At 71.3% G+C, this 54,813-nt stretch carries 55 protein-coding genes and 1 pseudogene; 19 read left to right on the top strand and 37 right to left on the bottom strand.

Features of this window, described 5'->3' with window-relative positions; translation table 11 throughout:
• Positions 1–69: 69 nt before the first annotated feature.
• The 8 genes from ACFCV8_RS09225 to ACFCV8_RS09190 all read right to left on the bottom strand — a co-directional run bounded on the left by ACFCV8_RS09225 (position 70) and on the right by ACFCV8_RS09190 (position 10,658).
• Positions 70–1,254, bottom strand: a complete 1,185-nt coding sequence (locus ACFCV8_RS09225) for a macrolide family glycosyltransferase (RefSeq protein WP_376684657.1) — start codon at positions 1,252–1,254, stop codon at positions 70–72.
• 232 nt (positions 1,255–1,486) lie between these two features.
• Entirely contained in the window at positions 1,487–3,055 is a 1,569-nt protein-coding gene (locus tag ACFCV8_RS09220; RefSeq protein ID WP_376684656.1) for an APC family permease, read from the bottom strand.
• A 290-nt stretch (positions 3,056–3,345) separates the two neighbouring features.
• Positions 3,346–4,824 carry an aldehyde dehydrogenase family protein gene (locus ACFCV8_RS09215; protein WP_376684655.1) on the bottom strand — a complete coding sequence of 493 codons (1,479 nt, stop codon included), beginning with the start codon at positions 4,822–4,824 and terminating at the stop codon, positions 3,346–3,348.
• Entirely contained in the window at positions 4,821–6,560 is a 1,740-nt protein-coding gene (locus ACFCV8_RS09210; RefSeq protein ID WP_376684654.1) for an amidohydrolase family protein, read from the bottom strand. The genes ACFCV8_RS09215 and ACFCV8_RS09210 overlap by 4 nt, the downstream gene beginning before the upstream one ends.
• A gap of 170 nt (positions 6,561–6,730) precedes the next feature.
• Complete coding sequence (locus tag ACFCV8_RS09205; RefSeq protein WP_376684653.1) at positions 6,731–7,852, bottom strand: LLM class flavin-dependent oxidoreductase; 1,122 nt, start codon at positions 7,850–7,852, stop codon at positions 6,731–6,733.
• 109 nt (positions 7,853–7,961) lie between these two features.
• The gene (locus tag ACFCV8_RS09200; RefSeq protein ID WP_376684652.1) at positions 7,962–8,759 is read right to left on the bottom strand and encodes an SDR family NAD(P)-dependent oxidoreductase; all 798 of its coding nucleotides are present in this window, start codon (positions 8,757–8,759) and stop codon (positions 7,962–7,964) included.
• An 11-nt stretch (positions 8,760–8,770) separates the two neighbouring features.
• Positions 8,771–9,715, bottom strand: a complete 945-nt coding sequence (locus ACFCV8_RS09195; RefSeq protein WP_376684651.1) for an LLM class F420-dependent oxidoreductase — start codon at positions 9,713–9,715, stop codon at positions 8,771–8,773.
• Positions 9,716–9,965: 250 nt separating this feature from the next.
• Positions 9,966–10,658 (bottom strand): NAD(P)H-binding protein, encoded by a 693-nt coding sequence (locus tag ACFCV8_RS09190; protein ID WP_376684650.1) that lies wholly within the window; start codon positions 10,656–10,658, stop codon positions 9,966–9,968.
• Between the two features lie 299 nt (positions 10,659–10,957).
• Between ACFCV8_RS09190 and ACFCV8_RS09185 the strand changes: the two genes are divergently transcribed.
• On the top strand, positions 10,958–12,121 hold the full coding sequence (locus tag ACFCV8_RS09185) for a cytochrome P450 (RefSeq protein WP_376684649.1): 1,164 nt from the start codon (positions 10,958–10,960) through the stop codon (positions 12,119–12,121).
• On the opposite strand, the gene ACFCV8_RS09180 is transcribed toward ACFCV8_RS09185, so the two are convergent.
• Positions 12,084–12,656 carry a hypothetical protein gene (locus ACFCV8_RS09180; protein ID WP_376684648.1) on the bottom strand — a complete coding sequence of 191 codons (573 nt, stop codon included), beginning with the start codon at positions 12,654–12,656 and terminating at the stop codon, positions 12,084–12,086. The genes ACFCV8_RS09185 and ACFCV8_RS09180 overlap by 38 nt on opposite strands.
• A 300-nt stretch (positions 12,657–12,956) precedes the next feature.
• Here ACFCV8_RS09180 and ACFCV8_RS09175 point away from each other — a divergent pair, with 300 nt between their 5' ends.
• The 4 genes from ACFCV8_RS09175 to ACFCV8_RS09160 all read left to right on the top strand — a co-directional run bounded on the left by ACFCV8_RS09175 (position 12,957) and on the right by ACFCV8_RS09160 (position 16,078).
• A complete protein-coding gene (locus ACFCV8_RS09175) occupies positions 12,957–13,619 on the top strand; it encodes a DedA family protein (RefSeq protein WP_376684647.1) in 663 nt (220 codons plus the stop codon).
• 92 nt (positions 13,620–13,711) lie between these two features.
• The gene (locus tag ACFCV8_RS09170) at positions 13,712–14,938 is read left to right on the top strand and encodes a sensor histidine kinase (protein ID WP_376684646.1); all 1,227 of its coding nucleotides are present in this window, start codon (positions 13,712–13,714) and stop codon (positions 14,936–14,938) included.
• Positions 14,929–15,573 carry a response regulator gene (locus tag ACFCV8_RS09165; protein WP_376684645.1) on the top strand — a complete coding sequence of 215 codons (645 nt, stop codon included), beginning with the start codon at positions 14,929–14,931 and terminating at the stop codon, positions 15,571–15,573. Before ACFCV8_RS09170 ends, ACFCV8_RS09165 begins: the two co-directional genes overlap by 10 nt.
• A 67-nt stretch (positions 15,574–15,640) precedes the next feature.
• Entirely contained in the window at positions 15,641–16,078 is a 438-nt protein-coding gene (locus ACFCV8_RS09160; RefSeq protein ID WP_376684644.1) for a glutaredoxin domain-containing protein, read from the top strand.
• Between the two features lie 82 nt (positions 16,079–16,160).
• Here the strand turns inward: ACFCV8_RS09160 and ACFCV8_RS09155 are convergent, their stop codons facing one another.
• Positions 16,161–16,532, bottom strand: a complete 372-nt coding sequence (locus ACFCV8_RS09155; protein WP_376684643.1) for a VOC family protein — start codon at positions 16,530–16,532, stop codon at positions 16,161–16,163.
• Between the two features lie 212 nt (positions 16,533–16,744).
• On the opposite strand from ACFCV8_RS09155, the gene ACFCV8_RS09150 reads away from it, so the two are divergent.
• On the top strand, positions 16,745–17,551 hold the full coding sequence (locus ACFCV8_RS09150; protein WP_376684642.1) for a hypothetical protein: 807 nt from the start codon (positions 16,745–16,747) through the stop codon (positions 17,549–17,551).
• Positions 17,552–17,813: 262 nt separating this feature from the next.
• Here ACFCV8_RS09150 and ACFCV8_RS09145 read toward each other — a convergent pair whose 3' ends face one another.
• The 5 genes from ACFCV8_RS09145 to ACFCV8_RS09125 form a co-directional block, all read right to left on the bottom strand.
• Positions 17,814–18,479, bottom strand: coding sequence for a nitroreductase (locus ACFCV8_RS09145; RefSeq protein ID WP_376684641.1), 666 nt, complete (start codon positions 18,477–18,479; stop codon positions 17,814–17,816).
• A gap of 35 nt (positions 18,480–18,514) precedes the next feature.
• On the bottom strand, positions 18,515–18,733 hold the full coding sequence (locus tag ACFCV8_RS09140) for a DUF397 domain-containing protein (RefSeq protein ID WP_376684640.1): 219 nt from the start codon (positions 18,731–18,733) through the stop codon (positions 18,515–18,517).
• A 68-nt stretch (positions 18,734–18,801) separates the two neighbouring features.
• Positions 18,802–19,020 (bottom strand): DUF397 domain-containing protein, encoded by a 219-nt coding sequence (locus tag ACFCV8_RS09135; protein ID WP_376684640.1) that lies wholly within the window; start codon positions 19,018–19,020, stop codon positions 18,802–18,804.
• Between the two features lie 68 nt (positions 19,021–19,088).
• Entirely contained in the window at positions 19,089–19,292 is a 204-nt protein-coding gene (locus tag ACFCV8_RS09130; protein WP_376684639.1) for a DUF397 domain-containing protein, read from the bottom strand.
• A 15-nt stretch (positions 19,293–19,307) separates the two neighbouring features.
• On the bottom strand, positions 19,308–20,228 hold the full coding sequence (locus tag ACFCV8_RS09125) for a helix-turn-helix domain-containing protein (RefSeq protein ID WP_376684638.1): 921 nt from the start codon (positions 20,226–20,228) through the stop codon (positions 19,308–19,310).
• A gap of 168 nt (positions 20,229–20,396) precedes the next feature.
• Here ACFCV8_RS09125 and ACFCV8_RS09120 point away from each other — a divergent pair, with 168 nt between their 5' ends.
• From ACFCV8_RS09120 to ACFCV8_RS09110, 3 genes and pseudogenes are all read left to right on the top strand, one after another.
• Positions 20,397–20,813, top strand: coding sequence for an ATP-binding protein (locus ACFCV8_RS09120; RefSeq protein ID WP_376684637.1), 417 nt, complete (start codon positions 20,397–20,399; stop codon positions 20,811–20,813).
• Complete coding sequence (locus ACFCV8_RS09115) at positions 20,810–21,358, top strand: hypothetical protein (protein WP_376684636.1); 549 nt, start codon at positions 20,810–20,812, stop codon at positions 21,356–21,358. The genes ACFCV8_RS09120 and ACFCV8_RS09115 overlap by 4 nt, the downstream gene beginning before the upstream one ends.
• 158 nt (positions 21,359–21,516) lie before the next feature.
• Positions 21,517–21,717, top strand: a pseudogene (locus tag ACFCV8_RS09110) (hypothetical protein); the annotation flags it as partial.
• 78 nt (positions 21,718–21,795) lie between these two features.
• Here ACFCV8_RS09110 and ACFCV8_RS09105 read toward each other — a convergent pair.
• Positions 21,796–22,251, bottom strand: coding sequence for a peptidoglycan-binding protein (locus ACFCV8_RS09105; RefSeq protein ID WP_376684635.1), 456 nt, complete (start codon positions 22,249–22,251; stop codon positions 21,796–21,798).
• Positions 22,252–22,470: 219 nt separating this feature from the next.
• Between ACFCV8_RS09105 and ACFCV8_RS09100 the strand changes: the two genes are divergently transcribed.
• The gene (locus ACFCV8_RS09100) at positions 22,471–22,875 is read left to right on the top strand and encodes a hypothetical protein (protein ID WP_376684634.1); all 405 of its coding nucleotides are present in this window, start codon (positions 22,471–22,473) and stop codon (positions 22,873–22,875) included.
• Between the two features lie 39 nt (positions 22,876–22,914).
• Here the strand turns inward: ACFCV8_RS09100 and ACFCV8_RS09095 are convergent, their stop codons facing one another.
• Together ACFCV8_RS09095 and ACFCV8_RS09090 are read right to left on the bottom strand one after the other, a co-directional pair.
• Positions 22,915–23,361 (bottom strand): hypothetical protein, encoded by a 447-nt coding sequence (locus tag ACFCV8_RS09095; RefSeq protein WP_376684633.1) that lies wholly within the window; start codon positions 23,359–23,361, stop codon positions 22,915–22,917.
• 105 nt (positions 23,362–23,466) lie between these two features.
• Positions 23,467–24,324, bottom strand: coding sequence for an oxaloacetate decarboxylase (locus tag ACFCV8_RS09090; RefSeq protein WP_376684632.1), 858 nt, complete (start codon positions 24,322–24,324; stop codon positions 23,467–23,469).
• A 611-nt stretch (positions 24,325–24,935) separates the two neighbouring features.
• Between ACFCV8_RS09090 and ACFCV8_RS09085 the strand changes: the two genes are divergently transcribed.
• Complete coding sequence (locus tag ACFCV8_RS09085; RefSeq protein ID WP_376684631.1) at positions 24,936–25,460, top strand: hypothetical protein; 525 nt, start codon at positions 24,936–24,938, stop codon at positions 25,458–25,460.
• A gap of 36 nt (positions 25,461–25,496) precedes the next feature.
• On the opposite strand, the gene ACFCV8_RS09080 is transcribed toward ACFCV8_RS09085, so the two are convergent.
• Together ACFCV8_RS09080 and ACFCV8_RS09075 are read right to left on the bottom strand one after the other, a co-directional pair.
• Complete coding sequence (locus tag ACFCV8_RS09080) at positions 25,497–27,440, bottom strand: AMP-dependent synthetase/ligase (RefSeq protein ID WP_376684630.1); 1,944 nt, start codon at positions 27,438–27,440, stop codon at positions 25,497–25,499.
• A 164-nt stretch (positions 27,441–27,604) separates the two neighbouring features.
• Positions 27,605–28,873, bottom strand: coding sequence for an acetyl-CoA C-acetyltransferase (locus tag ACFCV8_RS09075; RefSeq protein ID WP_376684629.1), 1,269 nt, complete (start codon positions 28,871–28,873; stop codon positions 27,605–27,607).
• Positions 28,874–28,944: 71 nt separating this feature from the next.
• Here ACFCV8_RS09075 and ACFCV8_RS09070 point away from each other — a divergent pair, with 71 nt between their 5' ends.
• Together ACFCV8_RS09070 and ACFCV8_RS09065 are read left to right on the top strand one after the other, a co-directional pair.
• Positions 28,945–30,264: a 3-oxoacyl-ACP reductase gene (locus tag ACFCV8_RS09070; protein ID WP_376684628.1), complete on the top strand. Its 1,320-nt coding sequence runs from the start codon at positions 28,945–28,947 to the stop codon at positions 30,262–30,264.
• A gap of 4 nt (positions 30,265–30,268) precedes the next feature.
• A complete protein-coding gene (locus tag ACFCV8_RS09065; protein ID WP_376684627.1) occupies positions 30,269–31,150 on the top strand; it encodes a MaoC family dehydratase in 882 nt (293 codons plus the stop codon).
• Here ACFCV8_RS09065 and ACFCV8_RS09060 read toward each other — a convergent pair.
• The 6 genes from ACFCV8_RS09060 to ACFCV8_RS09035 all read right to left on the bottom strand — a co-directional run bounded on the left by ACFCV8_RS09060 (position 31,068) and on the right by ACFCV8_RS09035 (position 36,530).
• Complete coding sequence (locus ACFCV8_RS09060) at positions 31,068–31,733, bottom strand: TetR/AcrR family transcriptional regulator (RefSeq protein WP_376684660.1); 666 nt, start codon at positions 31,731–31,733, stop codon at positions 31,068–31,070. The two genes, ACFCV8_RS09065 and ACFCV8_RS09060, sit on opposite strands and share 83 nt — an antisense overlap.
• A gap of 135 nt (positions 31,734–31,868) precedes the next feature.
• Positions 31,869–33,242 (bottom strand): dicarboxylate/amino acid:cation symporter, encoded by a 1,374-nt coding sequence (locus tag ACFCV8_RS09055; RefSeq protein WP_376684626.1) that lies wholly within the window; start codon positions 33,240–33,242, stop codon positions 31,869–31,871.
• Positions 33,243–33,754: 512 nt separating this feature from the next.
• The gene (locus ACFCV8_RS09050) at positions 33,755–34,012 is read right to left on the bottom strand and encodes a DUF4229 domain-containing protein (protein ID WP_376684625.1); all 258 of its coding nucleotides are present in this window, start codon (positions 34,010–34,012) and stop codon (positions 33,755–33,757) included.
• Between the two features lie 150 nt (positions 34,013–34,162).
• Entirely contained in the window at positions 34,163–34,693 is a 531-nt protein-coding gene (locus tag ACFCV8_RS09045) for a GNAT family N-acetyltransferase (RefSeq protein ID WP_376684624.1), read from the bottom strand.
• Positions 34,694–34,799: 106 nt separating this feature from the next.
• Positions 34,800–35,963, bottom strand: a complete 1,164-nt coding sequence (gene mqnE, locus ACFCV8_RS09040; RefSeq protein ID WP_376684623.1) for an aminofutalosine synthase MqnE — start codon at positions 35,961–35,963, stop codon at positions 34,800–34,802.
• A 111-nt stretch (positions 35,964–36,074) separates the two neighbouring features.
• A complete protein-coding gene (locus ACFCV8_RS09035; protein ID WP_376684622.1) occupies positions 36,075–36,530 on the bottom strand; it encodes an Lrp/AsnC family transcriptional regulator in 456 nt (151 codons plus the stop codon).
• Positions 36,531–36,588: 58 nt separating this feature from the next.
• On the opposite strand from ACFCV8_RS09035, the gene ACFCV8_RS09030 reads away from it, so the two are divergent.
• The gene (locus ACFCV8_RS09030; RefSeq protein ID WP_376684661.1) at positions 36,589–36,798 is read left to right on the top strand and encodes a hypothetical protein; all 210 of its coding nucleotides are present in this window, start codon (positions 36,589–36,591) and stop codon (positions 36,796–36,798) included.
• Between the two features lie 17 nt (positions 36,799–36,815).
• Here ACFCV8_RS09030 and ACFCV8_RS09025 read toward each other — a convergent pair whose 3' ends face one another.
• A complete protein-coding gene (locus ACFCV8_RS09025; protein WP_376684659.1) occupies positions 36,816–37,490 on the bottom strand; it encodes a UbiX family flavin prenyltransferase in 675 nt (224 codons plus the stop codon).
• 122 nt (positions 37,491–37,612) lie between these two features.
• Here ACFCV8_RS09025 and ACFCV8_RS09020 point away from each other — a divergent pair, with 122 nt between their 5' ends.
• Positions 37,613–38,215, top strand: coding sequence for a rhomboid family intramembrane serine protease (locus ACFCV8_RS09020; RefSeq protein WP_376684621.1), 603 nt, complete (start codon positions 37,613–37,615; stop codon positions 38,213–38,215).
• A 28-nt stretch (positions 38,216–38,243) separates the two neighbouring features.
• On the opposite strand, the gene mqnP is transcribed toward ACFCV8_RS09020, so the two are convergent.
• Together mqnP and ACFCV8_RS09010 are read right to left on the bottom strand one after the other, a co-directional pair.
• Entirely contained in the window at positions 38,244–39,161 is a 918-nt protein-coding gene (mqnP, locus tag ACFCV8_RS09015; RefSeq protein ID WP_376684620.1) for a menaquinone biosynthesis prenyltransferase MqnP, read from the bottom strand.
• Positions 39,158–40,615 (bottom strand): menaquinone biosynthesis decarboxylase, encoded by a 1,458-nt coding sequence (locus tag ACFCV8_RS09010; RefSeq protein WP_376684619.1) that lies wholly within the window; start codon positions 40,613–40,615, stop codon positions 39,158–39,160. Before ACFCV8_RS09010 ends, mqnP begins: the two co-directional genes overlap by 4 nt.
• 305 nt (positions 40,616–40,920) lie before the next feature.
• On the opposite strand from ACFCV8_RS09010, the gene ACFCV8_RS09005 reads away from it, so the two are divergent.
• From ACFCV8_RS09005 to ACFCV8_RS08995, 3 genes are all read left to right on the top strand, one after another.
• Positions 40,921–41,316 carry a PLD nuclease N-terminal domain-containing protein gene (locus ACFCV8_RS09005; protein WP_376684618.1) on the top strand — a complete coding sequence of 132 codons (396 nt, stop codon included), beginning with the start codon at positions 40,921–40,923 and terminating at the stop codon, positions 41,314–41,316.
• Positions 41,317–41,574: 258 nt separating this feature from the next.
• Entirely contained in the window at positions 41,575–43,641 is a 2,067-nt protein-coding gene (locus ACFCV8_RS09000) for a hypothetical protein (protein WP_376684617.1), read from the top strand.
• The gene (locus ACFCV8_RS08995) at positions 43,634–45,211 is read left to right on the top strand and encodes an ABC transporter substrate-binding protein (protein ID WP_376684616.1); all 1,578 of its coding nucleotides are present in this window, start codon (positions 43,634–43,636) and stop codon (positions 45,209–45,211) included. Before ACFCV8_RS09000 ends, ACFCV8_RS08995 begins: the two co-directional genes overlap by 8 nt.
• Positions 45,212–45,219: 8 nt before the next feature.
• Here ACFCV8_RS08995 and ACFCV8_RS08990 read toward each other — a convergent pair whose 3' ends face one another.
• The 8 genes from ACFCV8_RS08990 to hemL all read right to left on the bottom strand — a co-directional run bounded on the left by ACFCV8_RS08990 (position 45,220) and on the right by hemL (position 53,992).
• Positions 45,220–45,753 carry a hypothetical protein gene (locus ACFCV8_RS08990; protein WP_376684615.1) on the bottom strand — a complete coding sequence of 178 codons (534 nt, stop codon included), beginning with the start codon at positions 45,751–45,753 and terminating at the stop codon, positions 45,220–45,222.
• 61 nt (positions 45,754–45,814) lie between these two features.
• Positions 45,815–46,909: a c-type cytochrome biogenesis protein CcsB gene (ccsB, locus tag ACFCV8_RS08985; RefSeq protein WP_376684614.1), complete on the bottom strand. Its 1,095-nt coding sequence runs from the start codon at positions 46,907–46,909 to the stop codon at positions 45,815–45,817.
• Complete coding sequence (locus ACFCV8_RS08980; protein WP_376684613.1) at positions 46,906–48,699, bottom strand: cytochrome c biogenesis protein ResB; 1,794 nt, start codon at positions 48,697–48,699, stop codon at positions 46,906–46,908. Before ACFCV8_RS08980 ends, ccsB begins: the two co-directional genes overlap by 4 nt.
• Before the next feature lie 5 nt (positions 48,700–48,704).
• Positions 48,705–49,493, bottom strand: coding sequence for a cytochrome c biogenesis CcdA family protein (locus ACFCV8_RS08975; protein ID WP_376684612.1), 789 nt, complete (start codon positions 49,491–49,493; stop codon positions 48,705–48,707).
• Between the two features lie 4 nt (positions 49,494–49,497).
• The gene (locus ACFCV8_RS08970) at positions 49,498–50,109 is read right to left on the bottom strand and encodes a TlpA family protein disulfide reductase (protein ID WP_376684611.1); all 612 of its coding nucleotides are present in this window, start codon (positions 50,107–50,109) and stop codon (positions 49,498–49,500) included.
• A gap of 67 nt (positions 50,110–50,176) precedes the next feature.
• The gene (locus tag ACFCV8_RS08965) at positions 50,177–51,427 is read right to left on the bottom strand and encodes a hypothetical protein (RefSeq protein ID WP_376684610.1); all 1,251 of its coding nucleotides are present in this window, start codon (positions 51,425–51,427) and stop codon (positions 50,177–50,179) included.
• A gap of 490 nt (positions 51,428–51,917) precedes the next feature.
• Positions 51,918–52,661 carry a histidine phosphatase family protein gene (locus ACFCV8_RS08960; RefSeq protein ID WP_376684658.1) on the bottom strand — a complete coding sequence of 248 codons (744 nt, stop codon included), beginning with the start codon at positions 52,659–52,661 and terminating at the stop codon, positions 51,918–51,920.
• Positions 52,662–52,675: 14 nt separating this feature from the next.
• Positions 52,676–53,992, bottom strand: a complete 1,317-nt coding sequence (gene hemL / locus ACFCV8_RS08955) for a glutamate-1-semialdehyde 2,1-aminomutase (RefSeq protein WP_376684609.1) — start codon at positions 53,990–53,992, stop codon at positions 52,676–52,678.
• Between the two features lie 146 nt (positions 53,993–54,138).
• Between hemL and ACFCV8_RS08950 the strand changes: the two genes are divergently transcribed.
• On the top strand, positions 54,139–54,729 hold the full coding sequence (locus tag ACFCV8_RS08950) for a hypothetical protein (RefSeq protein WP_376684608.1): 591 nt from the start codon (positions 54,139–54,141) through the stop codon (positions 54,727–54,729).
• Positions 54,730–54,813 lie beyond the last annotated feature (84 nt).

The raw sequence follows: 54,813 nt of genomic DNA, 5'->3' as shown, positions 1-54,813 counted from the left end.
GCCGGACCGGGCCGGACCGGGCCGGACCGGGCCGGACCGGGCCGGACCGGGCCGGACCGGGCCGTCGAATCAGCCCAGCATCTCCTCGATCAGGTCGGCGGCCCGCTGCGTGCCGCCCTCCGCCCGGACCTCGGCCCGCAGCCGTGCCGAACGGCGGGCCACTTCCGGATCGCCGGTGAGCTCCAGCAGGGCCGTGCGCAGGGCCTCGGCGGTGGCGTCGGCGGTGTCGATGCGGCGGGCCACGCCCAGCTCGACCAGCCGGTCGGCATTGGTGGGCTGGTCGGCCGACTGGGGCACCGCGATCATCGGCACGCCGGTGTAGAGCCCCTCGCTGCTGCCGCCCATGCCCGCGTGGGTGACGAAGGCGTCGGCCTGCTCCAGGATCGCGAGCTGCGGCACCCAGGAGTGCACCTCGACATTGGCCGGGATCTCACCGAGCTCCGCCGGGTCGGTGTGCTTCCCGATCTGGAGCACCACGTGCCAGCCCGGCAGGTCGCCGAACGCGGCCAGGCACTGACGGTAGAACTCGGGCAGCCGGGTGAGCGCCGAGCCCATCGAGACCAGCAGCACCCTCTCCGCACCGGCCGGACGCGTCCAGTCGCCGTCCTGCACCCGCGTGCCGAAGCAGGGGCCGACGAAGGTGACGGTGCTGGTGTCGACCCGGTCGGCGTGCGGCTGCATGGCCCTCGGGATGGTCGCCACGGTGTTCTCGGGCCGGCCGCAGAACACCTCCATCTTCGTGGTCGCCGTCCCGCACTCGGCCAGCCAGCGGTCGAACCTCGCGCGGTACTCGTCGGCGCCCGGCAGCGCCCAGACGGGTGCCACGACCTCCTCCTCGAAGCCGTCCCAGGACACGTACGTCGGGGACAGCTGCAGGAAGGGGCGGTTCTGGAGCTCGGCGACGGCGCGCGCGGCGAAGGCGCCGATGTCGTACAGGTACAGGTCGGCGGGGTCGGGGTCGTAGGCGGACCGCAGCTGCGGAAGGGCCTGGACCGAGTCGTCGAGGAAGACGCCCATCGCACTGATGGGGTCCTCGGGCCAGTCGTTGTCGGCGACCGGGAGGACGGAGTCGCAGCGGACGAACTCCGCACCGGTGGTCTCGATCAGCTCAGCGACCGCCGGGGAGTTGGCGTACGTCACCCGGTGGCCCCGGGCGATCAGCTCGCGGATGACTTCCAGGCTCGGCAGGACGTGACTGACGGCCGGGATGCCGATCATCGCGATATGGGCACGGCGACGGGACATGCGTGACATGAGGGATCACTCGTTTCAGATCTGTGGTGGAGACGACACGACAGCCCGATGCACCGACCGCGCGGGAACGAAACACCGCGGGGGCGCATTCGGGCCGGGCGGGGGACGTGCCCCGCCCCGTGTCAGCCGTAGATCTGGAACATGAAGAACATGCCGGGACCGTAACCCGGCTCCGGAGCCGCGCGCACCGGATTATTTCCGGCCACGCGCGGCTGGGAGGCGCAGGAGGCGCTCAGTCCTCGACGACCAGCGAGGGCGTCTCGCGGGTCAGCACCTCGCCGCGGAAGAAGGCCGGGCTGCGACGCTGCATCACCAGCATCAGCACCACCCCGAGCAGCAGCAGCCCGACGCCGATGACGAAGACCGAGCCGACCCCGAAGACCGAGGAGCCGGAGCCGTACGCCGGGTTCCACATGTCGTAGAGGGTCTTGCCGAACACCGCGGTGAGCAGGACGCCGCCGACGCCCGGGAACACGCCCTTGAAGACCAGGTCGCGGAAGGAACGGGTCAGGTCGGCGCGGAAGAACCAGACGCAGCCGAAGGCGGTCAGCGCGTAGTAGAAGCAGATCATCAGGCCGAGCGCGTAGATCGTGTCGACCAGGACGTGCTCGCTGACCAGGGTCATGACCGTGTAGAAGACGCCGGTCGCGACGCCCGCCGTGATGGTGGCCCTCCCCGGGGTGCGGAACCGCGGGTGGACCCGGGCGTAGGAGGCGGGCAGGGCCTCGTACGTGGACATCGCAAGCACCGTGCGGGCCACCGGGATGAAGGTGGTCTGGAGGCTCGCGGCGGCCGAGGCGAGCACCGCGACGAACAGCAGGACGCCCAGGCCGGGGCCCATGATCGGGCCCGCGAGTGCGGCGAAGACGTTGTCCGAGGTGTCGGAGTTGGCCAGGCCCAGGCCGGAGGTGCCGGAGCCGACGGCCATCTGCGCGGCGACCGCGGTCGCCAGGTAGGAGCCGACGAGCACGACCATCGCGATCAGCGCGGCCCGCCCGGGGGTCTTCTCGCTGCCGGTGGTCTCCTCGTTGGCGGTCAGACAGGCGTCCCAGCCCCAGAACATGAAGATCGACAGGGACAGACCGGCGGTGAAGGTGGCGAAGGACTTCACGGCGAACGGATTCAGCCAGGACCAGGAGAAGTCCATCGAGGTGGCGAACGCACCGCTGTTGGCCTTCTGCACCGCCATCACCACGAACAGCGCGAGCACCACGAGCTGGAGCCCCACCAGGGCGTACTGGAGGCCCTTGGTGGCCGTCATCCCCCGGTAGCTGATCGCCGTGGCGACCGCGATCAGGGCGAGGCAGGTGACGATGTGGACGGCCTTGTTGTCGTCCAGCGCGGCGATCGAGTCACTGCCGGTGACCTCACCCGCGAGCAGCCAGAAGAACGAGGTGGCGACACCCGCCAGGTTCGACAGGACGATGATCGTCGCGATCACCAGGCCCCAGCCGCACATCCAGCCGACCTTCGGCCCGAACGCCTTGACCGTCCAGGTGAAGGAGGTGCCGCAGTCCGGCATGGCCTTGTTCAGCTCGCGGTACGCGAAGGCGACGAGCAGCATCGGCAGGAAGCCCGCGAGGAAGATCGCGGGCATCTGGAGTCCGACCTGGCCCGCGGTGGAGCCGAGGGTGGAGGTGAGGCAGTAGACCGGGGCGACGGTGGAGATGCCGATCACCGCGCTGCCCATCAGCCCGACGGAGTTCCCGCCGAGCCCCTTTCCCCGTACGCCCCCATCGGCCGGAGCGGTGGTGCCCCGTGCCGTGTCTCCGGCCCGTGGCCGCACGTCCAGCTCAGTCATGAAATGGACGATAAACCCTGCGATTTCCACATTTTAGGGATGAGACTCCGACGTCTCATCCTTGAATTTTGGGTGACGATTCGGGAGTCCAGGATTTAATTGAAGGGTACACGCGATCTCGACCTTCTGATGCAAGGTCAAGTCGAGATCGCGCTGCCGTACGGTTCCCGCAGCAGTGCCCGTTTTATACGGTTTCAAAGTTTCCCGTGACGTACGGCACTCTCCCCCCTCCCCCGGCCGGGCCGGTGGAAGGGGAAAAGGGGAGGAGAGGAGAGCAGGAGCGCCCCGCCTCAGCCCGGCCAGACGATCGACTGGAGTTCGCTGTACGCGTGCAGGGCGTACGAGCCGACGTCGCGGCCCACGCCGCTCCGCTTGAACCCGCCGAACGGGGCCTCCATGTTCCGCCCGACGGTGTTCACGCCGACCCCTCCGGCGCGCAGCCGCCGGGCCACCCGGAAGGCGCGGGCCACGTCCGAGGACCAGACGTAGTCGATCAGCCCGTAGTCGCTGTCGTTGGCCAGCGCGACGGCCTCCTCCTCGTCGTCGAAGGGGACGACCACGACAACCGGGCCGAAGATCTCCTCGCGGACCACCCGCATGTCGTTGGTGCAGTCGGCGAGGAGGGTCGGGGCGACGTAGAAACCGCGCCCGTCGGGTCCGGCCGGGCGCTCGCCGCCGGTGACGACCCGCGCCCCTTCCTTCCTGCCCAGCTCGACGTAGGACTCGATTCGGTCGCGGTGGGCGGCGGAGACGACCGGGCCGACGACCGTGCCCCGGGCCGCCGGGTCGCCCACCTTCAGGTGTCCGGCATAGGCGGCCAGCTTCGCCAGCAGGGCGTCGTGGACGCCGCGCTGCACGAGCACCCGGGTCGGGGCCGTGCAGATCTGGCCGCTGTAGAAGGAGAACGTGGTGCCGATGCCGGCCGCCGCCGCGTCCAGGTCCGCGTCCTCCAGCACGACGGCGGCGCCCTTGCCGCCCAGCTCCATGAGCTGCCGCTTCATGGACCGCCCGCACACCTCGGCGATCTTCTGCCCGACCGCCGTGGAGCCGGTGAAGCTGACCATGTCGACATCCGGGGAATCGACCGCGGCCTCGCCCGCCTCGGGGCCGGAGGCGGTGACGACGTTGACGACCCCGGGCGGGGCGCCCGCCTCCTGGAGCGCCTCGGCCATCCGGTAGACGGAGAGCGGGTCCTGCGGGGCGGGCTTCACCACGACGGTGTTGCCCATGGCCAGCGCGGGGGCCACCTTGCCCGCCGGGTTGGCCCAGGGGTTGTTGTACGAGGTGATGCAGGAGACGACGCCGACCGGCTGGCGCACCGCGATCGCCCCGAAGACGCCCGCCCGCCCCATCGGCCCGGCCTCGTTGACCTGCGGGGCCACCGCCTCCTCGACCGGCTCCAGCGCCCCCTTCGCGTACCGGCGGAACCGGGCGGCGCCCACCGCGACCTGCATGCCCCGGGCGGTCCCGGTGGTGGCGCCGCTCTCCGCGCGGGCCAGCGCGGCGTTGCCGTCGAGGTCGCGCAGGATCAGCCCGGCCGCCCGGTGCAGGATCTCGGCCCGCTCCTCGGGGCGGGTGCGCGACCAGGTGGTGAACGCCTCCCGGGCGGCGGCGGCCGCCTCGTAGACCTGGGCGCGGCTCGCCTCGGGGGCGAGGCCGACGACCTGCTCGGTGGCCGGGTCGATCACCTCGTAGTGGCCGTGCTCGGGCTCGGCCCACCGGCCGCCGATGAGGAGCCGCCGTTTCCCGTCGTCCGTGCCGTCGCTCATGCGGTACTCACCGTCCGGGTGTCGCGGCCGGAGCGGAGCACCGTACCGGGCACCGCGCCGGTCACCTTGTCGTCGCGCAGCGTCTCCACCCCGTTGACCCGCACCGAGACGACGCCGATCGCCCTGGAGTCCAGGCGCGGGGAGTCGCCGGGCAGGTCGCGGACGAGGGTGGCGGGCCCGGCGTCGATGCGTTCCGGGTCGAAGAGGACGAGGTCGGCGTGGAAGCCCTCCTCGATCCGGCCCCGGTCGCGGAGCCCGAAGAGCCGGGCGGGGTCGTCGGTGAGCATCCGCACGGCCTGCTCCAGCGGGACCAGCTTCCGCCCGCGCAGGCAGTCGCCGAGGAACCGGGTGGTGTACGGGGCGCCGCACATCCGGTCCAGGTGGGCGCCCGCGTCGGAGCCGCCGAGCATGACGTCCTCGTGCTGCCAGGTCTCGCGGCGCAGCGCCCAGGAGGCCGGGTCGTTGTCGGTGGGCATCGGCCACAGCACCGTGCGCAGCTCGTCGGCCGCGCAGATCTCGACGAGGCAGTGGAAGGGGTCCTGGCCGCGTTCGGCGGCGATGTCGCGGACGACGCGGCCGGTCAGGCCCTCGTTGGCGGCGCTGTAGGTGTCGCCGATGACGTACCGGGCGAAGTCGGCGAGGCGGCGGAAGACCCCGGCCTCCTTGCTCCGGGCGCGGCGCAGCATCTCGGCCCGGGTCTCCGCCTCGCGCAGCCGCTCGATGCGCTCGGGGACGGGCAGGGCCAGGATCTCGCCCCAGCCGGGTATCAGGTTCAGGGCGCAGAAGGTGCCGAGCGACATGTTCATCGGGGTGAGGATCGGCATGGTGAGCGCGACGATCCGGCCACCGGCCCGGCGGGCCCGTTCGCTGGGCACCAGCTGGCGCGGCACGCGTTCGGGGACGGCGGCGTCGATGGTCAGGACGTTCCAGTTCAGCGGGCGTCCGGCGGTGGCGGTCATGTCGACCAGCAGCTCGATCTCCTCGTCGGAGAACTGGTCGAGGCAGCCCGCCACGATCGCTTCGAGCTGGGTGCCCTCGTGTTCGCCGACCGCCCGGGAGAGGGCCAGGAGCTCCTCGGGGCCGGCGTGCCGGGAGGCGACCGGCTGCCCGTCGCCGTCGGCGTGGGTGGAGGACTGGGTGGTGGACAGGCCCCAGGCGCCCGCGTCCATCGCGTCGTGGAAGAGCGCGAGCATCGCGTGGAGCTGGGCGGGGGTGGGCTGCCCGCCGATCGCGTCGGCGCCCATGACGTGGCGGCGCAGGGCGCAGTGCCCGACCATGAACCCGGCGTTGACCGCGATCCGCCCCTCCAGCGCGTCGAGGTACTCGCGGAAGCTGGACCAGCTCCACTCGACGCCCTCCTCCAGCGCCTTGAGGGCCATCCCCTCCACCCGGGCCATCATCCGGCGGGTGTAGTCGGCGTCCTCGGGGCGGTCCGGGTGGAGCGGGGCGAGGGTGAAGCCGCAGTTGCCGCCGGCGACGGTGGTGACGCCGTGGTTCATCGACGGGGTGGCGTACGGGTCCCAGAAGAGCTGGGCGTCGTAGTGGGTGTGCGGGTCGACGAAGCCGGGCGCGAGGACGAGGCCGGTGGCGTCCTCGCCGGTCACGGCCTCCTCGGTGAGCGTGCCCGGCTCGGCGATCACGGCGATGCGGCCGTCCCGGATGCCGACGTCGGCACGGTACGAGGGCCCGCCGGTGCCGTCCACGACGGTCGCTCCGCGGATGAGGTGGTCGAGCATGGACGGGCTTCCCTTCTGCCGCTGCGGGGTTTCTGCCTGTGCGCGTACGGGGGGTGCGGCCGGGGGTGTTGCGGCCGGGGTGCGTACGGCCGCGGTACGCACCCCGGCCCCACGGAGCGGCGGTCCGGGAAGACGCCGCTGGTCGGGGACGTGCCGGCGTACCCGGGTACTTACGCCGCGTTACGGAACCGGGTCGTGCGGTGCACCGGGTCCGTGTCGATCTCTGGGATCACGTGCTCACCGATCAGCCGGATCGAGTTGAGGGTGTCCTCCCGGCCGATCCCGATCGGCATCCCGAAGCTCAGCTGGTCCGCGCCCGCCTGCTCCCACCGCTTGCACTGGCGCAGCACCTCGTCCGGGTCGCCGCAGATCATCAGCTCCTCGGCGATCAGCAGCTCGATGATCTCCTCGGTGTACTCCGGGAGCAGCTCGGGCCACTCGGGGATGCCCTCGGGGCGGGGGAAGGTGTCGTGGTAGCGGAAGAGCAGCGACTGGAGGTAGTTCAGCCCGCCGCCCACCGCGATCTCGACGGCCTTGGCGTGCGTCTCGGCGCAGATCGCCGTGGAGGTGACCATGACGTTGTCGTTGACGAAGTCCCCGACGGGTTCGGCCTCCTTCACCGCGTTCTTGTAGGAGTCGACGACCCACTCCATGTCGGAGACCTTCTGCACGCTGAAGCCCAGCACGCCAAGCCCCTTCCGCCCCGCCATCGCGTACGAGGACGGCGAGCCGGCCGCGTACCACATCGCCGGGTGCGACTTCCCGTACGGCTTGGGCAGGATCTTGCGCGGGGGCAGCGACCAGTGCTTGCCCTGGAAGCCCACGTACTCGTCCTGGAGCCACATCTTCGGGAACTCGGCGATGGTCTCCTCCCAGAGTTCCTTGGTGTGGTTCATGTCGGTGATGCCCGGCATGAACCCGAGGATCTCGTGGCTGCCCGCCCCGCGCCCGGAGCCGAACTCGAAGCGGCCCTCGGAGAGGTGGTCGAGCATGGCGACCTTCTCGGCCACCTTCACCGGGTGGTTGACCGGGGCGAGCGGGTTGAAGATGCCCGAGCCGAGGTGGATGCGGTCGGTGGCGTGGGCGAGGTAGCCGAGGTACACGTCGTTGGCCGAGATGTGCGAGTACTCCTCCAGGAAGTGGTGCTCGGAGGCCCAGGCGTACTTGAAGCCGGACTTGTCCGCCTGGATGACGTACTCGGTCTCCTCGATCAGCGCCTTGTGCTCCGCCTCCGGGTCGACCCTGGCCCGCGCGGCAGGCACGTACCCCTGTACAAAGAGCCCGAATTCCAAGGGAGTTCACCGTCCTCAATCGTTTCTGACACTCCGTCAGATCGTGATGCGTCCGACTGTTCCACCGGTGCCCGCACCCGTCAATACCTGACACACCGTCAGGTATGGCTCAGAACAGACTGACACCCGCCAGCCAGCCGCCGTCGATGACGAACGGCTGCCCGGTGATGTACGAGGAGTCCTCCGAGGTCAGGAAGAGCGCCAGGGTCGCCACCTCCTCCGGCCGCCCGATCCGGCCCAGCGGCACGAGCTTGCGGTACAGCTCGGCCACCGCCTCCTTCGACTCCTCCGGGTCGGCGGACGGGTCCAGCGCCGCCGGGTTGGTCATCGCGGTGTCCACGGCCCCGGGGCAGACGGCGTTGACCCGTATCCCCTTGGGCGCCAGCTCCATCGCCGCCACCCGGGTCAGCCCGAGCACGGCGTGCTTGGTGGCGGCGTACGCGCCCACGTAGGCCATGCCGGTCAGCCCGGTGTACGAGGCGGTGTTGACGATGGTCCCGCCGCCCGCGGCCGCGATCTCGGGCGCCGTGTTCCTGATCCCGAGGAACGCCCCCACCTGGTTGACCTGCACCACCTGCTGGAACTCCGCCAGCGGCGTGTCCACCAGCTCGTTGAACCGCAGGATGCCCGCGTTGTTGACCAGCCCGTCGATCTTCCCGTACGCGTCCTTCGCGACGGCCACCGCGGCCTGCCAGTCCTCCTCCCGGCTCACGTCCAGGTGGACGAAGCGAGCGGCCTCCTTGCCCAGCTCGCCCCGCAGCTCCTCGGCCAGCGCCTCGCCCTGCTCGTCGAGCACATCGGCGATCACCACCCTGGCCCCCTCGGCGGCGAACAGCCGCGCCTCCTGCTCGCCCTGCCCGCGCGCCGCGCCGCTGATGACCACGACCCGCCCGTCCAGCTTGCCCATGACCAACCCTCCTACCTGTCGAGATGGGGTGCGACCTCGGCGGCGAACGCCGCCATCTGGTCGGTGAGTTCGCTGCGGCTCCGGCTGCGGAACCGCACCTGGATCTGGTGGACGCCCATCGCGGCGTACGCGCGCAGCGACTCGGCGAGGGCCTCCGGCTTTCCGGTGAGGGTGCGCCGCCCGACGGACCAGTCCGGCTCGCCGACGTAGAGCGGCTCGGTGATCGCGCCGACGACGATCGGCTCCTCGACCCCGGCGGCCTCCCGCAGCGCCTTCAGCCGGGCGATCTGGGCGGGCAGTTTCTCCCGCGGGTCGCCCTGCGGCAGCCAGCCGTCGCCCCGTACGGCCGCCCGGCGCACGGCGGCGGGCGAGGAGCCGCCCACCCAGACCGGGACCCGCCCCTGGGCCGGGCGCGGCAGCTGCCCGAGCCCGGAGAACGCGAACCGCTCCCCCGCGTACTCCGGGTACTCCTCGGGCCCGAGCGCCGCCTTCAGCGCGTCCACGGTCTCGTCGAGCACCCGGCCCCGGCCCTCGAAGTCCGCCCCGAGCGCCTCGAACTCCTCCTTCACGTGCCCGGCCCCGACCCCGAGGACCAGCCGGCCGCCGCTGAGGTGGTCGAGGGTGGCGTACTGCTTGGCGGTGGCCAGCGGATGGCGCAGCCCGACCACCGCGACATGGCTCATCAGCAGCACCCGCTCGGTGATCCCGGCGAGGAAGGCGAGCGTGGCGACCGGGTCGTACCAGACGGTGCCCATGACCCCGGCGAGCCGGCGCGGGATCGCGACGTGGTCGCAGCTCGCCAGATAGGCGAAGCCGGTGCGGTCGGCGGTACGGGCGATCTCGGCGAGATCGGCGGCCCCGGCCGCCGCCTCCCACCCCTCGGCGTAGATGGTGCTCTGCGACTGGATCGGCAGCTGCATCCCGTACGACAGCGGCCCGGCGGTCGATATCGGCACCGTACGGCCTCCTCCCGAGCGAATCTGACGCACCGTCACACGACGGGGCGCGGAGCCATCGTCGTACCTGACGCTGCATCAGACAAGGGGTGGGGCGGGGAAGCCCGGACACACCGGGGCGGGGGCGTGCGGCCTTCGCCCACGGGGCACCGAAGCGGCCCGTGGGCGGCGGAGCCCGGGGGCGGGACGGGCGACGGGCAGCGCCGGGAGGCCGGGCGCGGCGGCGGCCGGGGCCGCGGCGAGGGCCCGGTCAGGCGCGGGGGACGGCCACGCGGGACCCGCCGGGGCGGGCGACGGCGGCGACCGCCTCGGCCACGGACGTACGGCCGGAGATGAGCTCCAGCGTCAGCCCGGCGGTGGCGGGGGCGGCGAGCAGGGCCACGAGGACGGCCGCCGCGTCGGCCCGGCCCACCTCGCCGGCCCCGGTGGATTCACCGAGGCTGACCAGACCGGTCGCCGGGCTGTCGCGGAACCACGCGGGCCGCAGCACCGTGCAGCGCAGGAAGGGCCGGGAGAGCAGTTCGTCGTCCGCCTCGCCCTTGGCCCTGAGATAGGTCTCGACGAGCGCGTTCTGCGGATACCGGGCGTCGCGGTCGGCCCCCATGGACGAGAGCATGACGTAGCGCCGGACGCCGACGAGCTGTGCGGCGTCCGCGAGGGTCAGGGCGGCGTCACGGTCGACGGGGTTCGCCCGGCCGGGCGCGTCACCCAGGCCGGCCCCGGCCGCGTAGAGCACCGCGTCCGCCCCCGCGATCCGGTCCGCGAACCGCTCCGCCGAGGCCGTGGCCAGATCCAGGAGCACCGGGGTCGCTCCGGCGGCGCGCACGTCGTCGGCCTGCTCCGGACGGCGGACGAGCCCGGTGACCTGCCATCCCCGAGCCGCGAGCAGACGGGTTGCGGCACGAGCGACCCGACCATGACCACCAGCGATAACCACGCGCATGGCACGTACAGTAACCATCTCGGCACTCTGTGTCCAAGCCGGTGCGGTCGTGCTGGTGCGCGGGGCGGTACCGGGCCGCACGGCCCCGGGACCGGCTTTTCCCTTCTTCGCCGCCTCCCGTCCGTCCCCGGCTCCCGCCACACCCCGCCGCGCCCGTCCGCACCCGCCCGTACCCGTCCGTACCTGCCCGTGTCCGTCCCCCGGCCGCACTGCCACGCAGCCGGCCACACCCGTCCGCAGCCGGGGAACCGGAACGCCGCCGCCCCGGCTCAACGGGCCACCGCTCGTTCAGGAGGATCATGACCGACGACGAGAAGCCCCTTCCCCTGCACCGGCTGCTGTTCGACACCCCCGGCCCGCCCCGGCGCACGACCTTGCCCGACTCCAGCCCCGCCTGGCACTTCACCCGGTACGACGACGTCCGCGAGGTGCTGGCCGACGACCGGTTCGTCCGCCACGTCCTGCCCGCCGCGGCCGCCTCGCCCCTCTCCGACACCACCGACGCCATGGCCAAACAGGACGGCTCCCCGCACACCCGGCTGCGCCACACCGCCAAAGGGGTCTTCACCCCTCGCGCGGTCGACCACCTCGTACCGGCGATCACCCGGATCGCCGACCGGCTGGTCGAGGACCTCGTCCGCCACGGCCCGCCCGTGGACCTCGTCGACTACTACACCCGGCCCCTCCCCATCGCCGTCATGAACAAGCTGCTGGGAATCCACGACCTCGACGACACCCGGCTGCTGCACTGGACCGAACGCGCCTTCCCCGACGCCTCGGTGACGCGGGACGAAACGGCGCAGGCCGCCCGGGAGTTCACCGAGTTCACCACCCGTCTCATCGCCGACCGCCGGCACGCACCCGGGCCGGACCTGATCAGCACGCTCGTGCAGGCCGCCGACCGCGAGGGCGGTATCCCCGAGACCCATCTCGCCAACCTCGTGACCACCCTCGTCGTGGCCGGCTACGAGACCACCATGACCATGCTGGGCAACAGCCTCCTCCTGCTGGGCGAACGGCCGCAGGACTGGGCCCGTCTGGGCTCCGACGAGGCGGGTGCGGGCCCGCTGGCCGAGCGGCTGGCGCACCTGATCCCGCTCAACGAACCCGGCAAACACACCAACCCGCTGCGCGCCACCGAGGACCTGGAGATCGGCGGAGCGGCCGTACGGGCTGGGGACCTCGTCACCCTCGACCGCGGCGCGGCCAACCGCGACCCCGCGGCCTTCCCCGGCGACCCCTTCGCCGACCTGTTCGCCCCGCTGGAGCACCCCACCCTCGCCTTCGGCGGCGGACACCACTACTGTCTGGGCGCCTCCCTGGCCCGCGCGGAACTCCGCCTCGCCCTGCACCGGCTGGCCGCCCGGCTGCCCACCCTGCGCCTGACCGTGCCGGTCGACGCCGTCGAATGGCGCGGCACCGCCCTCACCCGGAGCCCTCTGCACCTTCCCGCGGCCTGGTAGGGGCCGGGTCCCGGGAGTCGCGGTAGAGGAAGACGCCCTCGACCCCGATCCGGGTCGGGGGCTTGCTCCCGTCGTAGAAGTTCACGTCGTCGCACTCCCCCGTCCAGCGCAGCCGGAGGCGGTCGCCGTCGCGGGAGACCACGGTGATCCGGTTGTCGCGCAGTGGCTCGTGCTCGAAGTAGTAGAGGAGGGACGACGCGGAATCCTCGCCCTCGGGCACACCGGGCATGAAGAACGTACGCCCGACCAGCCGGTCGATGTCCGCCTCCCCCTCCGTCATCCCGACGCCCACCTCGGCGGACGGAACCATGCCCGCCTCCGCCGTGTCCGCACAGCGCCGGGCGCCCTCCGGATCCGCCCGCGCCTCGAACCACACCGTCACCTCGTGGCCGTCGCCCTCACTCCCGCTTCCGTACGAACGGAGCACGCGCACCGTGGCCTCCCCGAGCCGGTACGCCTCGTCCCCGTTGAACCGGTGCAGCACGAAGCGCCCACCGCGCCCCGCCCCGTCGTCGCCCTCCCGGGATTCCGTCATCCCGCCCACTCCTCGCTCTCGGTCCCTCCGGGCCGCCCGACCGGCCGTGGCCGGCAGCGCCGTGACCGCACGGTCGATCCCACGATCGCACCCGGCACCGACATCGACGGCACGGGCCGGTCCGAAGCCGAGGACAAAATCCCGCGCCCGGGACCCTGCGGTTTCCCGCAGGGTGGGAAGTGCGGAGAACACCACCGGGAGGGACGGCAACCCTCATACCGGCGCCGAGCGGCGATTTCTAAGTTCGAGGAGGAAGAACGGGGCACCCGCCCCACCGTCCCCGCCGGTTTGGAGTCCCTCATGAACCTCGTGATCTCGGCGCTCGCCCAGCAGCCCACGGACGGCGTCGCCGGCTGGGCCGCCGGCCTCGTCGACACACTGGGCGGCCCCGGAGCCGGTCTGGCCATCGCCCTGGAGAACCTCTTCCCGCCGCTGCCCAGCGAGGTCATCCTGCCGCTGACCGGATTCGCCGCGGGGCAGGGCGTACTGAGCCTGGCCTCGGCCCTGTTCTGGACGACCCTCGGCTCGGTGGCCGGCGCGGTGGCGCTCTACTGGATCGGAGCGCTCTTCGGCCGCGAGCGGATGCACTCGATCTGGGGGAAGCTGCCCCTGGTGAAGGCATCGGACCTGGTCCGCACCGAGGAGTGGTTCGCCGAGCACGGCACCAAAGCAATCTTCCTCGGCAGGATGGTGCCGATCTTCCGGAGCCTGATCTCGGTGCCCGCGGGTGTCGAGCGGATGCCGATGCCCGTGTTCATCATGCTCACCACGCTCGGCAGCCTCGTCTGGAACAGCGTCCTCGTGATGGCCGGCTACTGGCTGGGCGACCAGTGGGATGTCGTGGAGACGTACGTCGGCATCCTGTCGAAGGCCGTCGCGGCCCTCGTCCTCGTCGCCGTCGCCGCCTACCTGGCGGTCCGGCTGCGCAGCCGCCGCCAGGCCCGGCACCGGCGCGCCTCGTGACCCCCGGCTCCCGCCCCACCGGTCCGGCACCGCTTTCCGCGCAGCCCGGACGATCTTGTCCGGTCCGTACGGGCGCACTAGTCTCGGGCCCCGTGCGAGGGGATCTGGCAGGCACCGCGTCCGACCGGCCGCCGGCCGAGCCCGGCCGGGGCGGCGCCGGTGAGGACGGGACCGTCACCCGCACGCCCGCCCCGTCCTGGCCCCGACGCGGCCTGGGAACCCTGCTCGGCAGCGCGACCGCTCTCGTCGGCGCCCTGTACTTCCTCGTCGTCGGCGCGGCCCTCGGCCCGTTCCTGCTCTGGCCGCGCACCCGGCCGAGCGCCCTGGAGATCCTGATGGCCGGCGCCAGGCGCCTGGTCGCCCTCGAGCGGGTCCGGCGCTCCGTCTTCTTCGGCGACCTCTTCCCCGAGCGCTACAGGGCTTCCGACCAGAAGATCGTGCGCTACCTCGCGATCCGCATCTACACGGGCCTGCTCTGCGGAGTGGTCGTCGGATTCCTCGTCTTCGGCGCCGTCCTGGCCGGCCTCCTGGCCGGCGGAGCGGTCCGGGGCACCCTCGGCTGGGACGAACTGCTCACCCAGGCCCTCCTCGGCGGCGTACTGCTCTTCCTCGATGTCCAGGGCCTGCACTCGCTGGCCGCGCTCGACGCCCGGACCACCCGGGAATGCTTCGGGCCCTCCGAACGGGAGCTGCTCCGGCGCCGCATCGACGAACTCGCCACCAGCCGGGCCGCGGTCGTCGCGGCCGTGGACGCCGAGCGGCGGCGCATCGAGCGCGACCTGCACGACGGGGTCCAGCAGCGTCTGGTGGCGCTCGGCATGCTGATCGGCCGGGCGCGCCGGGGCCGCGACCCCGAACAGGCCGACGCGTTGCTGCTCCAGGCGCACGAGGAGTCCCAAAACGTGCTGACCGAACTGCGCGAGGTGGCCTGGCGGGTGTACCCGTCGGCGCTCGACAGCCTCGGGCTCCAGGAGGCGATCGGCGGGGTCGCCGAGCGGTGCGGCATTCCACTGCGGACCCGCTTCGACGTCGGCGCCCCGCTGCCCCGGCCGGTCGAGACCGCCGCCTACTTCGTGGTGTCGGAGTCCGTGACGAACGCGGCGAAGCACTCCTCCGCCTCGGCGATCCTTGTGGTGGTGACGCTCGACGGTGCGCGGCTCACCGTCCGGGTCGAGGACGACGGCACGGGCGGCGCGAACGGGACCGGCGGCGGACTGAACGGGCTGCGCAGCCGGGTGGCCGCACTCGACGGCGTCCTGCACATCCACAGCCCCCTCGGGGGACCGACCGTCATCACCGCGGAGCTTCCATGCGCGTAATCCTGGCCGAGGACTCGACCCTGCTGCGCGAGGGCCTGGTCAGGCTGCTCGCCGAGGAGGGCCACGAGGTCCTGGCGGCACTGGGTGACGCGGTGACACTCCTCAAGGAGGTCGAGGAGCAGCGGCCGGACATCGTCGTCGTCGACATCCGGATGCCACCGACCCACACGGACGAGGGGCTGCGGGCCGCCGTGGAGATCCGGGAGCGCTTCCCCGGGGTCGGCGTGCTCGTCCTCTCGCAGCACATCGAGCGCAACTACGCGGCCCAGCTGCTCGCGTCCAACGCCGAGCGGGTCGGCTACCTCCTCAAGGACCGGGTGGCGCAGGTCGAGGAGTTCCTCGACGCCCTTGAGCGGATCCACGACGGCGGGGCGGCGATCGACCCGGAGGTCGTACGGCAGCTGGTCGTCCGGACCACGCACGGCGACCCGCTGACGCGGCTGACGCCCCGGGAGCGCACGGTCCTGGAAACGCTCGCACAGGGCCACACGAACACCGCCATCGCGCAGAAGCTGCACATCTCGCTGAGCTCGGTGGAGAAGAACCTCAACTCCGTCTTCGACAAGCTGGATCTGCCCGGCACGTCCGGCTACAGCCGACGGATCCTGGCGGTGCTCCGCTACCTGGAGTCGTAGCCCCCGCCCGGCTGCGGAAGCGGCCCAGCTGCGGGAGCGGCCCGGCCTGTCGGTAGCCTGCGTCACCATGACGCGCGCATGGACCCTGCCGGTACTCCTCGCCCTCTGCGGCACGCTCGCCGCCGCCGGGCCCGCCGCCAAGGGGAGCCCCGGCACGGCCGTGGCGGTCCTGCTGGTCTTCCTGGCGCTCGCGGCCCTGAACTCGCCGCTGATCTTCCCGCGGTCGACCGGCGCGCAGGAGGCACGACGCCGCAGCGAGGCCGACGGCCGGCCGATCGTCTTCTGGCGGCCGGGCTGCACGTACTGCATGCGGCTGCGCCTCCGGCTGGGCCGCGACGCCCGCCGGATGCACTGGGTCAACATCTGGCGCGACCCGGCCGGAGCCGCGGCGGTACGGGCGGCCAACGACGGCAACGAGACCGTGCCGACGGTCGTCGTGGCGGGCCGTCCGCACACCAACCCCGCCCCGTCATGGGTACGCGAACAGCTCCCCCCTTCCGCGTGACCGGACCCCGCTCGACCGGACCTTCGCGCGACCGGACCCCGCTCGACCGGACCTTCGCGCGACCGGGGCCGTGCCCCGCGGCTCAGTTCCGCCCGGTGTCGATGACGCAGAAGCGGTTGCCCTCGGTATCGGCGAGTACGACGAAGTCGGGGTCGTCCGGGTAGAGATCCCAGTCGACGTGCCGGGCCCCCAGGGACACCAGCCGCTCGACCTCGGCGGCCTGGTCGGCCGCGTCCGCGGCGTACAGGTCCAGGTGGACGCGCGGATGTTCCTGGACCGGTGACTCGCTGAGCCCGAGAGCCACCTGCACCCCGGGCCCGTCCGCCGGGACCAGCACCACCCAGTCGTCCGCCGTCTCCTCCTCGCGCGGGACGTAGCCGAGGGCCTCCGTCCAGAACGCCGTCGCACGGCGCACATCCGAAACACCCAGCACAACCGAACCGACTCTCAGCATGTGCCGATTCTGACGGATCACCGGCCCGCGCTGCCAGATCGGCAGGCGAAATGGGCTGTCTGTACAGGTCGTTAGGATCCAAGGGCCCGCATCCGCGGCCCGTGGGGCGAACACCTTCACGACCGGTGGTGCGGGGCTCTGGATTCGCTTGCGAGAGCCCATAAGACGGTCCGCGGTCGCGGGCCGTCCGTGACCAGTGGAGTTCGAACAACATGAGACCTGTACGTCCGCGCAGCTACGCCTGCATAGGAACCCTCCTCGCCGTCGGCCTCCTGGCCGGCTGCTCCTCGTCGGACGGGTCGGCCGAGCCGACGCGTCCGGAATCGTCGTCCGACCGGTCCGCACCCGGGAACGAGAGCCCGAAGGCGTCGTCCCCGGCCTTCGCCACCCCGTCCGAGTGCGACGGCCTCCAGCTCAAGGGCGGTACGACCCTGACCGGTTCGGCCCTGTCGAAGTGCCTGGTGGCCGCCCTGAAGGCGTACGGATCGGGAACGGAGGCCGTGCAGTCGGGGGACGAGTCGGGGACATCGCGGTTCCTCTTCGGGGACGAGTCCGCGCTGGCCGGGTCGATGACGGGGCCGGAGGGGGAGAAGGCGTACGTCTTCAAGGGCGAGGACGAGTGGATCAAGACGCCGGGGCTCGGGAAGTGGGTCAAGGGGGACAAGAACAGCAGTGACCCGCAGGAGCAGATCGTGGCCGCCACCGGGAAGCTCTACCGCGCGCTCGCCGATCCGGAGATGACGGCCCAGATGATCGCGTCGGCGCCGGAGTGGACCGTCGAGCAGGAGCGGCCCGTGCTCTCCCTGGAGAACGGGGAGGACGTCACGGCGTGGCGGATCGTGAACAAGAAGCCGTACACGTTCATGGGCGCGGCCGTGCGCGAGCACATCCTCTGGTTCGGGGACGACTTCACGCCCTACGGCGGGCAGGCCGAGTCCAGCACGGCCGGGGTGATGAGCACGACCACGCAGCACTTCTACGACCTGGGCAAGCCGGTGACGATCGAGGCGCCCGAGTAGACCTCTCGCGCACCGCGTTCCGGGGCCGGCGGACGGCCGGCTCCGGGGCGCGGGGCGCGCACGACCGGGTGCCCTCGGAGCGGGACGACGACGAGGACGGTGCCGTCCCCGCTTCCGGTCGACGGCAGCAGGTCTCCGGTTCCGCCACGACCGTCCCGCCCGGACGCGGGGAGACCCCGCCTGCACCTTGTCGGATCTACGCGGCACCCGCCTCCGGATGCCGTCGTTCCGTGCGCATGGACATCGCAGGGCCGCCGCCCGCTCACGCCCCGATGAAACGCACCGTCTCCGCTAGCTCCGCCCGGCCGGTACGCAGTGGGGGCACGCCCTCGTCCTCGTACCCCACCGAGACACCGCAGAACAGCATGTGCCCGTCATCCGCACCGACCACCTCGCCGACGGTCGTGCGGTACATCGACCACATCACCTGGGGGCAGCTGTGCAGCCCCTCCGCGCGCAGCAGCAGCATGACCGTCTGGAGGTACATCCCCAGGTCCGACCACTGCGCGGATCCCATCGCCCGGTCGAGGTAGCAGAACAGCACGACGGGCGCCCCGAACGCCGTCGCGTTCAGGGCGGCGATCTTCCGGGGGCGGTCGGGGTCGTCGCGCTCGATGCCGAGCGCCCCGTACCGCTGGGCGGCCGCGGCGGCGAACCGGTCCGTGTACGGGGAAGCCAGGTCCGCCGGGTACATCGGGTACTCCCGCTCGTCCCCCGGGTCCCCCGCCCGCGCCCTGGCCGTCGCGAGCCGCTTCAGCTCGTCCAGGGGTTCGCCGGTCACGACGTACAGGTGCCACGGCTGGAGGTTCCCGCTCGACGGGGCCCGCGTCGCGGCGGCCAGCACGCGCCGGAGCACGTCCACGGGCACCGGCTTGTCGCTGAACGCCCGCACGGCCCTCCGGCTGTCCACTGCCTCGTACACGTCCATGAATCCGCTCCCCTGCCTACTGGCCTACGCCTGCCTCAGATCGCACCTTCGCGCACGGCGCCGACGAACGCCCGCCACGAGGCCGCCCCGAACACCTGGGCACCGAGACCCCGGTCCTTGGTGTCGCGCACGGCCTGACGACCGGAGGCCAGAGCGGCGTGCTCCACACAGTTGTTGTCCACACCGCTGTAGCTGCTCGTGTGCCAGCCCGCGGTTGTCAGCTCGCCAGCCGGAATCTTCTGCCCCTGAGCCATGGTCTGCCTTCCTCGCTAGCGTCATGCGGCCCGACGTGCAGCTCCCCGCCGAGCCCGAAACCCTTGCCTCAGATCGCACCTTCGCGCACGGCGCCGACGAACGCCCGCCACGAGGCCGCCCCGAACACCTGGGCACCGAGACCCCGGTCCTTGGTGTCGCGCACGGCCTGACGACCGGAGGCCAGAGCGGCGTGCTCCACACAGTTGTTGTCCACACCGCTGTAGCTGCTCGTGTGCCAGCCCGCGGTTGTCAGCTCGCCAGCCGGAATCTTCTGCCCCTGAGCCATGGTCTGCCTTCCTCGCTAGCGTCATGCGGCCCGACGTGCAGCTCCCCGCCGAGCCCGAAACCCTTGCCTCAGATCGCACCTTCGCGCACGGCGCCGACGAACGCCCGCCACGAGGCCGCCCCGAACACCTGGGCACCGAGGCCCCGGTCCTTGCTGTCCCCCACCGCGACCAGGGCGTCCGGTGTCATCTGGGTCTCGACGCACGATCCCCCGTTGTCGCCGCTGTAGGAGGACTTCGTCCACGCGTCCTGGGAGAGTCCGTGTCGCACCATCTGCTGTGCCCACCTTCAGGTTCTCTTCGCGAACTCCCGCGCGATCTCCGCGATCAGCTGCATGGACTGACGCGACGCGAGAGCCGATGCCCGCAATTCCTCAAAGGCTAGCCGGTACCGGTCGACAGGCACATTCTCCTCCAGGTACAGCGCCCCGTCGAGGTACTCCAGATTCACCACATCGAGATCCATCGGGTCGGGATAGCTGTAGATGTTGAACGCCCCGTCGAGCCCCGCGTGCCAGCCCTGGCCGAACGGGACTACCTGGATGGTCAGCCTGGGCGGGTTGTTGACCTCGATCAACTTCTCCAGCTGCTCAGCCATCACCGCCGCCCCGGCGATCTCGCGGCGGAGGACGGCCTCGTCGAGCAGGCAGACGTACTGCGGCGCGTTGTTCCGGACCAGGATCTCCTGCCGGTTCCTGCGCACCTCAACATACGACTGGATCTCGTCCTCCGTGGCATCCCTGTTCACGGAGCGGATCAGTTCGGTCGCATAGTCGACGGTCTGAAGCAGGCCCGGAATGAGCAACGGCTGGAACGTGTGGATGCGTGCGGCGTCGGACTCGATCGACAGCCGTTCCTGGAATCCGGCGGTGAGTATGTCGTTGTACTGCGCCCACCAACCCTTGCGGCGTCCTTCCCGGGCGAGACTGGTCAGCGCGATCCTGAGGCGGTCGTCGTTCACTCCGTAGAGTGCGAGCAGAGCCTCGATCTCCAGCTTGGTCACGCCCTGACGGCCGTTCTCCTGCCGGGAGATCTTGGGCTTGTCGCCGCCAATGCGCTCGGCGGCCTCCTCCATCTTGACTCCCGCCGCCTCACGCAGGCGTTTGAGCTCGGCACCGAGCCTGCGACGTCGCACCGTTGGCCGTGGATGACTTGGCAACGCTGCCCCTTCCCATAGGCGTTGAGCGCGAACACCGCGCACGGAGAACATCTCCTGTCACACATCATGCATGCGCACGTTCACCCAATTCAGCGTTTCTGCAACTTTGCAGCCGAACGAGTTGCGGGGAATGAGGCGAGGGGTCCACGCTGTTCCCGTCACACACGGAAACCGGGCCGTTACCCGAGGTCCACCGGTGCGCGTCTCCCAGGAGGAGCCATGACCGTTACGACGGAGATCGAACCGCCGCACTACCGACACGAGTTGTTCGTTCACCCGCAGTCACTCGCGCACATGCGGCGCATCGTCAGCTGTCTGGTGGACCTGTGGGACTTCCAGGAGTTGACGCACACCGCCGCGCTCTGCGCGCACGAACTCCTGACCAACGTCGACCGCCACACCCCCTCCCCCCGCTGCACGCTGACGCTGCAACGCCGTTCGGACGGGGTACGGATCACGGTCGGCGACTCCAGCCCGACGCCGCCCACCCCGCGCACCCCGGACTGGGTGGCCGAGAGCGGGCGGGGGCTCGCGCTCATCGGCGGGCTGGCCTTCGACTGGGGCTCCGAGCCCGCGCCGCAAGGCAAGAACGTCTGGGCCGACCTGCGCAGTTCGCGGCAGGGGAGCGCCGCGTGAGTCAGCCCGACGCGCTCGCGCCCCGGCACGCGGCGGCCGAGCTGGCCTCGGCGTTCCGGGAGGCGGGCATCCGTGTCCCGGTCCAGAGGGGCGCACCCGAACCAGGTCCCGGAGTCGTCGGGTTGGGGGCGCTGTCCCCCGCCGAGGCGCGTCGGCTGGCCCAGCTGGTCCGTACGGGCACGAGGCGCACGCTCAAGGCCGCGCGGGCCTTGCGCGACACCCTCGACGCCTACCGCATAGACCTGCCGGACATCCTGGTCCGGGACGGGCGCATCGCGCTCGGCGCCACCTCACCGGCCGCCGCCGAACGCCTGGCCCGACTGCTCGGCGCCGCCCCGTCCGGCCCGTCCGCCCCGTCCGGCCCGGACTCCCCGCTCGACGCGGACCGGGTCGCCGAGCGTCTACGGAACGCCTTCGCCGCCACCACGGGCGGGGACGCGGTCGACATACGCGTACGGAAGACACCTGACGGGGCAACGGTGTTGGCGCTCGGCTCCATCGACGCGGCGGCGGCGCACCGGCTGGTCACCGCCCTGCGGTTCTGAGCCCACCCGTTTTCCCCGCGTACCCGCGCCTGCCCATCGACCGTGACTGCCTCGTCTTCACCAGCATCGCCCTCGCCGCTTCGGAGAAGGCCGGGCCCAAGGGGGCGGCTGCGACGAACGAACCGGGCAGGAACCCGAAAGCGACCCCTCTCGGCAAGAAACCACGGACCCGCGGGCCCGAGGGCCGCCCCCGCGCCCGGCCCGGCGCGGTCGCCGGGGACAAGGCGCACTTGTCCCGCAGCAACCGCGCCCGCCTACGCGAACATCGCCTCAAGGCGGTCGTTCCGGAGAAGAAGGACCGGGCCGCCCACCGGAAGAAGGCGGGCGGCAAGGGAGGCGGGCCCGTCAGCCACGGCGCCGGCCCCCGCCTCCGCGCCTCTACGATCCGGCTCGGTGACCCCGGGCGAGCCGCCCTTGATCACAACCGAATCCGCTCCCTAGCAGAACTGGTTGAAGGTCGATGTGCCGAACCTGGCGAACGCCGCCTGCGTTTCCGGGCCGGCGACGCCGTCCAGGGCGCCGGTGTATCCCCAGTTACCGTTCTTGAGGAAGTGCTGGAGCCCCTTGATCGTCTGCGGGCCGACCTCCCCGTCGACGGCGAGGCTCTGGCCCCACTCGTTGTTGAGCCAGCGCTGGATCCCCTTCCAGCTCTCCGTGCCGAGATACCCGTCGATCACGAAGTTGCCGTAGATCGAGCCGTCCAGGAAGCACTGGACACCCTTGGCCTGGTTCTGGGTGAGTCCGAGGTTGTTGACCGCGGTCACGGCTACGACCGCGGGCCGTGGAGCGGATGAGGTGGCGGCCATGCCGGGGGTGGCGAGTGCGAAACTTCCGGCCGTTATGCCGATCACCGCGGTCGTGCTGGCGACGACCCGCGTCAAGCTGCGCTTCATGCTTGGAATCAACCCTTCTGTCGAGTGAAGACACACCCCCCACATGCGCCAGAAGTAACTCGATGACATGGCTTGATTTCGATCTTTCTTGAGAGCTGTCGACAGAGCCGGTGAACCGGGACCGGTGGGCCCGCCGCCCCCACCCCGCCGGTGGAACGGCCGAGCCCCCGGGTCGACCAGCGGACTCGCGTACGCCGGAGGACCGCATACCATCCCCCGATGGACAACGCGCGCTTTCTGGACCTCCTCGACCGTCTCTGCCGTCGTCCCGCCATGTTCACCAACGCGCACACGGTGGAGTCCGTCTCCGTCTTCCTGACCGGGTACTTCATCGGTGTGGCGGACGGCGCCCCCGAAGGGCTGGAGGCGGCGGGGTACGGGGGGTGGATGCGGTGGGTCGAGGTGCGGTACGGCGTCTTCCACCCCGCCTGGTCCTGGGCCCGGATCCTGCTGCACCACCACGACGACGACCGGGCGGTCCTGGACGTCCTGCCGTCCCTGTTCCGGGAGTTCCTGGCCGACCGGGACGCGTACGGGGACGCGGGGATCGAAGCGCGGCACCAGGAGCGGTTCCGGGGGCGGGCGTCGGCGCCCGGGCGCACGCACACCGTGGACCCGGGCTGAGAAACCGCGCCGCCCGGGTCCGGTTCCGGGGCCCGGGGCTCAGGGAGCCGGGCGGGTGGCGGTGTCGTGGTCGGCGTCGCCCTCGGGGTCGTCGCCGCCCGTCGCGGCGGACTCCGGGGGCGCGGCGGGCGGGAGCGGGGCGTCCTCGTCCTCGTCGTCCTCGTCGGCCTGTTCGTCGGGGGCGGCCTGGACGCCCACGGCCTGGGAGGACGAGACGTTCTGGTCGATCGCGCCGCCACCTCCGTCGTGGTCGCTGCCCGCGGTGCCCTTGCTGAACGGGCCCAGCACGTTCAGGGTGCGGTCGACCTCCAGCCAGGAGTCGGCGTTGGAGTTGTCGATGGTGATCAGGGACGGTCCGTGATGGGTCTCCATCCCGCCGTCCGGGGCGTCCGCCCACGCCGTGCCGGTGGCGGCCTGGCAGAGGGCGGCGAGGGTGATCAGGAGGGCGGCGCGTGATGCGGAGAAGGGAAGGGGTGTTCGCGGCACGGGTGGCTCGGCTCTCTCTCGGTGTGCGGTTCTCCCGCGGCCGTACGGTCCCCGCCGATGCGCGGAGCGGGGACCGTACGGAGTCGGCGATGCGGGGTGTACGGGTCAGACGTTCGCGGGGGCCGGGTGGTGGCGGCTGATGTTGCGTTCCAGCAGCTCGGTCGAGCGCTGCACCCCGACCCCCTCCGAGGCCACGAACTCCGGAAGCCGCCCGTCGGTCTTCTTCAGCTCCTTCAGCGCGGAGTCGATCGCGGCATGCGCGGCGAACAGGCACGGGGTGCTGTAGATCGCCACCTGGCAGTCCAGGTCGGTCAGTTCGGAGAGCGAGAGCCGGGGCGACTTGCCGCCCGCGATCTGGTTGAACAGCAGCGGCTTGTCGCCGACCACCTCACGGATGCGCCGGATCCACTCGACGCTGCGCACCCCGTCGACCAGCACCACATCGGCGTCCGTCGCCGCCAGCGCCTCGGCCCGCCGCAGGATGTCGGACTCCTCCGTGGCGTCCGTACGGGCCACGACCACCAGGTCGCGCCGGCTCTTCAGCACCAGGTCGAGCTTCTCCAGGTACTCCTCCAGCGGCAGCACCTGCTTGCCGTCCGCGTGCCCGCAGCGGCGCGGGCGCTTCTGGTCCTCCAGGATGATCCCGGAGGCACCGATCCGCTCCAGCCGCTGCACCACGTGGCAGGCGACCTCCGGATCGACGTAGCCGTCGTCGATGTCGACCAGCAGATGGTGCGACGGGAAGGCCAGCCGCAGCCGTTCCACGAAGGCCACCATGTCCGGCCAGGCGATGAACCCGATGTCCGGCAGCCCGTAGTGCGAGGCCGCGAAGCCGAATCCGGACACGAAGAACCCGTCGTAATGACGGGCCACGACCGAGGCCGAATACATGTCGTAGATACCGATGAGAGGGGTCGTTCCCGGGGCCCGGACTTCTTCCCTCAGCGCAGTTCCGTAACGCACGGCGTCTCCTTGCCGATGAGTCGTCGGCCCACCGGGCCGCCGGCCCGGTGGATCCATGAGAAGTGAAGGGGGTTTGAGAGGTATTCCGCCGCCCCGGATGCCATTGACCTGGGCTCCTGCGGCGCGCTGAAGCGTGGGGGGAACGGCGGTGCACCCGTTCCGTACGGGCACGGCCGTCCTCCTGCGAAGACGGGTATATCTATACCACTCACGTGACCGTCTCTTTACCTCCGGACACGCCATGTTTGACCTTGCGTACGAAACCGCCGGGCGCACGCCGGGGCGCATAGGCATTTCGCGCGGAACCTTTGCGGGGCAAGGGAGTTGTGGAAGGGATTTCTTCCGATCATTCGGAACAACGGGCCTTCCGAGCGTGCCGGAACGGGCCGGGAGGGGGGCTTTCAGTCGAACTGTTCGACAATTTCTCCGTGTGGGTGCCGGTCCGCCGTCGAGCGTCCGGCGTCCACTTCGGCACCTCCTTTTCACACGATGGGCGACCCTCGGAGCGGTCCCGTTCCGGGCAGGATCGCCGCAGCCGAAAGCATCGGAGCCTCGAAGTATCGGAGCCTCGAAGCATCGGCCGACCGTCCCAAGGACAAGGAGTGCCCCACATGACACGACGCATCGGTCCGCTCCCCACCCGCGCGCTCGTCGCCGCCGTCGCCGCCACGTCGGCGCTGCTGCTGGCCGGCACCGCGCAGGCCGTCGTCCCGGCAGCCGCCCCGGCGAAGTACGCGAAGCACGAGGACGCCGCCGCCGTACTCAAGAAGGCGGGGGTGACCTGGGCGTCCAGCGGCCACTGCTCCGACTGGAACAACGGGTCGTGCACCTCCTTCACCCGGATCAACAAGGCGTCCGTCGACGGCGTCATCGCCTTCAAGAAGGCCAGCGGCTGCGAGGTGGTCATCACGGGCGGCACCGAGGCGGGCCACGAGCCCGGCCCGTACAGCCACCGCAACGGCTACAAGACCGACATCTCCACCAGGGTCCCCTGCGTCAACTCCTACATCAGGGGCAAGTTCGCCAAGGCGGGCAAGCGCGGCGACGGCGCCGCCCTCTACAAGTCCCCCGCGGGCAACGTCTACGCCGACGAGGGCAGCCACTGGGACATCACGCACCACAACGGCAAGGTGTAGGAAACGGTCGGTGCCCCGGCCGGTCCGGGGCACCGCTCACTTCCGGTACAGCGCCTCGACCTCCGCCTCGAAGTCGCGGGCGATCGCGGCGCGCCTCAGTTTCAGGGAGGGCGTCAGATGGCCGCCCTCCTCGGTGAAGTCCACCGGCAGAACGGCGAACTTGCGGATCGACTCCGCGCGCGAGACCAGTTGGTTGGCCTCGTCGACGGCGCGTTGCAGGGTGGTACGGAGTTCGTCGTCGTCGACCAGTTCCCGGATCGGGACGTGCTGCTTCTTCGTCATCCGGCGCCAGTGCGCGAGCCCGTCCGGGTCCAGGGTGATCAGGGCGGCGACGAAGGAGCGGTTGTCGCCGACCACCATGCACTGGCTGATCAGGGGGTGGGCGCGCAGCCGGTCCTCCAGCGGGGCCGGGGTGACGTTCTTGCCGCCGGAGGTGATGATGATGTCCTTCTTGCGGCCGGTGATCGTGAGGTAGCCCTCGTCGTCGAGCGCGCCCAGGTCCCCGGTGGCGAACCAGCCGCCCCGCCCCGCGGGCACCGCCTCCGCCCGCTCCCCGTCCCAGTACCCCTGGAACACCTGGCCGCCGCCGAGCAGCACCTCGCCGTCGTCCGCGATGCGTACGGCGGTGCCGGGCAGCGGCCAGCCGACGGTGCCCAGGCGCGGTTTGAGCGGCGGGGTGACGGTGGCGGCGGCGGTGGTCTCGGTGAGGCCGTAGCCCTCGTAGATCTCAATGCCCGCGCCCGCGTAGAACGCGGCGAGGCGGTGGCCCAGCGGGGAGCCGCCGCAGATCGCGTACCGGACGTGACCGCCGAGCGCGGCCCGGATGCGGCGGTAGACCAGCGGGTCGTACAGGGCGCGGGCGGCCCGCAGGCCGATCCCCGGGCCGGGTCCGGTGCCGTGCTCGGCGGCCTCGACGGCCTCCCCGTAACGCCGGGCGATCCGGGCGGCCCGGTCGAAGGAGGCGGCGCGGCCCATCTTCTCGGCGGTGGCCCGGCCGGTGTTGTAGACCTTCTCCAGCACGTACGGGATGGCCAGCAGGAACGACGGGCGGAAGCCGGCCAGGTCCGCGAGCAGGTCCTCCGTCCTGATGGACGGGGCGTGGCCGAGGCGGACCCGGGCGCGCAGGCAGCCGATCGCGACCATGCGCCCGAAGACGTGCGAGAGCGGCAGGAAGAGCAGCGTGGAGGCGGGGTACTTGCTGACCGACTTGAAGACCGGGTGGAGGAGTTCGATCGCGTTGTCCACCTCGGCGAAGAAGTTGCCGTGGGTGAGGACGCAGCCCTTGGGGCGGCCGGTGGTGCCCGAGGTGTAGACGAGGGTCGCCGGGGTCTCGGGGGCGAGGGCGGCGCGGCGGGCGGCGACTTCGTCGTCGGGAACGTTCCGGCCCGCCCTGCGCAGTCGGCCGAGGGCGCCCGTGTCGAACTGCCAGAGGTGGACGAGGCCGCCCAGCTCCTTGCGTTCCTGGCTGATCAGCCGGGACTGCTCCGTGGTCTCGACGGCGCAGGCCGCGGCGCCGGAGTCCTGGAGGATCCAGCGGGCCTGGAGGGCGGAGGAGGTCGGGTAGATCGGGACGGTGACGAGCCCGGCCGCCCAGGCCGCGAAGTCCAGCAGGGTCCACTCGTACGTCGTGCGGGCCATGATCGCGATCCGGTCGCCGGGGCCCAGCCCCTCCGCGATCAGGCCCTTGGCCACGGCCAGGACCTCCTCGGCGAACTCCGCCGCCGTCACGTCCCGCCACTCGCCACCGCCGCCGCCGTCACCGTCACCGCCGCTGGCGCCCGGCTGCTTGCGGCTGAGCACGGCCTCGGCGGGGGCCTCGCGGGCGTTGTCGAACGGGATATCGGCGAGTGAGCCGCGGCGCACCTGCGGGGCGGCGGGCGGTACGGCCGCCTGCCGGACGGTGCCGTCCGCGCCCCGGGTGAGGGTCGGTTCGACGAGCACGGGGGCGGACACGGCGGGCGGCGTGGGTGGCGTGGACACGTGCGGCTCCTCGGCGTGGTGGCGGGCGGCGCCGGGTCCGTCCGGCGGCCGGTGCGGTGCGGTACGTGCGGTGCGGTGCATGCGGTGCATGCGGTGCGTGCGGTGCGGTACGGGTACTGCCGTACGGGTGCTGCCGTACGGGCCGAAGGGGCTGCCCGGGGTACTCAGGGACGTTCGAGAACGGCCGTGACGCCCTGGCCGCCCGCCGCGCAGATCGAGATCAGGCCCCGGGACGGCGCGCCCCGCTCCGCCAGCAGCTTCGCCAGCGTGGCGACGATCCGGGCGCCGGTCGCGGCGAACGGGTGGCCGGTGGCGAGCGAGGAGCCGGCGACGTTGAGCCGGTCCCGGTCGACAGGGGCGAGCCCCTGCTTCTCCCAGGCCGCCAGGGTCGCCAGCACCTGGGAGGCGAACGCCTCGTGGATCTCGAACAGGTCGAAGTCCTCGATGGTGAGCCCGGCGCGCTCCAGCATGCGCGGTACGGCGTACGCCGGGGCCATCAGCAGCCCGTCCTCGCTGTGCACATGGTCGACGGCGGCCGTCTCGTACAGGGAGAGGTAGGCGAGCGGTTCCAGGCCGTGCGCGCGGGCCCACTCCTCGCTCGCCAGCAGCACGGTCGCGGCGCCGTCGGTGAGCGGGGTCGAATTGCCCGCGGTCATCGTGGCGTCGGGGTGTCCGGTGCCGAACACCGGCTTCAGCGCGGCGAGTTTCTCGGCCGTGGAGCCGGGGCGCAGGTTCTGATCGCGCTCCAGACCGCGGAACGGCACCACCAGATCGTCCAGGAAGCCGCGCTCGTACGCCGCCGCGAGCCGCTGGTGGCTGGTGGCGGCGAGCAGGTCCTGCTCCGTGCGGCCGATCCCCCAGCGGCGGGCGGTGACCGCCGCGTGCTCGCCCATCGAGAGGCCGGTACGGGGCTCCGCGTTGCGCGGGATCTCCGGGACGAGGTGGCGGGGGCGCACCCCGGCGAGCGCCCTGAGCCGCCCGCCCGCCGACTTCGCGCGGCGGGCGGCCAGCAGCATGCGGCGCAGCTCGTCGTTGACGCCGAGCGGCGCGTCGCTGGCCGTGTCGGCACCGCCCGCGATCGCCGAGTCGACGGCCCCGAGCATGATCTTGTTCGCGGCGGCGACGACCGCCTGGAGCCCGGTCCCGCAGGCCTGCTGGACGTCGTACGCGGGAGTGCGCGGGTCGAGCGCCGAGCCGAGCACGGTCTCCCGGGCCAGGTTGAAGTCGCGGCTGTGCTTGAGCACCGCGCCCGCGACGAACTCGCCGACCCGCTGCCCCCGGAGCCCGAACCGCTCGACCAGCCCGTCCAGCGCGGCCGTCAGCAACTGCTGGTTGGAGAGCCGTGCGTACGGGCCGTCGGAGCGCGCGAACGGGACGCGGCTGCCGCCGATGACCGCGACCCTGCGGGGCTGCGGGAGTGCGAGGGGGATCATCTCGACCAACTCCTGACTCTTGAGTAACCTTACTCCGAAGTAAATCTACGACCGAGCAGGGAGTCCGGACAATGGCCGACCGCTATCTGCACTTCACCGGCACGGCACCCGGCCGTTTTCTGACCCGCCGGCTCGGACTGCCGCGGCCCGTCGCGCTGCGCCGCTGGTCGCCCGGGGCACCGGCGCTGGACGGCCCGCTGCTCCATCTCACCGCCGGGGACTCCGGGGTGACCGAGCGGCTCGGCTCGCTCCTCGCGGCGACCGGCCTCTCCGTCCGCGCCCACGCCGAGCGCCCCGCCGGGATCGTGCTGGACGCGACGGCGGTCGACACCCCGGGCGGGCTCGCCCACGTCCACTCTGCGCTGCATCCGGTGGTCCGCTCCCTCGCCCCGGGCGGGCGGGTCGTGGTGCTGGGGGTGCGCCCGTCGGCCGACGACCACCACCAGGCCGCCGCCCAGCAGGCGCTGGAGGGCTTCGTACGCTCCCTGGGCAAGGAGATCGGCAGGGGCGCCACCGTGCAGCTGCTCCGGATCGCCCCGGAAGGCGTCGACGCGGCCGAATCCACCCTGCGCTTCCTGCTCTCGCCCCGGTCCGCGTACGTCAGTGGCCAGGTGATCGAGCTGACCGCCGCCGCCCCCGGGCCCGTCGCCGACTGGGCGGCCCCGCTCGCCGGGCGCACCGCCCTGGTCACCGGCGCGGGGCGCGGCATCGGGGCCTCGGTCGCCTCGGTGCTGGCCCGGGACGGTGCCCGGGTGCTCTGCCTCGACGTCCCGGCCGCGCACGACGAACTGGCCGCCACCGCCGAGCGGATCGGCGCCACCGCGCTGCCGCTGGACATCACCGCCGACGACGCCGCGGAGCGGATCGCCGACGCGGCCCCGGACGGACTCGACGTACTCGTCCACAACGCGGGCATCACCCGCGACCGCCGCCTCGCCAACATGCCCGCCGAACGCTGGGCGCCGGTCATCGAAGTGAACCTCGACTCCGTACTGCGCACCACGGACGCGCTGCTGAAGTCGGGCACCCTCAACCGCGGCGGCCGGATCGTCGCCACCGCGTCCATCGCCGGGATCGCGGGCAACAACGGCCAGACGAACTACGCGGCGAGCAAGGCGGGCATCGTCGGACTGGTCCGCTCGCTGGCCCCGCGCGCCGCCGCCGACCACGGCATCACGGTCAACGCGGTGGCGCCCGGCTTCATCGAGACGAGGATGACCGCGGCCGTGCCGCTCCTCGTCCGGGAGGCGGGCCGCCGGATGAACTCCCTCGCGCAGGGCGGGCTCCCGGTCGACGTCGCCGAGACGACCGCCTGGTTCGCCCAGCCCGGCTCGGCGGCCGTCAACGGCCAGGTCGTGCGGGTCTGCGGCCAGAGCCTGCTGGGGGCGTGACCCCATGCCCCATCTGAACGCGACACTCGCACGTGCGGCCGTCACATCGTTCTTCAAGAGGGCCGCCGCCCCCGGCGCCGTACTCCCCGCCGGGCGTGCCGTCCGCCCGGCCGCACCGCCCCCGCCCGGCCCGCTCGCCGCGTACCGCGAGGTCTGCGGCTTCACCGGGGCCGGCCCGCTGCCGCTCACCTACCCCCATGTGCTGGGTTTCCCGCTCACCATGGGGCTGATGGCGGCCCGGTCGTTCCCGCTGCCGGTGCTCGGGCTCGTGCACACCTGGATCGAGATCACCCGCCACCACCCCGCACACCCCACCGACGCACTCGAACTCACCGTGTACGCCGAGGAGTTGACCCCGCACCGGCGCGGCACCGAGGTCACGATGGTCACCGAGGCGCGGCGGGCGGGCACGCTGGTCTGGGAGTCCCGCAGCGGCTACCTCTCCCGGCACGCCCAAAGCGCCCCGGACGGCACCGCGCCCAAGGCCCCCGCACCGGAAGAGGAGTTGCCCGCCGTCGCCGAATGGCGGCTCCCCGGCGATCTGGGACGGCGGTACGGCGCCGCCTCCGGTGACCGCAACCCCATCCACCTGTATCCGCTGACCGCCCGGCTCTTCGGCTTTCCCCGGGCCATCGCCCACGGCATGTGGACCGTCGCCCGCTGCCTGGCCGAGCTCCCGGACCCGGACGGGGTCCACCACGTACGGGCCGATTTCAGGGCCCCGGTCCTGCTGCCCGCCACCGTCACCTACGCGGCCGACGGCACCCGGTTCCAGCTGCGCGGCCCCGCCGGCCGCGTCCACCTCACCGGACGGACCCGGCGCGCTCCCGGTCCGGAGCCGGAGACCGGTCCGGGGCCGGGGGCTGCCACGGGCGGCCGTTCATGAGGTTCTCCAGGCCCGCCCAGGAGAAGTTCATCAGGGTGGCCGCGGCCTCCTTCGCCGAGACGCCCGGGGTCTCGTTGGCCCAGCCGGCGAGCGACTCCGCGGCCCCCACCAGCGCCTGCGCGAGCCCCGCCACATCGCGGTCGGGCAGCTCCGGGTCGCGGTGCACCTCGCGGGCCGCGGCCCCGATCAGTTCCGTGACGAACGCGACGATCTCGTCGCGCATCGCCGCCACCTCGTCGGCGAACGGCTCCCCGTGCGTACGCGCCTGGCGGTGCAGCACCGCCCAGCCGTCCGGGTGCTCGGCCGTGTGCGTGAAGAAGGCCCGCAGCCCGGACCAGAGCTGCCGGTCCGCCGGAAGCCCCGGCTCCGCCCCCGCCCGTACCGCGTCGACCAGCGCTTTCGCCTCGCGTCGGATGCAGGCGGTGAAGAGCTCCTCCTTGGAGTGGAGGTAGAGGTAGACGAGCGGCTTGGAGACCCCCGCCAGCTCGGCGATCTCGTCCATCGACGCGGCCCGGTACCCGCGCTGCCCGAAGGTCCGCACCGCGGCGTCCATCATCTGCTGCTCGCGCACGGCCCGCGGCATCCGTTTGTTCTTCACCGCACCCACGTCGACTTCCTTCCGCCCCCGATGTACCGCTTCTCCCCCGGTAAGGGTACGAGGGCGCCCCCGGTCCGTGCTCGCGGACCGGGGGCGCCCCGTGCGTCGTACCTGAACCGGCTACGCGGTGACCGGCACCCGCTCCTGGTCCGCGTCACGGACCTCGGTGTCACGCACCTCGGCGTCACGGGCCTCGCCGTCGACCGGGGAGGAGGAGGCCGAGTTGTACGCGTCGTGGTCGAGGATCTTCTCGCGGGCCGAGACGATCACCGGGACCAGCGCCTGGCCCGCCACGTTGGTGGCCGTACGCATCATGTCGAGGATCGGGTCGATCGCCATGAGCAGACCGACACCCTCCAGCGGGAGGCCCAGCGTCGACAGCGTGAGGGTCAGCATGACCGTCGCGCCGGTGAGACCGGCGGTGGCCGCCGAACCGATCACCGAGACGAAGGCGATCAGGATGTAGTCGCCGACACCGAGCTGCACGTCGAAGATCTGCGCGATGAAGATCGCCGCCAGCGCCGGGTAGATCGCGGCGCAGCCGTCCATCTTGGTGGTGGCGCCGAACGGGACCGAGAAGGAGGCGTACTCCTTCGGGACGCCGAGGCGCTCGGTGACCTTCTGGGTGACCGGCATGGTGCCGACCGAGGAGCGGGAGACGAAGGCCAGCTGGATGGCCGGCCAGGCGCCCTTGAAGAACTGCACCGGGCTGAGCTTGGCGACGGTCGCGAGGAGCAGCGGGTACACACCGAACAGCACCAGGGCGCAGCCGATGTAGATGTCGGCGGTGAACGTGGCGTACTTGCCGATCAGGTCCCAGCCGTAGTCGGCGATCGCGTAGCCGATGAGGCCGATGGTGCCGATCGGGGCGAGGCGGATGACCCACCACAGGGCCTTCTGGAGCAGCTCCAGGACGGACTCGCTGAGGGTGAGGATCGGCTGGGCCTTCTCACCGAGCTGGAGGGCGGCGATGCCGGCGACGGCGGCCATGAAGACGATCTGGAGCACGTTCAGCTCGGTGAACGGCGTGATCACGTTGTCCGGGATGATGCCGGTCAGGAAGTCGAGCCAGGAGCCCGCGTGCTCCGGCAGCTTGCCGTCCTTCGGCGTGAGGCCGGTGCCCGAGCCCGGGTTGGTGATCAGGCCGATCGCGAGGCCGATGGCGACCGCGATCAGCGAGGTGATCATGAACCAGAGCAGGGTGCGGGTGGCCAGCCGGGCGGCGTTGTTGACCTTGCGCAGGTTGGTGATCGACACCAGGATTGCGAAGAAGACGAGCGGTGCGACGGCCAGCTTCAGCAGCTGGACGAAGATGTGGCCGACCTTGTCGAGCGTGGTGTACAGCCAGCCGATGTCGTAGCTGCGGGCCAGCCAGCCCAGGACGACGCCGAGGACGAGACCGGCGACTATCTGGGCCCAGAACGGGACCTTGGGAAGGCGGAAACCGGAGCCGGACGGACTGTCGGCAGCGGTGGACGCGGGATTCGCGGACACGGACACACTCCAGATGTGACGCATCGGGGCGCACGAGGGCAGGGATGTGGGGACGGGGTGGGTGCGGCGCCCGCGTCTCAGGGGCGGCGCCGCTGCATGGTGCCGTTCAGACTGCGCGGCAACAGACCGCGGACATACAGCGGCATAGATCGACGTGCAGGCGCACCACGAGCGGGATGCTCGCGGCATGTCGAGGGCGCACTGCTGTCTCCATGTCGAACACGTTAACACTTGAACTTTGGGAACCTCAAAGGTCTTCTTTGACTCTTCCCTCTTCGCACCCGCGCCATGCCGGGCCCGAAACGGCCGGAACCCCAGTACCGGAGCAGGTGCTCCGGTACTGGGGTTCCGTGGAAGAAGCGTGCGGGTGCCGCAGGGGTGTGAGGAAACTTACCCGCCCCTCGCGCCGTCCCGAGGCCCGTCGAACGCCGACAGCCGACCGTTCAACGCCAGGCGTCAGGCGTCAGGCGTCAGGCGTCAGGCGTCAGGCGTCAGGCGTCAGGCGTCAGGCGTCAGGCGGAGGTGACCTGGTCCTCGCGGGTGCGGTTGGCCTCCAGGCGCCGCTTGGCGCGGTCGACCTTGGTGACGATCTGCTCGGACATCTCGTCGCGCTGCTTGCGCAGCAGTACGTAGCTGAGCGGCGCGGAAAGGACCAGGGCGAGCAGAACCACCCAGACGATGTTCGAGCCGTTCGTCCCGGAGGGCAGCAGACCGAAGTGGACGGCCATGGCCGCGATCACGAAGCAGCCGACGAAGATGCTGAGGCGCATCGCGGTGTACCGAATCGTCGCGCTCGGCTTGGCAGCGGACACAGTTGGCCTCTCTCTCAGCGTAAGACGTCCTTCGATCCTGCCCGACCAGTGAAGCATGCCCCGGAATCGATCAGTTCGGAGGGCTCCGCCAAAGGGGGCCCGGCCCGGTCAGGCGGTTCCCAGGGACAGCAGCATGATGATGTCGTCGCGGTCGTCCCCCTCGGCCACCCGGATCGCGTCGGGCACCCGCCCGACCTCCTTGTAGCCGCAGGAGCCGTAGAAGCAGTCGACGCCGGTGCCGCCCCGGCAGGTGAGCCGGATCGCCTCGATGCCCTCGACCCCGCGGGCCGCTCCGGCCGCGGCGTCCATCAGCTCGCGCCCGTACCCCTTGCCCTGGTGGCGGGGGTGGACCATCACCGTGTACAGCCAGAGCCAGTGGGCCATCAGCCGGTGGGTGTTGAGGGCCAGGAAGGCGGTGGCGGCGACGGCCCCGTCCGCATCGCGGCCGACCAGCAGGCGGGTGCGGCCCTCGCCCATCGCGGCCAGGTGCTTGGCCAGCTCGGGCCGGACGTCGTCGGCCGTGACGGGCGGTACGAAGCCCACCGCGCCGCCCGCGTTGGAGACATCGGCCCACAGCGCGACGATGCCCTCGCACAGTGCGGGGTCGACCTTCGGATCCAGCTCGAACGTAAGCGTCATGGAGGAAGATTAACCATTACACACGCTCGCCCCAAACCCTGTCCGGAACGCGAGAAAGCCCTGGCCACGGGGCCAGGGCTCGCTCGCGCACGGAACGCTCCGGAGGTCAGACGCGCATCGGCTGCGGCGACTCGCGCCGGTCGGCGTCCGGACCCGGGTACTCGCGGATGATCTCGTAGCGCGTGTTGCGCTCGACCGGCCGGAAGCCCGCGTCGCGGATCAGGTCCAGCAGGTCGTCGCGGCCGAGCTTGTTCGGCGTACCGAAGTTGTCCGCGTCGTGGGTGATCTTGTACTCGACGACCGAACCGTCCATGTCGTCCGCGCCGTGCTGGAGCGCGAGCTGGGCGGTCTGCACGCCGTGCATCACCCAGAAGACCTTGACGTGCGGCACGTTGTCGAAGAGCAGCCGCGAGACCGCGAAGGTCTTCAGCGCCTCGGCGCCGGTCGCCATCGTCGTCCGCGCCTGGAGCTTGTTGCGGACCTTGCCGTCCTGCATGTCCACGAAGTCGTGCTGGTAGCGCAGCGGGATGAAGACCTGGAAGCCGCCGGTCTCGTCCTGGAGCTCACGCAGCCGCAGCACGTGGTCGACACGGTGCCGGGGCTCCTCGATGTGCCCGTACAGCATCGTCGCCGGGGTCTTGAGCCCCTTCTCGTGCGCCAGGCGGTGGATGCGCGACCAGTCCTCCCAGTGGGTGTCGTGGTCCACGATGTGCTGGCGGACCTCCCAGTCGAAGATCTCCGCGCCGCCGCCGGTCAGCGACTCCAGACCGGCCTCGATCAGCTCGTCGAGGATCTCGGAGGCGGAGAGCCCGGAGATCGTCTCGAAGTGATGGATCTCGGTGGCGGTGAACGCCTTGAGGGAGACCTGCGGCAGGGCCTCCTTCAGGGCGCTGAGCGAGCGCGGGTAGTAACGCCACGGCAGGGTGGGGTGCAGCCCGTTGACGATGTGCAGCTCGGTGAGGCTCTCGCCCTCCATCGCCTTCGCGAGCCGGACGGCCTCCTCGATGCGCATGGTGTACGCGTCCTTCTCGCCCGGCTTGCGCTGGAACGAGCAGTAGGCGCACGACGCGGTGCACACATTGGTCATGTTGAGGTGCCGGTTGACGTTGAAGTGCACGACGTCACCGTTCAGCCGGGTGCGCACCTGGTGCGCGAGGCCGCCGAGCCACGCCAGGTCGTCCGACTCGTAGAGCGCGATGCCGTCCTCACGGGTCAGGCGCTCACCGGCGCGGACCTTCTCCTCCAGCTCGCGCTTGAGCCCGACGTCCATGCGGCTGCCTCCCAGTTGTCGACTGTCGACGTGCTGTACGGGTCCCGGTGATGAGTGATGGCTGATACCGGGCGAAACCCCCGGTCACCCGGGGGCTCCACCACGGTACGCCTACGGCTGCTCGGGAAGTTCGCCGACCCGGTTCTCCCACTTGGTGGAGAGCACGATCGTGGTACGGGTGCGCGAGACGCCCCTCGTACCACTGAGCCGGCGGATGGTGCGCTCCAGGCCGTCCACGTCACCGACGCGCACCTTGAGCATGTACGAGTCGTCGCCCGCGATGAACCAGGCGTCCTCGATCTCCGCGAGGTCCTTCAGCCGACGCGCCACGTCCTCGTGGTCGGCCGCGTCCGAGAGCGAGATGCCGATCAGGGCCGTGACCCCGAGCCCCAGGGACGCGGCGTCGACGGTGGCGCGGTAGCCGGTGATGACACCGGCGGATTCCAGCCGGTTGATGCGGTCGGTGACGCTGGGCCCGGAGAGCCCGACGAGCCGTCCCAGCTCGGCGTACGAGGCCCTGCCGTTCTCCCGGAGTGCCTGGATGAGCTGCCTGTCCACCGCGTCCATATGACTGAAACCTTCCATTGTTCAGCAGTATCGCGAGTTTACGTGTAGAATCTAAGGCATGCAGGCTTCATCGCCTGCAAATCTTCCCGAGTATCTGCATAAATACTTTCGAATCTTCAGGAGTGAGAAGACCGTGTACACGATCGAGATGGCCTATGCCCGGATGCGTGAGCTTCAGGATCTGGCCAACCGCTCGCGTGCCCACCAGCCCGCCGCCGCGCACCGGGTCGACCGGACCCGTAAGCCGCGCGCCATGAAGAAGCGCTGACCAGGGGCCCTTCCGGGTCAGCCACGGGAATCACGGGAGCCGCCACCGAGCTCCCCTTCCCACCGGCGGTACAGGTCGTGCGACACCCCTGCCGCGTCCAGTACCCGCCCGGCGACGAAGTCCACCAGATCCTGGATGTGCGTCGCCCCCGCGTAGAACGCCGGAGAGGCGGGCAGCACCACGGCGCCCGCCTCGTCCAGGCTCACCAGATGCTTCAGCGTCTGCCCGTTCAGCGGTGTCTCGCGCACCGCGACCACCAGCTTCCGCCGCTCCTTGAGCGTCACGCTCGCCGCCCGCTGGAGCAGATCCTTCGAGAGCCCGAGCGCCACTCCGGCCACACAGGCCGTCGAGGCCGGGACGATCAGCATCCCCTTCGCCGGGTACGAGCCCGAGGACGGCCCGGCAGCGAGATCACCGGCCGCCCAGTGCCGTACGCCCGCGAGGTCCACGTCGAAGGTGTGCGGCTTCCCGTCCGCACCTCGCGCCAGCCAGCCGCGCAGATCCTCCTGCCAGTGCGCGTCGCGGAACGCGATCCCGGTCTCGTCCAGCAGCGTCAGCCGGGAGGCCCGGCTCACCACCAGATCGACGCTCTCCCCCGCGGCCAGCAGACCGCGGAGCACCGCGGCGGCGAATGGGGTGCCCGAGGCTCCCGAAACCCCGACAATCCAAGGCCGTCGCTGCTGTTGGCTCACTGATGTCCCGGATTCCACACGCCTGAGCCTATCCGGCCGCCCCGCACCGGAACCGTGGAAGGTGCCCCGGGCGTTCCCGGGGGTGGGGACCGCAACGGCACAGCACACGGCAGGGGGCCACGATGACCGCACTCCCGGGGCGCACGGCGCGGGAGCGGAGCACCGGCGACCGGGCGAAGGCGGCGGCCGGGCTGATGGCGGGCTGGGTGGTGCTGCTCTGGCTGCTCGAAGTCGTCGACACGATGACCGGCCACGCGCTGGACGGCTTCGGGATCGAGCCGCGCCGGGCCGCCGAGCTGCTGGACGTGGTGCCCGCGTCCTTCGTCCACTTCGGCTTCGGCCATGTCGCCTCCAACAGCGTCCCGCTGCTGGTCCTCGGCTTCCTCGCCGCGCTCGGCGGCCTCCGCCGGTTCGCCGCCGTGGCCGCCACGATCATCGTGGCGGACGGCCTCGGGGTCTGGCTGGTGTCGCCGGAACACTCCAACACGGCGGGCGCGTCCGGGCTGGTCTTCGGCCTCTTCGGCTATCTGCTCGTACGCGGATTCGTGGACCGCAGGGTCCTCGACATGGCCGTCGGGCTGGTCGTCGCCGCGGTCTGGGGCTCGTCGATCCTGCTGGGCCTCTCCCCCGCCAACACCTCGGTCAGCTGGCAGGGCCATCTGTTCGGCCTGGTGGCGGGCGTGGCGGCGGCGTTCGCCTTCCGCCGCCGCGGGAGCCTCTCGTAACCCGGGGCCGGGTGGGGCCCGGGGGCGCTCAGACCACCAGGCCGCGCACCAGCAGGTCCAGCAGCGCGCAGGCGAAGAGCGCGATCCCGATGAAACCGTTGACCGAGAAGAACGCCCGGTTCAGCCGGGACAGATCGTGCGGGCGCACCACCCGGTGCTCGTACACGAAGGCGACGGCCACGATCGCCATGCCGATCCAGTAGAACAGCCCGGCCTCGGTGGCCAGCCCGAACCAGACCAGCAGCCCGGTCGTGATCACGTGGCAGACCCGGGCGCCCCACAGCGCCGCCGGAATGCCGAACCGGGCCGGCACCGAACGCACCCCGTGCGCCCGGTCCGCCTGGACGTCCTGGCAGGCGAAGATCAGGTCGAAGCCGCCGATCCAGACGCCGACCGCGAGCCCGAGGATCACCGCGTCCCACGACCAGCTGCCCGTCACCGCCAGCCAGGCGCCGACCGGTCCTATCGCCTGCGCGATACCGAGGATGGCGTGCGGGTAGTGGGTGAACCGCTTCCCGTACGGATAGACCACCATCGGGACCACCGCGACCGGCGCCAGCGCCAGGCAGAGCGGATTCAGCAGTGCCGCCGCGCCCAGGAAGAGGACGACGGCGACCAGCGCCCCCGTCCACGCCGAGCGCACCGAGACCGCCCCGGTGACCAGCTCCCGGCCCGCGGTGCGCGGGTTACGGGCGTCGATCTCCCGGTCGATGATCCGGTTGGCGGCCATCGCGAAGGTCCGCAGCCCCACCATCGCGACGGTGACCAGCAGCAGCGTGGCCCAGTGGATCGACGCGTCGTCCAGGAACATCGCGGTCAGCGCGGCGATGTACGCGAAGGGCAGCGCGAAGACCGAGTGCTCGATCATCACCAGCCGCAGGAAGGCCCTGACCTTGCTGCTCGGCTGTACGGGCCCGGAGCCCAGTGCTGCTTCGGCGGCGCTCACAGTCCGTATTCCTTCCACCGGCGGTCGACCTTCGCCGCCGTCTCGCGGTCGGACTCGACCATCTCCGGCCAGCCCCCGTCCCGGGTGTAGCCCTCCTCGGGCCACTTCCGCGTCGCGTCGATGCCCGCCTTGCCGCCCCAGAACTGCTGGTAGGAGGCATGGTCCAGGTGGTCGACGGGGCCCTCGGTGACGGTGAGGTCGCGCGCGTAGTCCGTATTGCCGAGCGCCCGCCAGGCCACCTCGTGCAGATCGTGGACGTCGCAGTCGGAGTCGACCACCACGATCAGCTTGGTCAGCGACATCATGTGCGCGCCCCAGATCGCGCTCATCACCTTCTGGGCGTGCTTCGGGTACTTCTTGTCGATCGAGACGATCGCGCAGTTGTGGAAGCCGCCCGCCTCCGGCAGGTGGTAGTCCACGATGTCCGGCACGATGATCTTGAGGAGCGGCAGGAAGAACCGCTCGGTGGCCCGCCCCAGCGGCCCGTCCTCGGTCGGCGGACGGCCCACCACGATCGACTGGAGCAGCGGACGCCGGCGCATGGTCACACAGTCGATGGTCAGCGCGGGGAACGGTTCCTGCGGGGTGTAGAAGCCGGTGTGGTCGCCGAACGGCCCCTCGGGCAGCATCTTCCCGGGCTCCAGCCACCCCTCCAGGACGACCTCCGCCTGCGCGGGCACCTGGAGCGGCACGGTCTTGCAGTCGACCATCTCGATCCGCTTGCCCTGGATGAACCCGGCGAAGAGGTACTCGTCGATGTCCCCCGGCAGCGGCGCGGTGGAGGCGTACGTCACCGAGGGCGGTGCGCCGAAGGCGATGGCGACCGGCAGCCGCTCACCGCGCCGGGCGGCGACCTGGTAGTGGTTGCGGCTGTCCTTGTGGATCTGCCAGTGCATGCCGATGGTGCGGCGGTCGTGGCGCTGGAGCCGGTACAGGCCCAGGTTGCGGATGCCGGTCTCCGGGTCCTTGGTGTGGGTGAGCCCCAGGTTGAAGAAGGAGCCGCCGTCCTCGGGCCAGGTGAAGAGCGCGGGCAGCCGGTCCAGGTCCACGTCGTCGCCGGTCAGGACCACCTCCTGGACGGGGGCGCTCTCCTGCTTCACCTTCTTCGGCGGTACGTGCACCATCGAACCGAGCTTGCCGAACGCCTCCCGCACGCCGACGAAGCCGTGCGGCAGCTCCGGCCTGAGCAGCCCGCCGATCCTGTCGCTGATGTCGGCGTACGACTTCAGGCCGAGCGCCTTGAGCAGCCGCCGGTCGGTCCCGAAGACGTTCATGGCCAGGGGCATCGAGGACCCCTTGACGTTCTCGAAGAGCAGCGCGGGGCCGCCCGCCTTGTTGACCCGGTCGACGATCTCGCCGACCTCCAGGTACGGGTCGACCTCGGCCTTGATGCGCTTGAGATCGCCCTCGCGCTCCAGGGCCCGGAGGAGGGAACGAAGATCGTCGTAAGCCATGCCGTCCAGTTTGTCATCACCCCCGGCGATCACCCGGGGCACCCCGTCCGACACCGGCCCGGACCTCCGTCCGACACCACCCCGGATCCCCGTCCGACGCCACCCTGGATCTCCGTCCGACACCGGCCCGGATCCCCGTCCGGCACCACCCCGGATCCCCGTCCGGCACCGGCCCGGACCCGGTGCCGGTGCGTCGCCGAAGGGTTCCGCTCCGTTCGCCGCTGCATGTCAGGGGCACCGGCTACTCTGGCCCCACACCGGGGCGGGACATGCCCCGCCAACTCTCCGCAGGGGGACCTTTCACCATGTTCCGGGCTCTGATCTATCTCCTGCCGCTGGCGCTGACGATCTACGCCTTCATCGACTGCCTGAACACCCCCGAGGACGAGGCCAAGCACCTCCCGAAGATCGCCTGGGTCTTCATCATCCTGCTGTTCTGGATCGTCGGCCCGATCGTCTGGCTGGCCGCCGGCAAGATGCGCACCGCGCCCGCCGGGGGCCGTACGCCCTCCGAGTGGCACCGCAACCACCGCCGGCAGTGGGTCGCGCCGGACGACAACCCCGAGTTTCTCCAGGCGCTCCGCGAGGAGAACAAGAAGGACGAGTCGCTCCTCAAGGACTGGGAGGCGGATCTGCGCCGCCGCGAGGAGGAGCTGAAGCGCCGGGAGAACGGCGGCAGCCCGAGCCCGTCCGGCGAGTAGCCCCGCTCCGTTCCGGCCCCGAGGGGGCGTCCGGCCGATCAGGTCCGGACGCCCCCTTCCTCATGTCACGGCTCCCCCGCCCGCATGTCGCGACGGCCCCTTCCGCATGTCACGACGCCCCCTTCCGCAACACGCTTCAGGGCCGCGACGCCCTCTTTCGAACGTCACCCGAAATCTGCTATTCACCGCCAACTACCGAGCTATACCCTGTTGTTGACGGTGTGACAGATCGGGTGGATCGTCGACGCTGGGGGCGCTGTGGAGAGAGAGCTGTACGGGCGCGAGGCAGTCTTCGGTGACGACGGCCTCGCGGCACGGCTGACCGGCCTCACTCCGTACCGCTCCGCCCGCGCCGACTACGAGCACCACGACGATCCGCCCGTCGTGGTGTTCACCGGCGGCCGCGGCATGGGCAAGACCGCCGCCCTCAAGCAGCTGCGCCATCTGTACCGCGAGGTCACCCCGGTCGCCATGGTCGACTGCGAGGCCGTCACGGTCCCCGCGGACCCGGGCCCCGGCTGGACCCCGGTCACCGCGGCGCTGCCCGAGCTGGCCGTCCAGCTGAGCAACCGGGTGCGCGCGGCGCGGCCGGTGCGGTTCCCCCGGCTGAGCCTCGGGCTGGTGGCCGTCGCCTCCATCTCCTGGACCCGCGAGGACGAGACCCGGGCCCGCCGCGACCTCCAGTCGCTGGGCCCGATGCTGGCGACCGTCGACGGGCGCGGCGACGCGGCGACCGGCTGGGTCACCAAAGTGCTGACCAAGCTCGCCGCCAGCGCCTTCGACTCCGTGGCCCCGATGGCCGGGATGGTCGCCGAGGCCACCGTCGAAACGGTCCTGGAAGTAACGTTCAGCCGCTTCCAGCGCCGCTCCGCCGACTGGTACGGCGGCTACCCGCACGCCGGGGGCAACGGCCGGGCCGGGCTGCGCCGGCTGGCCGTCGACTTCGAGCGCGGCGACGACCTGCGCCGCCGGGCCGAGGACCACCTGGTGCTCGCCCTGGCCGAGGACCTGGTCGCGGCGTACCGCGGCCTGTCCACCGGCGCCCGCCGGGGCCGCCCGGTCCTGCTCGTCGACAACGCGCACACCGCCCTGGGCCGGCAGCTGCTGGAGCCCCTGCTGCGACGGCGGGCGGGTGGCGGGCGCGACCGGATCGCGGTGTTCGCCTCCTCCCGGATCCGGGAGCACGAAGGGCTGAGCCACGCGGTGCGGCGCAGGCTCCCCGAGGTGGCGCACGGCTCGCACTGGGCCCGGGGCTCCTCGGTGACGTCCGGCATCCTGGCCGTGGAACTGACCCCGCTCGACCCGGAGCACGCGCGCGCCGCCTTCGACCGGCACGACCCCCGGGGCCGCACCCCGGCCGGGCTGGCCCGCGGGGTGCACCGGCTGACCGGCGGACGCCCGCTGGCCGTGGAACTGCTGGCGCTGGCAGCGGGCCAGGCCCCCGAGCCCGCCTCCCTGGTGCCGGGCTCGCTGCTGGACGCCGTGGTGGAGGTGCGCGAGGACCGGGCGCCCGCCCGGGTGGCGGACGAGCTGCTGGCCCGTCTGCTGCCGGGCCCCGCACCGCGCCTGGACCAGCTCGCCGTACTGGCCGCCGCGCACGACGAGGAATCCGCCCGGCTGCTCGCGGAGATCCGGCTGGGCCGGGGCGCGCCGGACGGCGACGTGGCCCTGCGGATGCGCGACGCGCTGCGGGCCGACGGCTGGCCGGCCGGGCCCGGCCACTTCGTCGCCGATCCGCTGCTGCGGGCCCTGCTCCTGCACCGGCTGCGCTTCCAGGACGACGACCGCCTGTCCCACGGGGTGTGGCAGGCGGTGCACATCACGCTGCGCGGGGCGTACGCCCCCGGCGGGCGCCACCCGAGCGTCCCGCACCTGCTGCACCAGAAGCTGCTCCTGGGCGACACGGAGGCGTGCGTGGCCCATCTGCGGCTCCGGTTCGGCGAACCGGACGTACGGGACTGGCTCGGCTCGCTGCGCTTCATCGCCTCGGCGCCCTACCCGCGCCCCCGGGGGTTCACCGGCGCCGACCCCCGGCGCGCGGTCGCGCTCGGCCGGGCCGACAACGCACCGCCCCAGGGGCTCGACCCGTCGGCCGCGGAGCTGCACACGCGGCTGCGCCGACTGCTGCACGGCCTCTGGCTGCTGTCCGATCCGCTGGCCCTGCCGGACGACGAGGTGATCGACAAGATGGCACACGAATTACGGCAGCTCTCCGGCCGCCATCCGACCGGCAACAGCGTGCTGTGGGACGCGGCCACCCACTGGCCCCGCGACATCCGGGCCTGGCGCCCGCTGTCCGTGGAACCGGGAGGCCGGGATGCGTAACCCGCTGCGCTACCGCCTCTGGTACACCGCCCGTCAGAAGGCCGTCACCTCGGTGGTGGCCGGCGCCCTGGCCCTCACCGGCGGCTGGTACGGGTTCGGCCGGCTCACCGCGCCCGAGGACCGCTCCTGCGCGAAGGGCGTCGAACGGCCCGTGGGCAGCGACGAGTGCGTCGGCGTCGCCGACGGCGGCAGCTACGACTTCGGCCAGTCCCAGCTCACCGACGTCGTGGCGGCCATCGCCCGCGAGAACGCCGCCCTGAAGCCCGGCACGTACGCGACGGTCGCCCTGCTGCTGCCGCTGACCTCGACGGACGGGGCGATGCGGACGAAGATGCAGCACGAACTCCAGGGCGCGTTCGCCGCGCAGTACCGGGCCAACCGGCTCTCCAACGAGCAGGTCCCCAAGATCCGGCTGGTCCTCGCCAACAGCGGCAGGAACAACCTGCTGTGGCGCCCGGCCGTGGACCGGCTGAAGACGATGACCGGCGCCCCGGACCACCTGCGGGCCGTGTCCGGCGTCGCCACCAGCAGTACGCAGATCAAGACGGCGGTACGGGAGCTGACCGCCGCACACATCGCGGTCGTCGGCACCACCATCACCGCCGACGACATCGCCAACGGCCCGAAGAACGACCCCTTCCCCGGGCTGGCCCGGGTCTCCCCCACCAACCAGGACGAGGCCGAGGCCCTGGCCCACTTCGGACAACGGCTCCGGCCGGAGAAGGCGCTGCTGGTCCAGGACACCCGGACCGGCGACCACTACACCGACACCCTGCGCACGGCCTTCACCCGGCTGGTCCGCGGCACCCGCTACCAGCCGCAGCTGTTCACCTCCCGCAGCGACCCCACCGACGAGGGCAACACCGCCAACACCTTCCGCGACATCACCCACCTGATCTGCGACACCAAGGACGCGGACACGGTGTTCTTCGCCGGACGCCACACCCAGCTCCGGCAGTTCATCAACGCGCTCGGCGGCCGCGGCTGCCAGGACCGCCCCTTCACCATCCTGACCGGCGACGAGGGTTCGTACCTGGGCAGCGACAAGAAGCTCGACCGGAACGCGCTGCGCCAGAAGGTCACCGTCCGGTACGCCTCCCTTGCCCATCCCGACGCCTGGGCCACAGAGCCAGGGAAGGGGAGCGGGAAGGGAGAGGCGGCGGCGGCGGGCGGCTCCCCGCAGGACTACCAGGAGTTCCTGAACCTGCTGGCCACGGTCTCCAGGGCACCGGCCGGGCCGATCGGTCCGACGGGGCACAGCGACCTCACCGACGGCCAGATCATCATCGCCCACGACGCGATGACCCTGGCGGTGCAGGCCATCCGGCGGGCGAGTCCGGGCGGGCGGCTGCCGCGGCTCGCGGACGTGGGCGAGCAGTGGCCGCGGATGAACGGCTCGCTGAAGGTGTCGGGGGCCGGCGGCTGGATCTGCCTGGACAACCACGGCAACCCGTACAACAAGGCGGTCCCGGTGGTGGAGCTGTCGCCCGAGGACGGCCGGCAGCGCTTCGTGGCACTGGCCTGGCCGAAGGGGCATCCGCCGGACGCCACCTGCCTGCCGCCCGCCTGAGGCCCGGATCAGGGCGCGGGGTCCCGGGCCGCGTACTCCTCGCGGAGTCCGGCCCAGCGCACCGGGGTCCACTTCGGCCAGTCGGCCGGGTAGCCGTCGAGCGCGTCCGCCAGGTAGCGGAAGTGGTCGTGCCAGCTCGCCAGCCGGTCCAGGCGGAGTCCGTCGTCGCCGTGGAACTCGTGGGTGAAGCGGAGCAGGACCTGTTCGCCGCGCGGCGGTTCCAGATGGAAGCGGATGCGGCCGGTCCGCCCCTCGAAGCTGTACTCGGCGACCCGCTCGACGTCCCAGGCGGTGACCGTGCCGGAGACCGCCGCGGCCCGGCCGGAGCGGTCGGCGGTGAGCCGGTGCAGCGTGATCGCGCCGCCCACCCGGGGCTCGAAGGGGTCGGCCGAGGCCAGCCAGCCCGGCAGGCCCCCGGAACTGGCAACGGCTGCCCACACCCGCGGAACGGGGTGGGGCAGCCGGAGCGTGAACCTCAGGACGTGCCGGTCGCCATGGGTCTCGCTGGTGCCGGGCTCGATGACGGGGGTGGCATCGGTCATGGTTACAGCGTGACCCGGCGGTGCGTGATCCGCACCCGTGCGGGGACGGGGCGGGGGCGGGTCAGACCCCGGCGTAGGAGTGCTTGCCGGTGACGAAGATGTTCACGCCGTAGTAGTTGAAGAGCCAGCAGCCGAAGGCGATCAGCGCCAGGTAGGCGGCCTTGCGGCCCTTCCAGCCGGCGGTGGCGCGGGCGTGCAGGTAGCAGGCGTACGCGACCCAGGTGATGAAGGACCAGACCTCCTTGGGGTCCCAGCCCCAGTAGCGGCCCCAGGCGTCACCGGCCCAGATGGCGCCCGCGATGATCGTGAACGTCCACAGCGGGAAGACGGCCGCGTTGATCCGGTACGAGAACTTGTCGAGCGAGGAGGCGGCGGGCAGCCGGGACAGTACCGAGTGGGCGAACGAACCGGGCTCCCCACCGCGCGCGATCTTGCTCTCGTAGCTGTCGCGGAACAGGTAGAGCAGGGTGCCGACCGCACCGATGTAGAAGACGGCACCGCAGAGGATGGCGGTCGAGACGTGGATCCACAGCCAGTACGAGTGCAGCGCGGGCACCAGCTGGTCGCTGGCGGTGTAGAGCACCGTGGTCGCGATGCCGAGGTCCAGCAGGACGGTGGTGACCAGCGCCAGCCCCATCCAGCGGACGTTCTTCTTCAGCGCGAGCAGGACCAGGTACGTGCCGACGGCCACCGTGGAGAACGTGATCGAGAACTCGTACATGTTGCCCCAGGGGGCACGCTGCACGGACAGGGCGCGGGTGACCACCCCGCCGGCCTCCACCAGGAAGGCGACCACGGTCAGGGAGACCGCGATCCGCCCGTACAGGTCGCCCTTGAACGTGCCGCCGGCCGCGCCGGGCCCGTCCGGCACGTCGCGGGAGCCGGCCGCCGCCCGCGTGACGATCTTCGGGCGGTCGAGCACGGCGGTGCCGCCGCCCTTCTGCGCGGCCTTCACCTGCACGGAGACGGCCTCGGCCGTTCCCCCGGCACCGGCACCGGTCAGCGCGGCCGCGGTGCGGCCGACCTTGCTGCGGCTGCCGAACACCCACTCCGCGATGTACGTGAAGAAGGCCAGGGTGTAGACGGCCATCGACGAATAGATCAGCACATTGCTGGTGTGCGCCAGGTTCTCGTTGGTAGCGGCGGCGAGATTCACTTCTCAGCCCCTTCGGCAGGTTCTACGGAGGATTCTTCGGATTCTCCAGGCTTTCCGGACTTTCCGGGGTTCTTGGCGGCATCCGAATCGGAATCGGGGGACGGGTCGGGTACGGCGGGTGCCGAGCCGAGGAGCGTGACCGCGAGGTCGGCCAGTTCCTCGGGAAGCCTGGCGGACTCGCTGCGGCCGAGCCCCGCCATCTCCACGACCGTGACGCCGTCCGCACCGGTGGCCGCCCGCACCCAGACCCGGCGCCGCTGGATGAACAGCGAACCGGCGAGTCCGGCGATCGCGGCGACGGCCCCGGTCAGCGCCCAGCCACTGGCCGGCTGCTCCGAGATCTGGAAGCTGGCCCACTCGTCGACGCCCTCGAAGGTGATGGAGCCCGCGCCGTCCGGCAGCTTCATGGTCTCGCCGACCAGCAGCCGCTGCTTGAGCTGCTTGCCGTCGGCGCCCTTGAACTCCGTCATCTTGGACTTGTCGAGCTGGTACACGTTCTGCGGCAGCCCGGCGTCCACGCCGAGGCTGCCGTGGAAGCCGTTGAGGGCGAGCACGGGGAAGTCGGCGGCCGGGAACTGCGAGAACATCGTGCCCTTGCCGGCGCCCGCGAAGGTCGGCACGAAGAACGCCTGGAAGCCCAGCTGGGTCTTCTTGCCGTTCTTGTCGCGGTACCCGTCCATCACCTTGATCGCGCCGGACGAGGTGACGTTGCTGTCCATGGGCAGCAGTGGCACCGCGGTGCGGTAGACCTCCTTGCCGCTGCCGTCCTTGACCGAGACGACCGGGGCGTAGCCGTGGGCGTTGAGGTAGACCTTGGTGCCGTCGATCTCCAGCGGTTCGTTGACCCGGATGACCGTCTTCTTCGGCTTGCCGTACGCGCCTTCCTCGTACGTCACATGGGCCTCGTAGGTCCTGGGCGTACCGCGCTGGGGGCCGTTGCGCTCGTAGGTACCGATGAACTTGTCGAGCGTGAAGCTGAACGGGGTGAGGGAGTCCTCGTCGAAGAGCGAGCCGGACTTGAAGTCGTCGTACTGGGGCTTCGTGTTGGCGAAGCCGTCGCCCTGCACGATCAGTTTGGCGCCCTCGGACTTGAAGAGCTGCCCGTACGCGAAGGCCACCAGCATCACGATCAGCGCGATGTGGAAGACCAGGTTCCCGGCCTCGCGCAGATAGCCCTTCTCCGCGGCGACCGCGTCGCCCACGGCGTGCGCCCGGAAGCGCCTCTTCCGCATCACCGCAAGGGCGGCCGCACGGACCTCCTCGGGCTCGGCCGCGGTGCGCCAGGTGGTGTACGCGGGCAGCCGGTTCAGCCGCTTGGGAGCGCCCGGCGGGCGGCTGCGCAGCTGGCCGATGAACTGGCCGGTGCGCGGCACGATGCAGCCGATGAGCGAGATGAACAGCAGGATGTAGATCGCGGAGAACCACACCGAGCTGTAGACGTCAAAGAACTGGAGCTTCTCGTAGAGCGGCGAGACGGTGGTGTGGAGCTTCTTGAAGTTCTCCACCTTCAGCTGGTCCACGCTGTTCTGCGGGATCAGCGAGCCGGGGATGGCGCCGAGCGACAGCAGGAAGAGCAGGATCAGCGCGACCCGCATCGAGGTGAGCTGCCGCCAGAACCAGCGGACCCAGCCGATGACGCCCATCGCGGGCAGACCGGCCGCCGGGCTCTCCTCGCTGGGGGCGGTGGAGAGCTGGGAACCGGCGGCGCCGAGCTCGGGGGCGTCCTCCGCGTTCCGGCGTTCGTCCTCGGCGGCGGATGCTGCGGAGGGGTTGGACTTGGTATTGCTCATGGAACTCAGATCCCCACCGTGAAACCGCTCGACCAGCTCTGTACCTGCTGCATCATCGTGTCCCAGACACCTGTGAGCAGCAGCAGCCCGGTCACGATCATCATGCCGCCGCCGATCCGCATCACCCAGGCGTAGTGCTTCTTGACCCAGCCGAACGCGCCGAGCGCCCGGCGGAAGGCGACGGCGGCGAGGACGAAGGGGATGCCGAGACCGAGGCAGTACGCGACGGTCAGTATCGCCCCGCGCCCGGCGGTGCCCTGTTCCATCGCGAGGATGCTCACCGAGCTGAGCGTCGGACCCAGGCACGGGGTCCAGCCGATCCCGAAGAGGGCGCCCAGCAGGGGGGCGCCCGCCAGGCCGGTGACCGGCCGTCGGTGGATACGGAACTCACGCTGGGTCATCCAGGGCATCAGCCCCATGAAGAACGCGCCCATCACGATCATCAGCACGCCGAGGATCTTGGTGAGGATCCCGCTGTTCTCCTGGAGGGTCTGGCCGAAGAAGCCGAAGAGCGCGCCGCCGGAGACGAACACGGCGGTGAAGCCGAGCACGAAGAGCGAGGCCCCCGCGACCATCCGCCCGCGCCGGGCCTGTGCCAGATCGGTGCCGCTGACGCCGGTGACGTAGCTGAGGTAGCCGGGCACGAGCGGCAGCACGCACGGCGAGAAGAACGAGACCAGTCCGCCGAGCACGGCGACGGGCAGGGCGACGAGCAGCGCCCCGTTCAGGACGGTCTCGTTCTCACCGACGAGCGCGGCGAGGTTCTCGCCCGTCAGCGCGGCAAGGGTGTGCACGGGATCACTTCTCCGCGATCAGCGGGTCGATCATCTTGTGCAGGCCCTCGGCGTCGAGCGCGACCAGGGAGCGCGCGGCGATCTTCCCGTCCCGGTCCAGGACCACGGTCGAGGGGATGGCCTGCGGCCGGAGGGTTCCCTTGGGGAAGCGGAGCAGGAGCTTCCCGACCGGGTCGTGGATGCTCGGGTAGGTGACGCCGTAGTCCTTCTCGAAGCTGATCGCGAGGCTCTTCTCGGCATCGCGCGTGTTGATCCCGACGAACTGGACGCCCTTGTCGGCGGTCTCCTTCGCGACCCGGGAGAAGTACTGCGCCTCCAGGCGGCAGGGGCTGCACCAGGAGCCCCACATGTTGAGGACGACGACCTTGCCCTTGTAGTCGGCCACGTCGAGCTGCTTGCCGTCGAGGGTCTCTCCGTCGAGCTTCGGGGCGGCCTTGCGGTCGCCCTTGGCCACGGTCGAGATGCCGCCGCTACCGGTGACGAAGTTCGTGTTGCCACCGCCTCCGGCCTTGGCGCCGTCCCCGCCGCACGCCGTCAGCGTGAGGGCGAGGGCGGCGGCCACCGCGGGGGCGGCGAGCAGGGTGAAGCGGCGTCGGGGTGCGCGGCCATGGCTCATGTGAAAAGTTTCGCATGGCGCTTTCGATGATCTCGGGCACCCCCCTCGGTGCCCGTAAAGCCCGTTGTCAGGCTTGTTTAAAGAAGGTGTTCCAGCCGCCTGCGGGCTGCTGTCCGACCTCCAGCGTACGGAGCTTGTCGAGCACCTGGGGAGTCTGTACGTCGAGCCAGTCGACGAACTGGCGGAAGGAGACCATGCGCACGTCCGGTTTCCCGGCGATTTGCTTCAGCGTTTCCTCGACGGCGTCCATGTAAATACCGCCGTTCCACTCCTCGAAGTGGTTTCCGATGAAGAAGGGCGCGCGATTCGTGGTGTACGCGCGGTTGAATCCGGCGAGATACGACTGGGTGGCCTGCTTGCGCCAGCCCGGGTAGCGCGAGGGCATTCCCTTGGTCGTGTTCTGCGACTGGTTGGCGAGGATGTTGTAGTCCATCGACAGGACCTCGAAGCTGTGCCCGGGGAACGGCATGGCCTGGAGCGGCAGGTCCCAGACGCCGTTGCGCTTCCTGGGCCAGACCTGGGTGCCGCCCGGGGAGCTGGCGTCGTAGCGCCAGCCGAGCCTGCGCGCGGTGGGCAGCAGATTCTCCTGTCCGAGCAGGCAGGGGGCGCGGCCGCCGATCAGTTCCTTGCGGTAGTCGAAAGGCAGCGGCTCAAGATCGTTCCAGCCGGTGTTCGTCCGCCATTCGGTGACGAAGGAGACCGCCTGGTCGATTTCGCTCTGCCACTGCGCGGACGACCAGTTCGCCACCGATCCGGAACCGCCGCAGAAATGCCCGTTGAAATGGGTGCCGATCTCGTGTCCGTCGAGCCAGGCCTGGCGGACGTTCTTCAGTGTCGCCCTGATGTGTTCGTCGGTGAGATATCCGATGTCGGAAGCGCCGACGGGGTTGTTCGGCGGCCGGTACATGGACTTCTTCGACTCGGGCAGCAGATAGAGGCCGGACAGGAAGAAGGTCATCGCCGCTTCATGGTCCCGGGCGAGTTCCAGGAATCGCGGGAAGAGCCCGTTGCCGACCTCGCCCGCCCCGTCCCAGGAGAAGATCACGAACTGCGGGGGCGTCTGGCCGGGTTCGAGCGGGACCGGCTTGGCGGGCTGGTGCGGCTGCTTCCCGGTGTCGGCGGTGGAACCGTCGCCGATCTTCCGTACGTCCTTCTTCGCGGGCCCGGTGCCCCGCGTGGCCCCGTCCGAACTCTTCTCCCCGGTGGCCCCCGAACGGCTGCCCCCCGAAGAACCGAAGGTCCCGCACCCCGCCACCCCGACGGCCGCGGCGGCCCCGAGGCCCGCCCCGAGCAGCCCCCTTCGGCTGATGTCGCGCATAACTACCCCATTTGCGATCGTTTTGCCTCAAGCTCATACAAACTGGCGAATGATTAGATGAGGAAAGCGACGCATGGGTTCCGCGAACTAGCACATGATTCTCGGCGCGACCAGACCCCGGATGCGCTCGAACACAAGACCTGGCAGTTGGCGAGGGGTGGCTGCGGCGCTGCAACCGCCGCGCGGACGGCGGGAGAAGCGGGAGAACGGGAAAGGCGATCGCCGGACGGAGGGAGGAACCGCATCCGTCCGGCGATCGCCGACGAGCCTGCCGGGCCCGCGCCGGAAGCGGCGCGGGTGCCGTGCCGGTGTTGCGCGCCACGAGGCGCACTGGCACCACGGGCCGCACTGGCGCCAGGCTTTACCGGCACTACGGGCTGCCTCTACTGGCGCCACGAGCCGTACCGGCGCCGCGTGGCGCCGTACTGACGCCACGAGCCGTACCGGCGGGGCGCCACGATCCGTACCGGCGCCGCGATCCGTACCGGCGCTACGCGCCGAAGGCCTTCGACCTGCCCTTCACCGGCTTCGCCCCGGCCAGCAGATGGGTCGGCACCAGATCGCGCGCCGGTTCCGTGTACCCGACCGACACGATCTTGTCGCCCCGGTACGTGAAGCTGGTCAGCGAGGCCAGGGTGCACTGCCGCTTGCGCGGGTCGTGCCAGAGCCGCCGCCGCTCGACGAAGCTCCGCACGATCCAGATCGGCAGCTGGTGGCTGACGCAGACCGCCTCGTGACCGCGCGCGGCATCGCGCGCCGTGTCCAGCGCGCCCATCATCCGTACGACCTGCTCGATGTACGGCTCGCCCCAGGACGGCCGGAACGGGTTGGTCAGGTGCTTCCAGTTGTCCGGCTTGCGCAGCGCGCCGTCGCCGACACCGAAGGTCTTGCCCTCGAAGACGTTGGCCGCCTCGATCAGCCGCTCGTCGGTGGCCAGCTCCAGGTCGTGCGTCTTGGCGATCGGCGTGGCCGTCTCCTGGGCACGCTCCAGCGGGGAGGCGACGACATGGGTGATGTCGCGGCCCGCCAGGTGCTCGGCGACCCGGTCGGCCATCCGGCGGCCGAGCTCGGAGAGGTGGTAGCCGGGGCGGCGCCCGTAGAGCACGCCGTCCGGGTTGTGCACCTCGCCGTGGCGCATCAGGTGGACGACGGTGATGTCCGCGCCGTCCTTGTCCTTGCGGCCCGCGTTCCCGGCGGGGCTCGCGCCCTCGGTGGGGCTCGCGCTCTCGCTCATGTCGCTCCTCTCGCTCATGCGGTGGCCTCCGCCGCGGCGCGGGCGGCGGCGGGCAGGGCGGCGGCGATCCGCTCGACGGCCCGCGTGTCGTGGGCGGTGGAGACGAACCAGGACTCGAAGGCCGACGGCGGCAGGTAGACGCCCTGCGACAGCATCGAGTGGAAGAAGGCGGTGAAGCGGAAAGCTTCCTGCTGCTTCGCGTCGTCGTAGTCGCGCACCGGGCGGTCGGTGAAGAAGACGGAGAACATGTTGCTCGCCGCCTGCACGGTGTGCGCCACGCCCTCCTTGGTCAGCGCCTCGCCCACCAGCCCGCGGATCTCCGCGGAGACCGCGTCGACCTTGGCGTACGCCGCGTCGTCCAGCAGCCGCAGCTGGGCGAGCCCGGCGGCGGTGGCGATCGGGTTCCCGGAAAGGGTGCCCGCCTGGTAGACGGGGCCGGCCGGGGCGAGGTGCGCCATCACGTCCGCGCGCCCGCCGAACGCCGCGGCCGGGAAGCCGCCGCCCATGACCTTGCCGAAGGTCATCAGGTCGGGCCGCACCCCGTCCACGCCGAACCAGCCGGCCTTCGAGGTACGGAAACCGGTCATGACCTCGTCGGAGATGTACAGCGCGCCGTTGGCCGCGCACAGCTCCTTGAGCCCGGCGTTGAAGCCGTCCAGCGGCGGCACGACGCCCATGTTGCCCGGCGAGGCCTCGGTGATCACACAGGCGATCTCGCCGGGGTGCGCGGCGAACGCCTCCCGGACCGCGTCCAGGTCGTTGTACGGCAGCACGATCGTGTCACCGGCCTGGGCGCCGGTGACCCCCGGCGTGTCCGGGAGGCCGAAGGTGGCGACCCCGGACCCGGCGGCGGCCAGCAGCGCGTCCACATGGCCGTGGTAGCACCCGGCGAACTTCACCACCTTGGCCCGGCCGGTGAAACCGCGGGCGAGCCGGATCGCCGACATGGTCGCCTCGGTGCCGGACGACACCAGCCGCACCTGCTCCACCGGCTCGATCCGGGCCACGATCTCCTCGGCGAGCGCGACCTCGCCCTCACCGGGCGTACCGAACGAGGTGCCGCGGGCCACGGCCTCCTGGACTGCGGCGATGACCTCCGGGTGGGAGTGGCCGAGGATCATCGGCCCCCACGAGCACACGAGGTCGACGTACTCACGTCCGTCGGCGTCGGTGAGGTACGGACCACTGCCCGACACCATGAAGCGCGGCGTACCGCCCACGGCCCGGAAGGCACGTACGGGAGAGTTCACGCCGCCGGGCGTCACGAGGGACGCGCGGTCGAAAAGCGTCTGCGAAACTGGGGCGTCATAGGGAAAGCTCACACAAGCCATGGTGTCAGAGCCACGGACGGACGCGCGGACAGGTGTTTCACCGCACGCCCGTGGGGGAGGTCACTGACACGATGATCGGGTTGCACGGCGGCGGCTGTGGCCTCCAAGTGGCCGTGGTTCCTCAGTAGTAGTCGGGTGGATGAGATATGCATCGCGGTGGCGGAGTGGGCGAGGGGACCGGTGACCCGGGGCCCGGGCCTGCCCGGCGGGGTCGGCACCGGCGTGAGGCGGGGCGCGAGAAGGGCGTACGGGCCGGGGGTGCGCAGGGCGGCGAGTCCGGGATCGGGAGTGGTGGCCGGATGGGGGTGACCTACAAGTACTTCGGCGCGCCGGACGGGGCGACCGCGGCGCGCGTGCCCATTTCGATGCGGCCCGAGGAGCTGGGCGGCGACGAGCTGGGCATGGGCGGCATGTTCACCAAGATCAAGCCCGAGACGGTGGCGGCAATGGTCCTCACCGGCATACAGGGCATACCGCTCCACAAGGTTCCGCCGCTCGAACTGGTCGTGCTGCACCCCGACTACGCGGTGGTCAAGCTTCCGATGACGGTGGTGGACCCGCTGCGCGGCGTCGGCGAGGAGTCGGTGGGCGCCGCGGCGTTCATCTGGTCGACGGTCCCGGACCGCGGCGGCCCGCGCGACGCGTTCAACGTCTACCGGCTGCTCCACGAGTGGCAGGACTTCTCCCATCGCCTGCACGACGCGGGCCATCAGGCGTACTGCCTGGTCTGGCCGTGAGCCGGCCCCGCCCGGCGTAGGGGCGGGGCGGGCCGCTTCGGCCCCGTGAGCACGACGAAGGCGGCGCGGGCGGTGTTCGTTCGC

This window comes from Streptomyces sp. NPDC056347 (genome assembly GCF_042262625.1).
Taxonomy (GTDB): Bacteria; Actinomycetota; Actinomycetes; order Streptomycetales; family Streptomycetaceae; genus Streptomyces.
Note: the sequence above shows the minus strand (reverse complement) of the source record. Positions and strands in the feature narration are given on the sequence as shown.

Bases quoted from the DNA above. Each gene is read 5' to 3' on its own strand.
- ACFCV8_RS09225 (WP_376684657.1), bottom strand. From the start codon at position 1,254: ATGTCACGCATGTCCCGTCGCCGTGCCCATATCGCGATGATCGGCATC.
- ACFCV8_RS09220 (WP_376684656.1), bottom strand. From the start codon at position 3,055: ATGACTGAGCTGGACGTGCGGCCACGGGCCGGAGACACGGCACGGGGC.
- ACFCV8_RS09215 (WP_376684655.1), bottom strand. From the start codon at position 4,824: ATGAGCGACGGCACGGACGACGGGAAACGGCGGCTCCTCATCGGCGGC.
- ACFCV8_RS09210 (WP_376684654.1), bottom strand. From the start codon at position 6,560: ATGCTCGACCACCTCATCCGCGGAGCGACCGTCGTGGACGGCACCGGC.
- ACFCV8_RS09200 (WP_376684652.1), bottom strand. From the start codon at position 8,759: ATGGGCAAGCTGGACGGGCGGGTCGTGGTCATCAGCGGCGCGGCGCGC.
- ACFCV8_RS09190 (WP_376684650.1), bottom strand. From the start codon at position 10,658: ATGCGCGTGGTTATCGCTGGTGGTCATGGTCGGGTCGCTCGTGCCGCA.
- ACFCV8_RS09185 (WP_376684649.1), top strand. From the start codon at position 10,958: ATGACCGACGACGAGAAGCCCCTTCCCCTGCACCGGCTGCTGTTCGAC.
- ACFCV8_RS09180 (WP_376684648.1), bottom strand. From the start codon at position 12,656: ATGACGGAATCCCGGGAGGGCGACGACGGGGCGGGGCGCGGTGGGCGC.
- ACFCV8_RS09175 (WP_376684647.1), top strand. From the start codon at position 12,957: ATGAACCTCGTGATCTCGGCGCTCGCCCAGCAGCCCACGGACGGCGTC.
- ACFCV8_RS09165 (WP_376684645.1), top strand. From the start codon at position 14,929: ATGCGCGTAATCCTGGCCGAGGACTCGACCCTGCTGCGCGAGGGCCTG.
- ACFCV8_RS09160 (WP_376684644.1), top strand. From the start codon at position 15,641: ATGACGCGCGCATGGACCCTGCCGGTACTCCTCGCCCTCTGCGGCACG.
- ACFCV8_RS09155 (WP_376684643.1), bottom strand. From the start codon at position 16,532: ATGCTGAGAGTCGGTTCGGTTGTGCTGGGTGTTTCGGATGTGCGCCGT.
- ACFCV8_RS09150 (WP_376684642.1), top strand. From the start codon at position 16,745: ATGAGACCTGTACGTCCGCGCAGCTACGCCTGCATAGGAACCCTCCTC.
- ACFCV8_RS09145 (WP_376684641.1), bottom strand. From the start codon at position 18,479: ATGGACGTGTACGAGGCAGTGGACAGCCGGAGGGCCGTGCGGGCGTTC.
- ACFCV8_RS09140 (WP_376684640.1), bottom strand. From the start codon at position 18,733: ATGGCTCAGGGGCAGAAGATTCCGGCTGGCGAGCTGACAACCGCGGGC.
- ACFCV8_RS09135 (WP_376684640.1), bottom strand. From the start codon at position 19,020: ATGGCTCAGGGGCAGAAGATTCCGGCTGGCGAGCTGACAACCGCGGGC.
- ACFCV8_RS09130 (WP_376684639.1), bottom strand. From the start codon at position 19,292: ATGGTGCGACACGGACTCTCCCAGGACGCGTGGACGAAGTCCTCCTAC.
- ACFCV8_RS09125 (WP_376684638.1), bottom strand. From the start codon at position 20,228: ATGTTCTCCGTGCGCGGTGTTCGCGCTCAACGCCTATGGGAAGGGGCA.
- ACFCV8_RS09120 (WP_376684637.1), top strand. From the start codon at position 20,397: ATGACCGTTACGACGGAGATCGAACCGCCGCACTACCGACACGAGTTG.
- ACFCV8_RS09105 (WP_376684635.1), bottom strand. From the start codon at position 22,251: ATGAAGCGCAGCTTGACGCGGGTCGTCGCCAGCACGACCGCGGTGATC.
- ACFCV8_RS09100 (WP_376684634.1), top strand. From the start codon at position 22,471: ATGGACAACGCGCGCTTTCTGGACCTCCTCGACCGTCTCTGCCGTCGT.
- ACFCV8_RS09085 (WP_376684631.1), top strand. From the start codon at position 24,936: ATGACACGACGCATCGGTCCGCTCCCCACCCGCGCGCTCGTCGCCGCC.
- ACFCV8_RS09075 (WP_376684629.1), bottom strand. From the start codon at position 28,873: ATGATCCCCCTCGCACTCCCGCAGCCCCGCAGGGTCGCGGTCATCGGC.
- ACFCV8_RS09070 (WP_376684628.1), top strand. From the start codon at position 28,945: ATGGCCGACCGCTATCTGCACTTCACCGGCACGGCACCCGGCCGTTTT.
- ACFCV8_RS09065 (WP_376684627.1), top strand. From the start codon at position 30,269: ATGCCCCATCTGAACGCGACACTCGCACGTGCGGCCGTCACATCGTTC.
- ACFCV8_RS09060 (WP_376684660.1), bottom strand. From the start codon at position 31,733: ATGCCGCGGGCCGTGCGCGAGCAGCAGATGATGGACGCCGCGGTGCGG.
- ACFCV8_RS09050 (WP_376684625.1), bottom strand. From the start codon at position 34,012: ATGCGCCTCAGCATCTTCGTCGGCTGCTTCGTGATCGCGGCCATGGCC.
- ACFCV8_RS09045 (WP_376684624.1), bottom strand. From the start codon at position 34,693: ATGACGCTTACGTTCGAGCTGGATCCGAAGGTCGACCCCGCACTGTGC.
- mqnE (WP_376684623.1), bottom strand. From the start codon at position 35,963: ATGGACGTCGGGCTCAAGCGCGAGCTGGAGGAGAAGGTCCGCGCCGGT.
- ACFCV8_RS09035 (WP_376684622.1), bottom strand. From the start codon at position 36,530: ATGGACGCGGTGGACAGGCAGCTCATCCAGGCACTCCGGGAGAACGGC.
- ACFCV8_RS09030 (WP_376684661.1), top strand. From the start codon at position 36,589: ATGCAGGCTTCATCGCCTGCAAATCTTCCCGAGTATCTGCATAAATAC.
- ACFCV8_RS09020 (WP_376684621.1), top strand. From the start codon at position 37,613: ATGACCGCACTCCCGGGGCGCACGGCGCGGGAGCGGAGCACCGGCGAC.
- ACFCV8_RS09010 (WP_376684619.1), bottom strand. From the start codon at position 40,615: ATGGCTTACGACGATCTTCGTTCCCTCCTCCGGGCCCTGGAGCGCGAG.
- ACFCV8_RS09005 (WP_376684618.1), top strand. From the start codon at position 40,921: ATGTTCCGGGCTCTGATCTATCTCCTGCCGCTGGCGCTGACGATCTAC.
- ACFCV8_RS08995 (WP_376684616.1), top strand. From the start codon at position 43,634: ATGCGTAACCCGCTGCGCTACCGCCTCTGGTACACCGCCCGTCAGAAG.
- ACFCV8_RS08990 (WP_376684615.1), bottom strand. From the start codon at position 45,753: ATGACCGATGCCACCCCCGTCATCGAGCCCGGCACCAGCGAGACCCAT.
- ACFCV8_RS08980 (WP_376684613.1), bottom strand. From the start codon at position 48,699: ATGAGCAATACCAAGTCCAACCCCTCCGCAGCATCCGCCGCCGAGGAC.
- ACFCV8_RS08970 (WP_376684611.1), bottom strand. From the start codon at position 50,109: ATGAGCCATGGCCGCGCACCCCGACGCCGCTTCACCCTGCTCGCCGCC.
- ACFCV8_RS08965 (WP_376684610.1), bottom strand. From the start codon at position 51,427: ATGCGCGACATCAGCCGAAGGGGGCTGCTCGGGGCGGGCCTCGGGGCC.
- ACFCV8_RS08960 (WP_376684658.1), bottom strand. From the start codon at position 52,661: ATGAGCGAGAGCGCGAGCCCCACCGAGGGCGCGAGCCCCGCCGGGAAC.
- hemL (WP_376684609.1), bottom strand. From the start codon at position 53,992: ATGGCTTGTGTGAGCTTTCCCTATGACGCCCCAGTTTCGCAGACGCTT.
- ACFCV8_RS08950 (WP_376684608.1), top strand. From the start codon at position 54,139: ATGCATCGCGGTGGCGGAGTGGGCGAGGGGACCGGTGACCCGGGGCCC.